46 protein-coding genes, 6 pseudogenes and 1 riboswitch are annotated in these 57,671 nt (G+C 57.9%); of the genes and pseudogenes, 20 read left to right on the top strand and 32 right to left on the bottom strand.

Annotated features, from left to right (window positions below):
* Nucleotides 1-159: 159 nt before the first annotated feature.
* Genes JCM25414_RS25115 through JCM25414_RS19425 form a run of 5 tightly spaced genes read right to left on the bottom strand, consistent with a single transcriptional unit; the run spans nt 160 to nt 1,982 of the window.
* Nucleotides 160-531, bottom strand: a complete 372-nt coding sequence (locus JCM25414_RS25115; protein WP_242403518.1) for a phospholipase D-like domain-containing protein — start codon at nt 529-531, stop codon at nt 160-162.
* Nucleotides 506-832, bottom strand: a complete 327-nt coding sequence (locus tag JCM25414_RS25110) for a hypothetical protein (RefSeq protein ID WP_242403517.1) — start codon at nt 830-832, stop codon at nt 506-508. The genes JCM25414_RS25115 and JCM25414_RS25110 overlap by 26 nt, the downstream gene beginning before the upstream one ends.
* A complete protein-coding gene (locus JCM25414_RS25105; protein WP_242403516.1) occupies nt 832-948 on the bottom strand; it encodes a phospholipase D-like domain-containing protein in 117 nt (38 codons plus the stop codon). The genes JCM25414_RS25110 and JCM25414_RS25105 overlap by 1 nt, the downstream gene beginning before the upstream one ends.
* Nucleotides 921-1,607 carry a PLDc N-terminal domain-containing protein gene (locus JCM25414_RS25100; RefSeq protein WP_242403515.1) on the bottom strand — a complete coding sequence of 229 codons (687 nt, stop codon included), beginning with the start codon at nt 1,605-1,607 and terminating at the stop codon, nt 921-923. Before JCM25414_RS25100 ends, JCM25414_RS25105 begins: the two co-directional genes overlap by 28 nt.
* Nucleotides 1,608-1,655: 48 nt before the next feature.
* Nucleotides 1,656-1,982 (bottom strand): hypothetical protein, encoded by a 327-nt coding sequence (locus JCM25414_RS19425; RefSeq protein ID WP_051535835.1) that lies wholly within the window; start codon nt 1,980-1,982, stop codon nt 1,656-1,658.
* A gap of 457 nt (nt 1,983-2,439) precedes the next feature.
* Here JCM25414_RS19425 and JCM25414_RS23770 point away from each other — a divergent pair, with 457 nt between their 5' ends.
* Genes JCM25414_RS23770 through cyoD form a run of 4 tightly spaced genes read left to right on the top strand, consistent with a single transcriptional unit; the run spans nt 2,440 to nt 6,438 of the window.
* Nucleotides 2,440-3,381 carry a hypothetical protein gene (locus tag JCM25414_RS23770; RefSeq protein WP_025841685.1) on the top strand — a complete coding sequence of 314 codons (942 nt, stop codon included), beginning with the start codon at nt 2,440-2,442 and terminating at the stop codon, nt 3,379-3,381.
* 56 nt (nt 3,382-3,437) lie between these two features.
* Nucleotides 3,438-5,471, top strand: coding sequence for a cbb3-type cytochrome c oxidase subunit I (locus JCM25414_RS11000; RefSeq protein WP_025841684.1), 2,034 nt, complete (start codon nt 3,438-3,440; stop codon nt 5,469-5,471).
* Nucleotides 5,471-6,124 (top strand): cytochrome c oxidase subunit 3, encoded by a 654-nt coding sequence (locus tag JCM25414_RS10995; protein ID WP_025841683.1) that lies wholly within the window; start codon nt 5,471-5,473, stop codon nt 6,122-6,124. The genes JCM25414_RS11000 and JCM25414_RS10995 overlap by 1 nt, the downstream gene beginning before the upstream one ends.
* Complete coding sequence (gene cyoD / locus JCM25414_RS10990) at nt 6,121-6,438, top strand: cytochrome o ubiquinol oxidase subunit IV (protein ID WP_025841682.1); 318 nt, start codon at nt 6,121-6,123, stop codon at nt 6,436-6,438. Before JCM25414_RS10995 ends, cyoD begins: the two co-directional genes overlap by 4 nt.
* 265 nt (nt 6,439-6,703) lie before the next feature.
* Here the strand turns inward: cyoD and JCM25414_RS10985 are convergent, their stop codons facing one another.
* The 5 genes from JCM25414_RS10985 to JCM25414_RS25095 all read right to left on the bottom strand — a co-directional run bounded on the left by JCM25414_RS10985 (nt 6,704) and on the right by JCM25414_RS25095 (nt 13,620).
* A complete protein-coding gene (locus JCM25414_RS10985) occupies nt 6,704-8,803 on the bottom strand; it encodes a Hint domain-containing protein (protein WP_025841681.1) in 2,100 nt (699 codons plus the stop codon).
* 413 nt (nt 8,804-9,216) lie between these two features.
* Entirely contained in the window at nt 9,217-10,836 is a 1,620-nt protein-coding gene (locus JCM25414_RS10975; protein ID WP_025841679.1) for an NAD(P)/FAD-dependent oxidoreductase, read from the bottom strand.
* A gap of 100 nt (nt 10,837-10,936) precedes the next feature.
* Nucleotides 10,937-12,589, bottom strand: a complete 1,653-nt coding sequence (locus tag JCM25414_RS19415; protein WP_369346049.1) for a M20/M25/M40 family metallo-hydrolase — start codon at nt 12,587-12,589, stop codon at nt 10,937-10,939.
* A gap of 2 nt (nt 12,590-12,591) precedes the next feature.
* Complete coding sequence (locus JCM25414_RS10965) at nt 12,592-12,882, bottom strand: helix-hairpin-helix domain-containing protein (protein ID WP_025841678.1); 291 nt, start codon at nt 12,880-12,882, stop codon at nt 12,592-12,594.
* Nucleotides 12,883-13,233: 351 nt separating this feature from the next.
* Complete coding sequence (locus JCM25414_RS25095; protein WP_051535833.1) at nt 13,234-13,620, bottom strand: hypothetical protein; 387 nt, start codon at nt 13,618-13,620, stop codon at nt 13,234-13,236.
* Between the two features lie 27 nt (nt 13,621-13,647).
* Here JCM25414_RS25095 and JCM25414_RS19410 point away from each other — a divergent pair.
* The 4 genes and pseudogenes from JCM25414_RS19410 to JCM25414_RS19405 all read left to right on the top strand — a co-directional run bounded on the left by JCM25414_RS19410 (nt 13,648) and on the right by JCM25414_RS19405 (nt 18,018).
* A pseudogene (locus tag JCM25414_RS19410) lies at nt 13,648-14,513 on the top strand (cation diffusion facilitator family transporter).
* On the top strand, nt 14,507-15,406 hold the full coding sequence (locus JCM25414_RS10955; protein ID WP_025841677.1) for a cation diffusion facilitator family transporter: 900 nt from the start codon (nt 14,507-14,509) through the stop codon (nt 15,404-15,406). The pseudogene JCM25414_RS19410 and the gene JCM25414_RS10955 overlap by 7 nt, the downstream one beginning before the upstream one ends.
* Before the next feature lie 167 nt (nt 15,407-15,573).
* Nucleotides 15,574-16,983, top strand: a complete 1,410-nt coding sequence (locus JCM25414_RS10950) for a chloride channel protein (RefSeq protein WP_025841676.1) — start codon at nt 15,574-15,576, stop codon at nt 16,981-16,983.
* 37 nt (nt 16,984-17,020) lie between these two features.
* Nucleotides 17,021-18,018 (top strand): annotated as a pseudogene (locus tag JCM25414_RS19405) (LLM class flavin-dependent oxidoreductase).
* Nucleotides 18,019-18,278: 260 nt separating this feature from the next.
* Here JCM25414_RS19405 and JCM25414_RS23765 read toward each other — a convergent pair.
* The 14 genes and pseudogenes from JCM25414_RS23765 to JCM25414_RS19365 all read right to left on the bottom strand — a co-directional run bounded on the left by JCM25414_RS23765 (nt 18,279) and on the right by JCM25414_RS19365 (nt 35,173).
* Nucleotides 18,279-19,439 (bottom strand): glycoside hydrolase family 15 protein, encoded by a 1,161-nt coding sequence (locus JCM25414_RS23765; protein WP_199897626.1) that lies wholly within the window; start codon nt 19,437-19,439, stop codon nt 18,279-18,281.
* On the bottom strand, nt 19,399-20,109 hold the full coding sequence (locus JCM25414_RS23760) for a trehalase-like domain-containing protein (RefSeq protein ID WP_199897625.1): 711 nt from the start codon (nt 20,107-20,109) through the stop codon (nt 19,399-19,401). Before JCM25414_RS23760 ends, JCM25414_RS23765 begins: the two co-directional genes overlap by 41 nt.
* Before the next feature lie 98 nt (nt 20,110-20,207).
* On the bottom strand, nt 20,208-20,810 hold the full coding sequence (locus JCM25414_RS26070) for a carbohydrate porin (protein ID WP_369346048.1): 603 nt from the start codon (nt 20,808-20,810) through the stop codon (nt 20,208-20,210).
* Between the two features lie 131 nt (nt 20,811-20,941).
* Nucleotides 20,942-21,301, bottom strand: a pseudogene (locus JCM25414_RS26065) (carbohydrate porin); the annotation flags it as partial.
* Nucleotides 21,302-22,418: 1,117 nt separating this feature from the next.
* A pseudogene (locus JCM25414_RS19390) lies at nt 22,419-24,884 on the bottom strand (TonB-dependent receptor plug domain-containing protein).
* Nucleotides 24,885-25,020: 136 nt separating this feature from the next.
* Entirely contained in the window at nt 25,021-25,590 is a 570-nt protein-coding gene (locus tag JCM25414_RS19385; RefSeq protein ID WP_025841674.1) for a histidine phosphatase family protein, read from the bottom strand.
* A pseudogene (locus JCM25414_RS19380) lies at nt 25,581-26,884 on the bottom strand (cobyrinate a,c-diamide synthase). Before JCM25414_RS19380 ends, JCM25414_RS19385 begins: the two are co-directional and overlap by 10 nt.
* Nucleotides 26,885-26,909: 25 nt before the next feature.
* Complete coding sequence (locus JCM25414_RS25090) at nt 26,910-28,160, bottom strand: cobaltochelatase subunit CobN (RefSeq protein ID WP_242403528.1); 1,251 nt, start codon at nt 28,158-28,160, stop codon at nt 26,910-26,912.
* Between the two features lie 60 nt (nt 28,161-28,220).
* Nucleotides 28,221-29,728 (bottom strand): annotated as a pseudogene (locus JCM25414_RS25085) (cobaltochelatase subunit CobN); the annotation flags it as partial.
* A gap of 462 nt (nt 29,729-30,190) precedes the next feature.
* Entirely contained in the window at nt 30,191-31,213 is a 1,023-nt protein-coding gene (cobW, locus tag JCM25414_RS10900; RefSeq protein WP_025841673.1) for a cobalamin biosynthesis protein CobW, read from the bottom strand.
* The gene (locus JCM25414_RS10895) at nt 31,210-31,590 is read right to left on the bottom strand and encodes a DUF1636 domain-containing protein (RefSeq protein WP_025841672.1); all 381 of its coding nucleotides are present in this window, start codon (nt 31,588-31,590) and stop codon (nt 31,210-31,212) included. Before JCM25414_RS10895 ends, cobW begins: the two co-directional genes overlap by 4 nt.
* Nucleotides 31,591-31,723: 133 nt before the next feature.
* Nucleotides 31,724-31,928, bottom strand: a riboswitch (cobalamin riboswitch).
* 105 nt (nt 31,929-32,033) lie between these two features.
* Nucleotides 32,034-32,609, bottom strand: coding sequence for an Ivy family c-type lysozyme inhibitor (locus JCM25414_RS10890; RefSeq protein WP_199897624.1), 576 nt, complete (start codon nt 32,607-32,609; stop codon nt 32,034-32,036).
* Nucleotides 32,610-32,893: 284 nt separating this feature from the next.
* Nucleotides 32,894-34,153, bottom strand: coding sequence for a D-serine ammonia-lyase (locus JCM25414_RS19370; protein ID WP_148301060.1), 1,260 nt, complete (start codon nt 34,151-34,153; stop codon nt 32,894-32,896).
* An 87-nt stretch (nt 34,154-34,240) separates the two neighbouring features.
* Nucleotides 34,241-35,173 (bottom strand): LysR family transcriptional regulator, encoded by a 933-nt coding sequence (locus JCM25414_RS19365; protein WP_081775893.1) that lies wholly within the window; start codon nt 35,171-35,173, stop codon nt 34,241-34,243.
* 961 nt (nt 35,174-36,134) lie between these two features.
* Between JCM25414_RS19365 and JCM25414_RS10870 the strand changes: the two genes are divergently transcribed.
* The 9 genes from JCM25414_RS10870 (at nt 36,135) to mmsB (ending at nt 43,868) form a co-directional block, all read left to right on the top strand.
* A complete protein-coding gene (locus JCM25414_RS10870; RefSeq protein WP_025841669.1) occupies nt 36,135-36,845 on the top strand; it encodes a response regulator in 711 nt (236 codons plus the stop codon).
* On the top strand, nt 36,842-37,399 hold the full coding sequence (locus JCM25414_RS25080; RefSeq protein ID WP_242403514.1) for a hypothetical protein: 558 nt from the start codon (nt 36,842-36,844) through the stop codon (nt 37,397-37,399). Before JCM25414_RS10870 ends, JCM25414_RS25080 begins: the two co-directional genes overlap by 4 nt.
* Nucleotides 37,393-38,115, top strand: coding sequence for a histidine kinase dimerization/phospho-acceptor domain-containing protein (locus JCM25414_RS25075; protein ID WP_242403513.1), 723 nt, complete (start codon nt 37,393-37,395; stop codon nt 38,113-38,115). The genes JCM25414_RS25080 and JCM25414_RS25075 overlap by 7 nt, the downstream gene beginning before the upstream one ends.
* Complete coding sequence (locus tag JCM25414_RS25070) at nt 38,037-38,219, top strand: ATP-binding protein (RefSeq protein WP_369346047.1); 183 nt, start codon at nt 38,037-38,039, stop codon at nt 38,217-38,219. Before JCM25414_RS25075 ends, JCM25414_RS25070 begins: the two co-directional genes overlap by 79 nt.
* 126 nt (nt 38,220-38,345) lie before the next feature.
* Nucleotides 38,346-39,131: a DUF3313 family protein gene (locus JCM25414_RS10860; RefSeq protein WP_025841668.1), complete on the top strand. Its 786-nt coding sequence runs from the start codon at nt 38,346-38,348 to the stop codon at nt 39,129-39,131.
* Entirely contained in the window at nt 39,128-39,271 is a 144-nt protein-coding gene (locus JCM25414_RS23380) for a hypothetical protein (RefSeq protein WP_159101751.1), read from the top strand. Before JCM25414_RS10860 ends, JCM25414_RS23380 begins: the two co-directional genes overlap by 4 nt.
* Nucleotides 39,272-39,926: 655 nt before the next feature.
* On the top strand, nt 39,927-41,006 hold the full coding sequence (gene chvE, locus JCM25414_RS10845; protein WP_025841667.1) for a multiple monosaccharide ABC transporter substrate-binding protein: 1,080 nt from the start codon (nt 39,927-39,929) through the stop codon (nt 41,004-41,006).
* Between the two features lie 4 nt (nt 41,007-41,010).
* Nucleotides 41,011-42,594, top strand: a complete 1,584-nt coding sequence (mmsA, locus tag JCM25414_RS10840; protein ID WP_025841666.1) for a multiple monosaccharide ABC transporter ATP-binding protein — start codon at nt 41,011-41,013, stop codon at nt 42,592-42,594.
* A gap of 5 nt (nt 42,595-42,599) precedes the next feature.
* The gene (gene mmsB, locus JCM25414_RS10835) at nt 42,600-43,868 is read left to right on the top strand and encodes a multiple monosaccharide ABC transporter permease (RefSeq protein WP_025841665.1); all 1,269 of its coding nucleotides are present in this window, start codon (nt 42,600-42,602) and stop codon (nt 43,866-43,868) included.
* 92 nt (nt 43,869-43,960) lie between these two features.
* Here the strand turns inward: mmsB and JCM25414_RS10830 are convergent, their stop codons facing one another.
* The gene (locus JCM25414_RS10830; RefSeq protein WP_025841664.1) at nt 43,961-44,683 is read right to left on the bottom strand and encodes a hypothetical protein; all 723 of its coding nucleotides are present in this window, start codon (nt 44,681-44,683) and stop codon (nt 43,961-43,963) included.
* A gap of 560 nt (nt 44,684-45,243) precedes the next feature.
* Here JCM25414_RS10830 and JCM25414_RS10825 point away from each other — a divergent pair.
* Entirely contained in the window at nt 45,244-46,305 is a 1,062-nt protein-coding gene (locus JCM25414_RS10825) for a fatty acid desaturase family protein (protein ID WP_148301059.1), read from the top strand.
* Nucleotides 46,306-46,771: 466 nt separating this feature from the next.
* On the opposite strand, the gene JCM25414_RS10820 is transcribed toward JCM25414_RS10825, so the two are convergent.
* Nucleotides 46,772-47,647 (bottom strand): peptidylprolyl isomerase, encoded by an 876-nt coding sequence (locus JCM25414_RS10820; RefSeq protein ID WP_025841662.1) that lies wholly within the window; start codon nt 47,645-47,647, stop codon nt 46,772-46,774.
* Nucleotides 47,648-47,777: 130 nt separating this feature from the next.
* Nucleotides 47,778-48,179: a winged helix-turn-helix transcriptional regulator gene (locus tag JCM25414_RS10815; protein ID WP_025841661.1), complete on the bottom strand. Its 402-nt coding sequence runs from the start codon at nt 48,177-48,179 to the stop codon at nt 47,778-47,780.
* An 84-nt stretch (nt 48,180-48,263) separates the two neighbouring features.
* On the opposite strand from JCM25414_RS10815, the gene JCM25414_RS10810 reads away from it, so the two are divergent.
* A complete protein-coding gene (locus tag JCM25414_RS10810) occupies nt 48,264-49,109 on the top strand; it encodes an SDR family oxidoreductase (protein WP_025841660.1) in 846 nt (281 codons plus the stop codon).
* A 69-nt stretch (nt 49,110-49,178) separates the two neighbouring features.
* Here the strand turns inward: JCM25414_RS10810 and JCM25414_RS10805 are convergent, their stop codons facing one another.
* Genes JCM25414_RS10805 through JCM25414_RS19350 form a run of 4 tightly spaced genes read right to left on the bottom strand, consistent with a single transcriptional unit; the run spans nt 49,179 to nt 54,774 of the window.
* Nucleotides 49,179-52,334, bottom strand: a complete 3,156-nt coding sequence (locus JCM25414_RS10805) for an error-prone DNA polymerase (RefSeq protein ID WP_025841659.1) — start codon at nt 52,332-52,334, stop codon at nt 49,179-49,181.
* Nucleotides 52,331-52,591 carry a hypothetical protein gene (locus JCM25414_RS10800; protein ID WP_025841658.1) on the bottom strand — a complete coding sequence of 87 codons (261 nt, stop codon included), beginning with the start codon at nt 52,589-52,591 and terminating at the stop codon, nt 52,331-52,333. Before JCM25414_RS10800 ends, JCM25414_RS10805 begins: the two co-directional genes overlap by 4 nt.
* Nucleotides 52,591-53,955, bottom strand: a complete 1,365-nt coding sequence (locus JCM25414_RS19355; protein WP_051535831.1) for a DUF6504 family protein — start codon at nt 53,953-53,955, stop codon at nt 52,591-52,593. Before JCM25414_RS19355 ends, JCM25414_RS10800 begins: the two co-directional genes overlap by 1 nt.
* A gap of 42 nt (nt 53,956-53,997) precedes the next feature.
* Nucleotides 53,998-54,774, bottom strand: a complete 777-nt coding sequence (locus JCM25414_RS19350; RefSeq protein ID WP_148301058.1) for an ImuA family protein — start codon at nt 54,772-54,774, stop codon at nt 53,998-54,000.
* A 260-nt stretch (nt 54,775-55,034) separates the two neighbouring features.
* Between JCM25414_RS19350 and JCM25414_RS10785 the strand changes: the two genes are divergently transcribed.
* Nucleotides 55,035-55,709 (top strand): DUF421 domain-containing protein, encoded by a 675-nt coding sequence (locus JCM25414_RS10785; protein ID WP_025841656.1) that lies wholly within the window; start codon nt 55,035-55,037, stop codon nt 55,707-55,709.
* 89 nt (nt 55,710-55,798) lie between these two features.
* Here the strand turns inward: JCM25414_RS10785 and sthA are convergent, their stop codons facing one another.
* Entirely contained in the window at nt 55,799-57,151 is a 1,353-nt protein-coding gene (gene sthA, locus JCM25414_RS19345; protein ID WP_242403511.1) for a Si-specific NAD(P)(+) transhydrogenase, read from the bottom strand.
* Nucleotides 57,152-57,671: the final 520 nt, after the last annotated feature.

The raw sequence follows: 57,671 nt of genomic DNA, 5'->3' as shown, positions 1-57,671 counted from the left end.
AGCAATTGGGAACCTGCCGCAATTGGCGAATTCGACCAAGTGGTCTGGGTTTATTGGTTTCCATGAATTGAGCAGCCGCGCTCTAAAGAAAAATGTGAGTCGTCATCGTTGGAGGTGTCGATCGGCACGTCAGTCCGGGGCCACTCAATGAGCCTGGCTTCACAACACCGGCCCGATCATGGCCAACGTATTATGCCAGAGGCGACGAGACCACGGCCAGGCGCGCACGGCTTCGAGCGTGATTTCGGTTGAGGCATTCGTATAGCTTTGCTGGCGCTCCCGAATTTCGGCCGTGAACTCGCGATCGCTGAACAGGATATTATTCTCGAAATTGAGGTCGAAACTGCGTCGGTCGAGATTGGCCGAGCCGATCATGCCCATGCGCCCGTCAAGTGTGAGGGCCTTGGTGTGAAGCAATCCGAGAGGATACTCGAAAATACGTACCCCCGCTTCAAGCAGTTCTTCGTAATAGCTGCGGCTTGCCCCTGCAACGATCCATGAATCGTTACGCGTCGGGACTGTGAGGGTCACACGCACGCCGCGTCGGGCGGCAGCGCAGAGCGCAGCTGTATGGTTCATCCGGCACGTAATAGGGCGTGGTGACGGTCAGTTCTTCGGCAGAAGCGTTCATGAGCGACGTGAAGACTTCAGGCATCGCCGCATAACGCAAGGCAGCGCTCGTACCAATCACCTGGGCGACAAAGCCCTCCTGGTTTTCAACGACGGGAGCGGAGGCGAGAAGCGGGCCGAGATCCTCATCCGTATGCGCCATCCAGTCAGTGGCGAAGAGATGCTGGTTTTGCAGCACCACCGGTCCTTCGAAACGCGTCATCAGATCGACCCAGGCGCGAAACGCGCCTTGACCCGAAATTCCGGGTCGGCGCAGTTCTGGCTGCCGCAATAGGTCAGACGATTATCGATCACCACGATCTTGCGATGATTACGCATATCCATACGCCCATGGAGCGGCCAGGTGAGCATATTGCCCATGGGCATGGCCCGCACGAGATGGCGCCCGCCTGCTGCATTTTCTTCCATGAGGGATGAGCGATCAGGCGACGCGAACCGAGATCATCAGCCATGACGCGACAGGTCACACCGCGAGACGCGGCACGGCAGACGGCATCAATGATCTTGGTGCCGTTATGATCCGTCAGCCAGATATAAAAGCAGATATGCACATGGTCGCGCGCCGCATCGATATCGCGCACCATGGAATCGATGGCCGCGTTGGAATCAGGCATAAGCCGCGCCCGGTTTCCCGTTTCAGGCGGATAACCGCTGGCAGACTGGCCGACGCGAAACAGGGGCGCGAGACGCGGCGGCAGGTGATATTTGCCCTCGGCATCGATCAGGTCTTCGCTGCTCTTGCCCGGCACGTGCAGGGTTTTGCGCGCCTCGGTGATACGCGCCACGAGGCGGCGCCCCATATTGGTCTCGCCGAGCATGAGATAAGCGAGCGTTCCCAGAACAGGCAGGGCAGCGATGATCGCCACCCAGGCGACGCGAGACGCCGGCTGACGATGCGGGCGCAAGAGAGCGCGCCCGATGAACACCATCTGAACGACAAAGCTCAACAGGGCGCCTGTGAGACGCCAGCCTGTCATTTCCATAAAAGCAGACCCTTATCCTTGCGTCTCGCGCCGCAGGACGGCCTATTGCGCCGCAAGCTTGTCGGCTTTGTCAGGCAAAAGCCTGAAGCGCAGACGCATCACCGAGGCCCCCACATGGGCACCTGAAATATTCATCTTGAGGTCGAGCTTCACACCATACTGGTTTTCGAGCACGGCAGCCCCGACACCCGAACCGATGGCGGCGTCAGCCTTGACGGTCCAGTATGTGCCGTCGAACTGATCGAGCCGCGCGAGGTCCTTGACCGAGCCAGTACCTGTGACCGTGATGTAGCCGAGAGACGCGATACCACCCCCGCCAATCTCGAAGGAATATCCTTGCCATCGTGATGCAGGATGCCTTTGCCCCACTCATAGCCGAGCCCGCCCCCGACCTCTTTCAGCGTAAAGCTGATCGTCGATTCCGTGGTTGGCGTGGCCGCTGGCTTGGGGGACCGCGCAGACGTGCCGGGCACAGGCGGCTTGGCCGCCATACCCGACGCCGGATTTGTCGCAGCCAAAGCCGTCAGGGGAACGAGACAAAGCGGCAGCGACACGGCAAAAGCCGCAAAAGAACGTGGAAACATGACCTTCGCCTCCTTCTTGTTCGACCAGGCTTGCTGCTCAGACGCCAAAGCCCTGCATGAGTTGCCTGAAACATATCTTACGACGGAAACGAGGCCCTGCAAATCCGCAGTTTTTTGCCAGCCCGGTGATGAGCGCTGCAGGGCGACGAGACATGAAAAGACATTTTAAGAAAGAGAAGGGGAAACACTGATCACAGTTTCGAGTTCTTGAACCTGACCCTTGCTCATGGAACAGGCCGAACGTGACGAGAACCAGACCGATCGCTTACGCCCTGCGTCATCGCCGCCTGCTGGGGCTTTTTCCCATCCTGCTTCTACCCCTCCTGCTTCTGGGCGGATGTCAGGCCGACAACATCTCGTTTCTCGATCCGGCCGGGCCGATCGCAGCGCTTCAGAAACACTGGTTTTTGCTGCTCACGGGCGGCCTGCTTCTGGTCATTCTGCCTGTACTGGTCGGTGTGCCGCTCTGCCTGTGGCATTATCGCGCGTCCAACCGCAGGGCGCGCTTTCTGCCCGATTGGGACTTCGCCCTGCCACTGGAGTTTCTCGTCTGGGGCTTTCCCGCCGTCGTCGTGATTGCATTCTCGCTTCTGGTCTGGGGTCCTGAGCGACGTTTCAGCCCCGAACGCGCGATAGGAGATGCGCCGCCGCTGAGCATCGAGGTGGTCGCGCTGAACTGGAAATGGCTCTTCATCTACCCCGATGCCCATGTGGCGAGCCTCGATCATCTTGTGCTGCCACAAGGGCGTGAAGTCGAATTTCATCTGACTTCGGATGCCACGATGCAGTCTTTTCTGATCCCTTCGCTGGGTAGCCAGATCTATGCCATGGCGGGCATGACGACACGGCTCCATCTCGAAGCGGATCGTACCGGGCGCCTGCTCGGAGAGAACACGCAGTTCAACGGCATGGGCTTTCAGGATCAGAAATTTCCCGTCGATATCGTCTCACCCGATCACTTCGCACAATGGCTGATCAAGCGCGCGCGAGCGCACTGCGCCTCGACCCGGCCACGTGGGAGGTGCTGCGCAGACAGGAAAACGGTCGCCAATCAGCCCGGACGCTTCTGCATGACCCGAACGCCGCGATGCCTGTGTTCTCCTCCGTACCCGAGCATTTTTTTCAGGGTGTCGTCATGCGTGACGCCACCAATACGCCCACCCATTCCGGCTGATCGAGCCTGACCCTTCCGTCGCCGCTGCGACGCCAAAAAGACCGGAGATCAGCCTTGCGTCACTTCCTGCTCGGTTCGCTCGGCTATGACGCCTTGCCCTTTTACAGCCTGATAGCAACTTTAGCCGCTTCGATCGTCGTGCTGGGGGCCTTGGCCCTGCTGGTTTTCATCACTTGGCTGAAAGGGTGGCGCGCACTCTGGGCCGACTGGCTGACCAGCGTCGACCACAAGAAAATCGGCATCATGTATGTCGTGGTCTCTTTCGTCATGCTGGCACGCGCCGTGGTCGAGGCGGTCGTGATGCGCTCACAGCAGGCTGTAGCCTATCAGAATCCGGGGTTCATACCGCCCGAACATTTCGCGCAGCTTTTTACGACCCATGGCACGATCATGATTTTCTTCATGGCCATGCCCTTCCTTATCGGCGTCTATAATTTCGTATTGCCGCTTCAGATCGGCGCGAGAGACGTCTCTTTTCCTGTCATGAACTCGATCAGTCTTGGACTCACGAGCGCGGGTGCCGTGCTACTGATGATCTCGCTCTGCATCGGCAAATTCTCGACCGGAGGCTGGACAGGCTATCCGCCCTATACCGAACTGTCTTTCAGTCCCGGTGTGGGGGTAGATTACTGGATATGGGCGCTGACGCTCAGCTCAGTCGGCAACACCATGACCGGCATCAATTTCGCCGTCACAGTCTACAAGAAACGCGCACCGGGCATGACGCTTTTCAGAATGCCGCTTTTCGCCTGGACGGCGCTGTGCATCTCCATCCTGATGATTTTCGCCATGCCACCTCTGACCGTGGCGACGCTGATGCTGGCGATGGATCGCTATCTGGACATGCACTTCTTCACCAATGAGCTTGGTGGAAACATGATGAACTACATCAACATGTTCTGGCTGTTCGGCCATCCTGAGGTCTATATTCTGATCCTGCCCGCTTTCGGTGTCTATTCCGAGACCATCGCTACTTTTTCAAATAAGCGGCTCTACGGCTACACCTCGCTGGTCTGGGCGACCGTTTCAATTGCCGTTCTTTCCTTCACGGTCTGGCTGCACCACTTCTTCACCATGGGACAGGATGGCAATGTAAACGCCGTTTTCGGCATTGCCACCATGCTCATCGCCATTCCGACAGGGGTGAAAGTCTATGACTGGCTGCTGACGATGGTGCGCGGGCGCATCAGGATCAGCGTGCCCATGCTCTATGCCTGCGCCTTCATGATGCTGTTTGTGGTGGGCGGCGCGACCGGCGTGATGCTGGCCAATCCCGGGTTCGACTATCAGGTTCATAACACCCTGTTTCTGGTGGCCCATTTTCACAACATGCTCATTCCCGGCCTGCTTTTCGGCATGTTGAGCGCCTATCATTACTGGTTTCCGAAAGCCTTCGGATTTCGCCTTCATGAGGGTTGGGGTCGTGCCGTTTTCGGCTGCTGGGTGGGCGGCTTCATTCTGGCCTTCATGCCGCTTTATATCGTCGGTGCGCTGGGCATGCCCCGACGCAGCCAGGAATTTTTCGAAGCCGTCTATCGACCCTATCTCTGGGTAGCGCTTTGCGGTGCGTTTCTCGTGCTCGGCGCTCTGGCCTGCATGGTCATCCAGCTCTGGACCAGCATAAAGCAACGCAAGGCCCTTGCCGTCTCTGCCGGAGACCCTTGGAACGGTCGCACACTCGAATGGTCAGTCGCGGCCCCACCGCCTGAATATAATTTTGCATTGATCCCGAAGATCGACTGTGTCGATGCCTTTCATGAAGCAAAAAAACACCGCGATGCCTGGCGGGCGCCAGAGCACTATTACGATATCGAACTCCCCTCCAACACGTCTGTCGGCTTTGTCTGCTGCGTGGCGAGCGGTGTGTTCGGCTTTGCCCTCACCTGGCATATCTGGTGGGCCGTCATGCTGGGAGCGGGCGTGTTCTTCGGCGCAATCGTCCTGCGCAGTTTCAACCGCAACACAACCCATATCATCCCAGCTGCCGAGATCCGGGAGACCGAGGAGCGTTGGCTCCTCACGCTGCGCGAGACAGCTTTTATCGACAACGATGCGATGTTCACGACCGCCAACCACGGTCTGGTCAAGGAGCCGATCTGATGGCGCAAACCGTGCATGGCAAGGGGCCGAGCCATATCGGCATAAGGCTGAGCAACGCGGCTCCTGCCTCGCATCAGGAAGAAGCACGAACACAGGCCGAGGAAGCGCTTTTCGGCTTCTGGGTCTTCCTGATGAGCGATCTCATCATTTTCTCAATGTTATTCGTTACCTATGCAACGATGGGGCACTCCCTCGCGGGTGGTCCCGGTCCTCATGAGCTTTTCGACCTCTCCTCCGCCGCGTGGGAGACGGTTGCCCTGCTCGCGAGCAGCTTTACCTGCGGACTCGCTACGCTGGCCATGCGCTATGACCGCTCAGTGCCAAAAACGTTGTTCTGGTTCACTGTTACGCTGCTGCTGGGCCTCGTCTTTCTGTCTCTGGAACTGCATGATTTCATGAGTATGGCAGCCAAAAGCGGCGTGCCCTCACGCTCGGGCTGGCTTTCCGCAAGCTGGGCGCTGATCGGCACGCACGGGCTCCATGTCACGAGCGGCTGCATCTGGCTGCTGATCATGCTTGCCCAAACGCTCAAATTCGGGCTCGATCCGCTGGTGCAGACGCGCTTCATGCGTCTCGCCCTGTTCTGGCATTTTCTGGATATTGTCTGGATCGGCATTTTTTCGATCGTCTATCTGCTGGGAGTGCTGTCATGAGCGATCACCATGAATCCGAACGCCGACAGGAACTGCATGGCTATCTCATCGGTCTTGTGCTGGCCATACTCCTCTCTGCCCTGCCCTTCGGTGCTGTCATGCTGGGGTTGCTCCCGAAAACGTCCCTGTTCTGGCTGATCGGTCTTGCTGGGCTCTGCCAGGCCGCAGTGCATTTCAGGTTTTTTCTGCATATCGATCTGTCGCGCTCGCACCGCGACGACCTGCAGCTGATTCTGTTCTCCCTGCTGATCGTCGCGCTGATGGTGGGCGGCACACTCTGGGTGCTGGGCAACCAGAGACATATGATGGGATGAGGACCGCCTGACCCCGATTACAGGCAAGAATAAATGGTCCATGAAGCGGTTTACGACATACGTGGCCTCGCCATGTACCTCGGCTTTCGTGGCGGATAAACCTGGTTTGCTGACATATGGAAATCACGCAATTGCGCAGGAAAGAGACGACGAGCCTCGAACCTGACGCCAAGACCAGACCGCACATGAGTATCATCGGAGGCGGTATGACCCGGCGAAGCGGCCAATCCAGCGCCACCGCACCCGATCGATATTCAGGCTCAATTCAGAACTTGAAGCGCTGCCCAGATTTACCGGTATCTCGCAAATAAGGCCCCCCCGCTCGGACAGCAATGCTCAGCACAGCCGGAGTTTCTCCCTTACGCTCACCGAGCGACATCACGGCGTCGCCAGTCGTCCAGCGATACTCCGACGTTTCCAGCGGTGCCCAGCCTTCGATGTCCAGATCACGGAGGTGCTCTTCGAGACGCCTCGTCTCAGTCGCTGAATAAAGCGTTATCTCACCGACCAGAACACCGAGCGAACGCCTATCGTCGCAACAAGGCCCTTCGATATCGACAGGTCGAGCGACGCGTGAGGCGATCCGCACGTCAGTCACGTTCGGGGGGACAAGGAACATGGCATTGTGACCTGTTTTCCTCGCACAAAGGATACGCTCTCCGCCCGGCCCCACAAGATGAAGCCCCGGATCGTATTCCAGAACCGAATCGCGACGATTTTCAGTGTCATGGCCAATCCGTGCGATAACCCTGTCGTAAATCGGTGTAACGAAATCTCTGTCTGTTCGCAGTGGCGCTGCCGCATCACGTGCCCATTCGCGGCTATAGACCTTGACGCCAGAAACCCCGGAAGAATCCGTATTCTCGCCGTCGAAAAGCGTTTCGGACATCAGGCCGTTGGCACGAATAATGCCATGCTGCGCGCTCCCGATGTGAAAATAATCGTAGCTCTCGAGAGAGCGATCATAGGCAATACTCATCCCGTTGACGAGCATACGAACGGGTACAAACGCTTCGTTGAGATAAAGGCAATGCTCTGCGGTGACCAGCAGATCATGATAGGGCTGCCCCTGGCCGAAAGCGTGTGCTGCGATGCGTATAGGATAGCCCGCCCGATCGTCAGGCAGATCGCGCCGCACAGTGACACGCCCCCGGACCAGATGAATGACAGGTTCTGAACCCGCCATGCCATTTCGGTAGACCGTAACCAGATCACCCCTGGCGAATTCCTCTACTGCCCGCTCGCCGGTCTCCGTCCCGATCATCGATCCGGCAAGGAAACATGTAATGACCGTCGCTCCATTGATTGTCAGACTGCCACCTGAGACCACCACCGGATCCCTGAGCATTGCGCCATTTGACGCATAGATCAGTACGCCACTCGCAACCTCGGCCCCGTACAATGTCGCGCCGCTGGCGACGTTGATTGTGTCATTACCAAAACCTGAATTGTAGAAAATATCGTCGATGGACGTCGCACCTGCACTGATCGTCGTGACGAGGGAATTATAGGTGTTATCGATACTTGCACCGCCAGAGGAGAGGTAGAGATAACCGTTTGTAATTACAGAACTCAGCAGCGTGCCGCCCGACTGTACCGAGACCACGGGATATCCTCCCCTGTTCGATCCACTCACGCCGGAAGCTGTCGCACCGCTCATCACGATCAGCGTACCGCCACTCATCAGGACCGGGCCCTGACTCACAATCCTGCCACTCGAATAAACCGTCACGCCGCTCGAATTGACGGCTGACCACGTACCTTTGAGAACCGATACGTTACTCGTCGGCGTTGTCGTCAAGGGACGTGCGCTCCCATAATTGGCTAGTATGGTCGCCGACCCACCCGCACTGATTGACAGACTGCTCAGCGTCACGCCCGAGCTGACAAGCACCGATGCGCCAGACGCAACCTGCAGACCGACAACTGTCGCTCCCGAACTGATATAGGCAGACATGCCTGATGAGAGATGCGCGTTGCTGGCGACAGAGCCGGATGAGAACCTTACCGGGCTGTGATCGGCAGGAGACACCCAGTAAAATGTCTCGTTTAGCGACGTCGCCCCGGAATAATAATAACTCTCGGTCGACATCCCGCTGACATTGCTCGTGACAGCCCCACTATAGGCACGCAGATAACCATTTATGATGCTTGAATCGATTACCGAGCCTCCGGAAATGACTACCGTCGGATAACCACCAGAGGCAACAGCAGAGAGACCTGATACCGTGGCACCGCTTGAAACGGTGAGTGTTCCCCCGCCCGTGAACACAACGGCCCCGCTGATCGTCACTCCATTGCTGACATAAACGGTTTCACTGCCGTTATTACGGGCAACCCAGTTACCGCTGATCTGAGTTGCCATGACGACCTTTCACTCCACGTTCCATTCGAGCGCAGCTGCGATCGATCTCCATCTGGCCCTGTAGCAGAGGCTTTTCACCGCCTGCCAGCAGTATCATTCATGGGTGTAGACATCAGATGATCTGCGACGCAGATCAATTGGTAGCACTCTTTGACAGCCCGAAAGGATAAACAACGTTCAGTGTCAAAAAAGTTCGACCTCCCATGAGAAACCAGATTTTTGACCCGGATCTTTATCTTGCCAGCCTCCCTGATCTCCCGGCTGGTTTCTGAAACAAAGGCGCACAGCAGGACCGCCAACCCACTCACCTCGCGTTCCGCAAGCACCGCGTGATCATCAATCGGAGAACGTGACGATGCAATCCTTAGAGGCCATCGGATGACGGACCACGTGACTCTTGTCCGCGATAACGGTCAGGATGCCTCGGCTGTCGAAGCCTGAATCACCCACTCCGCCGCCCGGATGCCGTCTATACCGGCCGAAAGAATACCTCCGGCATATCCTGCCCCCTCTCCTGCGGGAAAGAGCCCTCCGACACCGGGGCTCTGGCCATCATGGCCACGTGGCATTCTGATGGGAGAGGACGTACGGGTCTCGACCCCGGTCAGCACCGCATCGCCCATTGAAAACCCCTTGAGCTTGCGCTCGAAAGCGGGAAGGGCCTCGCGGATCGCCTCGACCGCGAAATCAGGCAGACAGAGGGAAAGATCGGTTGGCGTAACGCCCGGCTTGTAGGAAGGCACGACATGACCGAGCGTCGTTGACGGACGCCCGGCCAGAAAATCTTCCACGCGCTGGGCCGGTGCCTTGTAGTCCCCCCCACCGGCCACGAAAGCCGCGCGCTCCCAATGACGCTGAAACGCCACGCCACCAAGCACATCGTCGGGGTAATCGCGCTCAGGCGATACATCGACCACGATGCCCGCATTCGCATTGCGCTCTGCGCGGGAATACTGGCTCATCCCATTGGTGACGACCTGATTGGGCTCGGACGTTGCTGCAACCACCGTACCCCCGGGGCACATACAGAAGGAATAGACAGCCCGACCGTTTTTGGCGTGATGAACCAGCTTGTAATCCGCAGCGCCCAGAAGCGGGTGGCCACCCTGGTCGCCGAACCTCGCACAATCGATGAGCGATTGCGGATGTTCGATACGCACGCCGATCGAGAATGGCTTGGGCACCATCGGCACCTCGGCATAACGCAGCATCTCGAAGGTGTCGCGCGCGCTGTGCCCCACAGCGAGAATGGCGTGATTTGTCTCAAGGGTCGTGCCATCCGACAGGATCAGCCCCTTCAGCCTGCGCGGTGTGCCATCAGTCACCAGACCGTCAACGCGAACGCCAAAGCGATAACTGCCCCCCAGACGCTCGATTTCGCTACGAATATGCTCGACCATCGAGACCAGGCGGAATGTGCCGATATGCGGCTTCGAGACGTAGAGAATTTCCTCTGGCGCACCGGCCTTGACGAATTCCTCCATGACCTTGCGACCGAGATGGCGCGGGTCGCTGACCCCGCTATAGAGCTTGCCATCGGAAAATGTCCCGGCACCACCCTCACCAAACTGCACGTTGCTTTCTGGCGTCAGTTCCGAGCGGCGCCACAAGGCAAAGGTGTCGACCGTGCGCTCGCGCACGATCTTGCCACGCTCGATCACGATGGGGCGCAGCCCCGCCTGCGCCAGAATGAGCGCTGCCATCACACCGCACGGCCCGGCGCCGATCACCACAGGACGCGGGGCGCCGGCCCCCTCCAACGTTACCGTCGGAAGAACATAAGAGGTATCGGGGGTCGGCATGACCGAGGGGGTGTTGTCATAGGCGGCGAGAATAGCCGCCTCATCATCAATCGTGCAGTCAACGCTATAGACCAGCACGATGCGACCGCGCTTGCGCGCATCATAGCCGCGACGGGCAATCGTAAAATCGCGCAGGGCCGTGCTCTCGATGTTCAGCCGGGCGATAATCGCCTCGCGCAGCGCATCGGACGAATGGTCGAGAGGAAGCCTGAGTTCGGTAAGCCGGATCATCCCGGCTGGAAGTCATGGAGCGAGGGGCTTTGTCAAGAAAAGAATGGCTCCCCTTGCTCCACGCCCCGTTCACAGAGCCGGACGCTGCGCTTCGGTGCGGTCACGAACAGCTTTGAATTCCGACCCCTGCTTCCAGCTCGGCCACATGCGCGAGAAAGCAAGGCTGCGTCCCACTTCGTAAAGCGCTGCCGCATCTTCTGCTGCTCCACCGAGATCCCAGCTCGCGCTCCAGGCATCGCAGCTGATGATAGCAGGCCATATAGCCTTCGAGCCACTTACGCCCGGCCGGTACGCCTCCCTTCACGAGGTCGGGATACCCAGCCAGATCCATGATCGGCAGCACTGGCACGCCAGCACGGGCGAAAGGCAGATGATCTGCCCGGTAAAACGCACCGCGCTCCGGCAGGGCCTCATTCTGGGTGATTCGTCCCTGAGAAGACGCAATGGTGGCAAAATCATCCTGCAGGCTGTTCTGCCCTGCCCCAACGATGAACGCATTATGCGACAGGCCGCCCATCTGCAAAACGTCGATGGTGAAATTGGCAACCGTCTTGTCGAGCGACACCAGCGGATGCTCGACATAGTAGGTCGAGCCCAGCAGGCCGCGCTCTTCTGCTGTCCAGGCGGCAAAGACGATCGTTCGCTCCGGGGCAGGACCTGCCTTGAACGCACGGGCGATTTCGAGCACCGCCGCAACCCCCGAGGCATCGTCGATCGCGCCATGGCGTATCATGGGTTCGCCATGAGGGCCCTTGCTTCTGCCGAACGCATCCCAATGGGCGCCATACATGATCGTTTCATCAGGGTGGGTCGTACCAGGCAGCTTCGCCAGAACGTTACGGCTCTGCAAATGGGTCGTGGTGACATCGAAGGTCGTCGCCATGGTCGTTTGAGGCAGTGTCACGGGCCGGAAATCGGGGCGGCGTGCTGCCTCGCTCAGCGCATCGAGGTCGAGCCCGGCACGGGCAAACAGATCATGGGCGGCCTTACCTTCGAGCCAGCCGTGAAACAGCAGGGAGTCCGGCTCGCCCTGCTTGGCGAGCGCAAAATTCTCTCCCCCCGGTGCGATCACTGTGCTCCAGGGATAGCTGGCTGCCTCGGTATCATGAACGATCAGAGCCCCGATCGCCCCCCGACGCGCAGCCTCTTCGAACTTATAGGTCCAGCGTCCGAAATAGGTCATGGTGCGACCACCGAACCTGCCCGACACGGCCTCACCGGGCTTCGCGCGGAAATCGGGATCGTTGATCAGAATGACGGCGATCTTGCCCTTGAGGTCGACGCCTTTGAAGTCGTCCCAGTCACGCGCAGGGGCATCCACACCGTATCCGACGAAAACCAGCTGGGCCTGGGGAATCTTGATCTGCGAAGATGGCGTGCTGGTCGTCAGATAGATTTCCTGCGACTGCCTGAAATCGAGCGGCTCGGACTGCCCCACATGAAAAAAAGCCTCCGATTCCGGCGCGATTTTTGTGTGAATCATCGGGACTTCCTGGGTCCAGCTCCCGTTTTCGCCAGCAGGCTGCAATCCGATCGCCTGAAACTGGGCCACCAGATAATTCACGGTCTTGATGGCACCGATCGATCCAGGCGCCCGCCCCTCGAAAGGGTCTGAGGCGAGGGTACGGATCACGTCAGACATGCGCGCCGGATTCATGGGGGCATAGACGAGAGGCTCAGCCGCCAGAGCGGAAGAGCCGAACAACCCGAGCACAGAAAGAACAGCAGCGGCTTGAATACGGGCTGATCGCATCGTTATTTCCCTGTCTTTGAAGAAATGGTGACGAAGCACCCGTTTTCTTGTCTTGTTTTGCGAGCGGGGGTGAAATGCCACCAATCGAGCGCCTCGCCCGTACGCGACTGATGAATGGCAGCTGAGAAAACGTCATGAACGCACGGATCGTGACGCAGGCCGGTCAGAACACACAGCCGCTCGTAAAGTATATCGGCGTCTGACGACGCAAGCTGCTCGCGCGTACGAATGCCCAGTAACTCCAGATCCTTGCGAGCCGCAGGCCCGACATGGCGCAAGCCGTCCAGACTCATCGCACAGCGCCTGGCTCTGGCGAGCGCTGGCCCTTACCTGCTGGGAGGGAATTCCCCACGCGGAGAATTGCACACTGTTTCATGGTCACCCTCCGAAAATCGCGAGAGCCGGAAACATTTGAGCAGGACAACACAGACTTCAAACCGAACCACCGATACTGCGGCGACGCTTGCGGTCGCCAGGATCGTTATGAAAACGTTAACTGGAGAGTGCCTGAGCACGATCCATGCATACCACTCCAGTAAGCACGATAATTCAATGACGAAATTGACGTTTTTGATGACAAACCCTTTCCAGACAGATTATCTCTCGCGCCTGTCCAAGTCTCTCATTGAAATAGACAAGACTTGTCAGAAATAATCGATAGCCTCTAAAAACGTTTTTCGATAAAATAGAAGAAATACTCTCCAGACCTGATAATTACTTGGAACTCCATGAAATTCCTTGAACGAGAATTCACGAAGCAGGAGCGTTCCCGGAAAACGCTTCATGTTGGCGTGCCGGGCGCCAATGCCGTATAGGATGCGGTCTGGCGACGATTTACCGAAAGCGACCCCATGGCCGAAACGCCCCGCGACCATGCCCATCATGCGGGTCATGATCCGCATACGACTCATCATGGCTGCACCCATGGTGAGTCGCACGATCACCCACACGACCACGACCACGACCACGACCACGACCACGATGATCATGGGCACAGTCATGACCATCATCACGGGCACGGGCATGTCCATGAGCCCGCCAGCTATGGCGCGGCGTTCCTGATTGGTGTCACGCTGAATGTCGCCTATATCGTCGCCGAGACGGTATGGGGCTCATGGCCCACTCGCTTTCCCTGCTCTCCGACGCGGGCCACAACCTGTCTGACGTGCTGGGACTGGGCGCGGCATGGCTGGCGCATAGCCTGGCCAAGCGTGCCCCTTCCGCACGTTTCACCTACGGGCTCAAACGCTCGACCATCCTCTCCGCACTCAGCAATGCTGTGCTTCTGCTTCTGGTCACAGGCGGCATCGTATGGGAGGCAATTACGCGCCTGCTCGACCCTGGGGAAGTAGCAGGCCGTGTCGTCATGCTGGTGGCGCTGGGGGGTATCGTCGTAAATGGCGGAACAGCCCTGCTGTTCATGCGTGGCGGCAAGGACGATCTCAATCTGCGCGGCGCCTTTCTGCATATGGCCGCCGATGCCGTCATGTCGCTTGCCGTCGTGATCACCGGTCTGGTCATCATGCTGACGGGCTGGACGATTCTAGACCCTATCGTCAGTCTGCTCGTTTGCGTTTCGATCATCTTCGGCACTTGGTCGTTGCTACGCGCGTCACTCGATATGGCGCTCGACGGCGTGCCGGAGCGGATAGACCTTGATCAGGTCGCGACTAGCCTGCGCGCCCTGCCTGGCGTCGAAGATCTGCATCATCTTCATGTCTGGCCCCTCAGCACGACCGACACCGCACTGACCGTGCATTTGGTCAGTGCGGCGCCTGCCGGAGGGCATGACGCGATCCTGCGCGAAGCGTCGGCCATGCTCGCCAAACGCTATCGCATCGGGCATGCCACTTTCCAGATCGAGACGCCGGGGAGCGCCTATCCCTGTGGTGCCTCTCCCTGCGGCAACGGCGCCTCATGCTGAAGCAGCCAGAAAAGATCGTGTTCGGCTGGGTCTCGCTGGTGGTCAGCCTGATCGCGCTTGCTCTTAAATATATTGCTTGGCGCGTAAGCGGCAGCGCGGCCCTGCTATCGGACGCGCTTGAAACCATCATCAACGTGGCCGCCGCCATCGGGGCGCTCTGGGCGCTGAGCGTCGCGCAACGCCCGGCTGACGACAATCACACCTACGGCCATGACAAGGCCGAATATCTCTCGGCCGTGACAGAAGCCGTGCTCGTGGTGCTGACAGCCATCGGCATCGCGTGGGTCGCCTGGAAAAGCTGGTTCGCGCCCAATGTCGACATCGCGCCTTGGCGCGGAATCCTGTTCAATGCGCTAGGTGGTGTGGTCAATCTGGTGTGGGGTCTCGTTCTGGTGCGTCAGGGCAGACTCAAACGCTCACCGGCTCTCACCGCCAACGGACGTCATGTCATTTCCGATGTCTGGACGACCGTGGTGCTCGTGATCGGCATCGCGCTCATACCCCTCACAGGCTTTACACGTCTGGACGCGCTGCTGTCTGCCCTCGTTGCCCTCAACGTCCTGCGCGTCGGCTTCGACATGATGAAGCATTCGATTGCCGGATTGATGGATGAAGCACCCGATTCGGACACGCTGCAGATGATCCGCGTCGTCATTTCCGAGCATGCGACCGGAGCAATTGAGGCGCATGATATAAGAGTGCGTACGGCAGGCAGTGTCAGCTTCATCGAGTTTCATCTGGTCGTGCCCGGCGCGATGAGCGTCTCTGAAGCGCATGATATCTGCGACCGCGTGGAGCACGCGCTCAGGCGGCATCTCGGCCGGGCGCTCATCCACATCCATGTCGAGCCGGAAGAAAAAGCCAAACAGACTGGCATCCCTGTGCTTGCCTAAAGCGAATTCTGCCAGGACCTCTACAAAAAAGCTTTTCTGACAAACCGGCCCTCTCATCCGTCGTTACGTTCTTTTCAGACGAGAGTTTCTTGACCTGTCGACCGGGGTGCTGGCAGGAGCCTCATACACCGGTCGGTGCCTCCCGATCCCCAGACAGGTGAGATTTCATGCGCCCAAGCACCGCTCTGCGGCAAAACAACCGTATCCTGCACCTTCGCCGTTCCGCACGCAGAACGACGTCGCAATGGCGTCGCACCCTCACCTACTGGCTCGGCGCCATTCTGGTGGGCGTCGTGGCTGTCGCTTTTGCCGGCACGGCTGACTGGGCAGCGCGCGCGCGCGGGCGCCTGCTGCACTGGGATCCCTACGTGATGCTTGTAGTTGTTCCCGCCGGGCTGGCCTTTTCGACCTGGGTGACACGACGCTTCTTTTCGGGCGCGCAGGGGAGCGGCATTCCCCAGACCATCGCAACACTGCACATCGAGAATTTCTCGATCGTCAATCGCGTGCTCTCCCTGAGGATCGCCTTTGCCAAGATCATTCTGACCTGCTTCGGCCTCATGGTTGGCGCCTCGATCGGTCGTGAAGGCCCGACCGTTCAGGTCGGTGCCGCGATCATGCACGGGTTCTCACGCCTGCTCGGCACGGCGAGCGTTTCGGCTCGACGCGGCGCCATTCTCGCAGGTGGCGCGGCAGGCGTCTCGGCCGCCTTCAACACCCCTCTTGCCGGGATCGTTTTTGCGATCGAGGAACTCTCGCATTCCTTCGAACAGAAGACCTCGGGCACGATGCTGACCGGCGTCGTGCTCTCGGGTGTGACCGCCATCGCACTGGTCGGCAATTATTCCTATTTCGGTCATACCGATGTCGACGTACCGCTGGGCACCGCCTGGATTGCGGTACTGACCTGCGGGATTGTTGGCGGCATTGCCGGCGGCAGTTTCTCTGCCCTTCTGATCCGTTTTTCCAAAGGGATACCGGGACGTATAGGCGCCATCATCAAGGCACGGCCAGTGGCTTTCGCCGCCCTTTGCGGCTTCGTCCTGGCGCTACTGGGTCTGGTGTCTCATGGCGCCACCTATGGCACGGGCTACATGCAGGCGCGCGCCATCATCGACGGGTCGGAGCATTATCCGGCGTCGTTCTTTGTATTGAAATTCATCGCTACCGTCGTGTCCTATTGCTCGGGCATTCCGGGCGGCCTGTTCGCTCCGTCACTCTCGGTCGGTGCGGGTATCGGCGGCTGGATCGAGCAGTATCTGCCGCATACCACGCCGGGTGCGGTCGTCCTTCTGGGCACGGTGGCCTATTTCTCGGCCGTGGTGCAGGCGCCGCTGACGGCGACGGTCATCGTGATGGAAATGTGCGACAACCAGCAGGTCACACTCGCCCTTATGGCGACCTCGTTTCTTGCCTTCGGTGTCTCGCGCATGATCTGCAAGCACGCGCTTTATGGCGCTCTGGCCGATCGCTTCATGGAGGCCGCCCATAGCGCTGCGCCGGCTCCCATATACACACGCTCTCCCGCAGCGCCTGCCACCGAGACGCTGGTGGAGCAGGTCGAGAAGAAGGACTGATCTTTCAAGCGGCGATATCTCTCCCCATATCGGGGTCATGATACCGCTTTCGATCCTCGACCTGTCCCTCATCCGCGATTCCGGCAGCGCCGCAGAAGCCCTGTCGGAATCGCGTCTCGTCGCACAAAAAGCCGAGTCCCTCGGCTTTCGACGCTACTGGGTTGCCGAGCATCACGGCATGCCCGGCATTGCCTCCGCAGCCACCTCTGTCGTGATCGGCGCTCTGGCCGCTGCAACCCGAAGCATTCGCGTCGGCGCCGGCGGTATTATGCTGCCGAACCACGCCCCGCTTCTAATTGCCGAACAATTCGGCACCCTTGACGCGCTCTATCCGGGCCGGATCGATCTCGGTCTCGGGCGTGCGCCAGGCTCCGACCAGCGGACACTGCGCGCTCTGCGTCGTAACCGCGACGGTGCTGAGCGTTTTCCGCAGGAAGTGCTCGAGCTTCTGGCCTATTTCGCTGGCGATGAAGCTCAGACGGGCATCACAGCCACCCCGGGCGCAGGGGCGGATATCCCCGTCTGGCTGTTGGGCTCGTCATTGTTTTCGGCAGAACTTGCCGCCGCCCTCGGCCTCCCCTTCGCTTTCGCCTCGCATTTCGCCCCCCAGATGATGGAGAAGCGATTGCGCTCTATCGCGACCGTTTTAACCCTTCGGAGCGGCTTGCGGCGCCCCATGTCATGCTCGCCATGAACATCGTCGCTGCAGATACGCACCAAGAAGCCGATTATCTCGCGACATCGCGCCGACTCTACATGGCTGCATTGCGTCAGGGTACACCGGGGCGCTTTCCCCATCCGGTTGCCACACAGGACCTCCCTTGGGGACCGGAGATCAGCCGTCAGTTCGACGAGGTGCTATCCACCAGCCTTGTCGGCACAATGAATGAGATTGCAGACGGCCTGAACCGTTTCGTCGAGCGCCATCGCCCCGACGAAATCATGATGGCACTACCGATTTATGACCTCGCTCCAAGACTGCACGCGCTCGATCTGGCGCGGGAAGCGGGCAGACGCGCAGGACTGACGCCATGATTGCAGAGCCTGGCAGCGACCATGACCGTCGATTTCGTCCATTTTCATGATGTGGTGAAGCGTCAGGTTCCGAGGTGCGAAGCAAACCGTCTGACAGCTTATCTTTCGGCCCAGTCTGACGGAACATAACCCGTCAGAGCTGCCTGCTTCTCCGTCAGGCTTGGCTCGAATTCCTGTATGACATACCGCGTCTTAGCAGCGATTGATCCAGATCAAAGATTAACCAGTCTTAATGAATCTCGCGACAAGGCGACGCCACATCAGGACAGATCGAAGGCCTTCATCTTGTCGCCCGCCAAGGCGCAAGCAGCGTGGACGATACCCAGATGGCTTAATCCCTGCGGCGTATTGCCGAGATAAGAGCCTGTCTGGGGGTCTATCATCTCGGCGATGATGCCCGTGTTTTTCGGCAGCGCATCAAGAAAATCGGCGAACAGCGCTTCGGCCTCTTTCTTCTCACCAAGCAAAGCCAGTGCCTCGACCATCCAGCACGAGCAGGCAAGGAAAGCGCCTTCTTCCTGCTGCATGCCACTGTAGCGGTAGAGAAAAGGCCCGCTTCCAAGTTCTTTGCGAATGGCATGAAGGGTCGCGCGCATCCGGTCGTCGCGGTCGAAGCCAAAAGGTATGGCGAGCGCGATAGAGGCATCGAGCGCGTCTGCACCGGGATAGAACAAATAGGCCTGACGTTTTTCCGACCAGCATTCACAATCGATCCATGCGACAATCCGTTCTTTCTCACGCGCCCAGCGTGGAGCGCGATCCTTGGCCAGATGTCCGCGCTCTGCCATCTGGCAGGCCCGATCAAGCGCCTGCCAGCAGCTGATTTTTGACATGGTATAATGCTGGTCTTCTGTCAGCTCCCAGATACCGGCATCTTTCTGACGCCAGTGATCGGCACAGCGATCTGCAAGATCGGTCAGCAGCTGGGCCGTTTTCTGATCGAGCAGATTGCCCCTGGAAACGAATAGCGCCGCCGTTTCAAAGATGTCGCCATAAATGCCGTGCTGATGCTGTTGCGAGGCCCGATTGCCGCTGACGACCGGCTTGATGCCGCGATAGCCCTCAACCTCGTCATAGCGCGTCTCATCTTCGACGCGTTGGCCGGAAAGCCCGTACATGACGAGCGGCCCCTCCTCTCCGAGATGATGCACCAGCCAGGCCAGCGCCGCCTTGACCTCTGCCACGGCGCCTAGACGCAGAAAGGCATTGGCCACATAAGCCGCGTCTCTTATCCAGGCGAAGCGATAATCCCAGTTCTTGCCGTCACGAAGGCGCTCGGGCAGCGACGTCGTAGCCGCCGCCGCGATGGCGCCACTCGACGAGTAGAGCAGAAGTTTCAGCGCAAGCGCGCTGCGACGCACCTGCTCCCGGTAAGGGCCGTCATAATGCAAGGCATTTGCAGTTGCGCCAGGCAGCGTCACTGGTCTCGATGCGCCCGTCAATCTCGTCGACACCGGGTACGGCGAGGGGCTCGTTTTCCGTCGCAACGAGCGCAATCAGGGCACGGGTCTTTTCCCCCACTACGAGTTCAGCCTCAATGGCCTCGTCCTCCTCTTTCAGAAGACGCATGCTGTCGGAATGCACCAGATGGGCCAGCACGGAGCCGACATGAAAGATCGTGCCGTTCTGGGTCGACTGGATCCAGGGAGCGACGGTGCCGCAGCGCGTGCCGAGACGAAAACGCACAATGAACGTCATCCGGCCCGAAACACCCTCGATCCTCCGGGCGAATTCCGTCCAGGGCAGCCGCCCGGCAAAAGTGCTGTTGAGTGAATCGGTTATGCGCGCCGAGCCATGTTCCGTCTCGATCAATGTCTCAAGGACATTGCTGTCCTGCCGATACTGTCGGATTGCCGTGAAAGCGCCGACAGGCCGTATCTGGAAAAAACCGCCAGCGCGGTGCAACAGACGATCGAACAGAGGGGGGGAATCGATATTGGGTACGCAAAGCCAGTCAACACTGCCGTCGGGTGCCAAAAGCGCCACACAGCGCCCGTCACCGAGGGCCGCGTAATCCTCGATAGGCCAGAAGCCGTCGAGCGGCCCTTCAGGCGAGAGCGCCCTGGCAAGGGCGGGTATCTTGTGCGTCATGGGCGCCTCTCTCGATCTGTCGGCTCAGCTTGCCGCCTTGGCCGATGCAACAGTCGAGAGAGGGGGCGGGTTGCGCCCGACAATTTTTCAGAAGATTTCTATATGGCTCTTGAAGCCAGAAGTGCCTGATTGTTGAGCTGCTTCTGGCCGCCTGGATTGAAATAATACTGGAAATCGGGCGCGAAGGTCACGCCGCGCAGAACATGAATCTGATAGGTCGCTTCAACCACATAGGCGCTGGTCTGGGGAAACAGTGAGCCATTGGGAATAGGCAGACCCTGCATGGCATAGAGTCGCTGTGAGCGTGTCAGATCGTCGGAAACATGCGTCCATGAGAAATTGACGCCAATGCCATCGAGCGGGCGCGATTTCCAGAAACCGCGATCGAGCACACCGATCGAGAGCTGATCCGCACGTGTCGCCGTCTGGGCCTTGTTGAAATAGGCCGCGCCGATCAGGGTGATACCGGCATCCGGTGCCTGACCGGGGTGATGATAGACCATCTGGTCAACCAACCCCCAGGCCGCCCAGGCACCATGCACGTTGCGCGCCTTGAGGCCGCTCAGGGCAAAGGGGTTGCCATTGCCGTCGTAATAATTGTCCTTGTGATCTGCCGTGTCATAGGCAAATCCCGCCTTGTAATGCCCTGACAGCGAATGATCATGACCAAAGCGCGGCTCCCAGATGAACTCGATCGGCATGGCCTCGCCATCGATCGTGGCACCGTTGAACTTGAAGCCGGTACGCATCTGGCGTTGCCGTAGATGGCCTGGGTCTGAGTGAAATAGACGCCGAACTGGAAAATCGTGTTGTCAGTGGGCCTCAGGCGAAAACGGGCCGCCCAGTTGGCATCGGGATAGGACGCGTGGGCCGTATTGTCGCTCGACGCTTTCGGGTTACCGCAGAACGCGTTGTTCATGAAGTTACAATAAAGCGGGTTCGCCGAGAAATCCGACAGGAAGGACATACGCCCCGCCGCCACATCGAGGCGATCGTTAAACAGTGATTCCTCGCCATAAGCATAGACCAGATGGACAACCACGTTGCCGCCACTGCCATAGATTTCCTGGCTCGGGTTCAGATTGTCGCCGAACATGCGGCTCGCGGGGATGCCATATCGGCCGACCATCACGTCATGGGTCGAAAATCCGGTCCAGCCCGCCAGACGCTCCCAGTCGATGTCGTTTTCCATCGAATACTGGCCCGTATTGCTCGCGCCCTGACGCAGGCCCAACCCCTTGGTCGGCGGCGTGATCATGCCCGACATTTCGTTGGTGTTATCGAGCAACACGGCAATGCCGTGCTCGCGCAGCCAGGCATTCACCCCCCAGGGATTGACGAAAATCGCTTCGGGTTTGGGCAGGGGCGCGACGGTCGTATCCTTGTGCAGATCCGACAGCGGTGTCTGAATTTGGGCGGAGGGCTGCTCACCCGCATCGACCGCCCCATGTTCGGCAGTCGCGACGGGTGTCGTAGCCGCTACCTGAGCAAGGGCTGAACCAGCCATGCATGGCACGGCAAGACAGACGGAAAACAGACGCAGGACGGAAGAGGACAATGGCTGACTCGAGCTCCCTGTGATCGAATGACCGTCTTTTAAGAAAACCGAAAGGTTTTTTGGACCCTGCCGGTCGTGTTTTTGTGCTGCCTGCGATGGGAATAAGCCATAGCCACCTAAAAAACACCGTTAAATCTGGCGTCAAGCAATCATGACAAATCATTTCAAAAAGGAGAATCCTATCATAATCGTGAATCCTCGACAGTGTTTCCGATCATCGGTCCCTCCACGCCGCGACGATTTGCGGGTCCGGTGGCCGCGGGAAGACGAAGTTGATCACCCAACATGTGTTCACAGAGGCGACGCCCGTTAGCCTGATATCTTTGCCGCACGGTCAGTCAGGCCGCGTTGATGGCCTGGCCGTCGACCGCTCATGGAGTGATCGCGGTCAAACCACTTACGTCTCGTCAGGAAGGACCATCGAGGGGATACCAGCATTGGGTGGGGAATGGGTGACGAGCACCTGGCCGACCCTCTTCTGACCGGCATGCGCGAAGCAAGTCCTACGCAGGGCGCAGCCCATACTCCAGACGACCACCTTACGCTACAGAGACTCGAATTCAGCCGTGACATTGTGGGGGACGGATTGCCTATCTCCGAGGATCAACCCGGCTGCGGTCATCCTTCAATCATATGAAGGCCGCGTGACAATGCTCTGAGAGACACTGCCCGCCCCCTGCAAACGCAAGAGGCAGGACAGCTATCAAACACTTACTCAAATCTTCGAAAAGCATTTAAAAAAGACGAGATATTACAGATCGTAGTTTACGCGGAAATAGTAATAGCCACCATTAATACCGAGCTGCGATGTGCTCATGTAATATTGCGGGGCACCGAGATAGCGATTTCCCTCAGGTACGCGTGTCGGATAGGCCGAGAAGATGTTGTTGCCGCCGATCGTGGCCGTCCAGCGCGGGGTGATGCGATAGCTGACATCCAGATTGGTCGTCCATTTCGGCTTGTTCTGGTATTCCAGAAAATGCGTCGTGCTGAACTGATAGGGGCCGGGTGCATAATAGGTGAGCTGGTTGGTGGTCTGGCCCCAGCGGATCTCATGCAGACCGACGAGCCATTTCGCATGGGTCCAGTTGCCACCGAAAATGATCTTGCTGCGCGGATAGGCCGTCGTCAGATAGGCGATCGAGCCGCGTTCAGCAACGGTGCACCGGTCAGCGGATTGCTGGCCTGATGAGACAGACGGGTGCGGTTGAGGTTGATCGCCGCATCCCAGTCGATACGCCCGAATGCGCCCAGCTTCGTCAGGTAGGTGACCGTGATATCCAGACCCTGCGTGCGCGTGCTGGCTACATTGCCGAACCAGTTGGCCGTGATCGCGCTCTGGTTCCAACTGCCGATATCCGAAGGCAAGGCAAAACCGTTGAGCTGCATGGCGTTGATGGCCGTCGCGCCCGAGATATTGCCCCCCGGCATGATCCGGTCGCGCATGTTGATCTGATAGATATCGGTCGTCACATGTAGATTGCGGATGGGCTCGACAATGAACCCGCCCTCAGCATTGGTCGAGCGCTCGGGCTTGAGACCAGACGACCCATTGGCAAGCGCACCGGGCGAGCCTGCACCGATCAGGCCACGCGCCGCAGTCGGCGAGATATTAAGCGCCGAATAGTATTTCTGAGCCAGAGTCGGCGCATGGAATCCATTGCTGATCGTGCCGCGCAGCGCAATCCGACGCGTGATGTCATAGCGCAGCGAGACCTTGCCGTTCTGGGTGTTGCCCACATCGGTATAATGCTCGTAGCGACCAGCCAGATCGAGCTGCAGCCCCTTGGCCAGATAGGTCGAGATATCGAGATAGCCGGCTGCGACATCGCGGCTGTAATTGCCTGCGTTGCCGGGATTGGTGCCAGCCAGCGCATCGGAGCCGTTACCGAAAAGCGAGTCAGGCGAGCCTGTCCCGACCGAATAGCCTTCATAGCGATAGGACGCGCCACCGGCGAAATTCACGCTATGCGGCCAGCCACTGAATTCGAATTTGCGGCTGAAATCGAAATCATTCGTCCATTGTTGATTATTGAATCCCTGCACATCGAACGAGGTGGGCGTGCGGCCCGTCGCCTTGTTGATGGAGAGATTGACCGAGTTGATCAGGCCGATATCGTCATAATCGCGGCCATAAACACTCGACACATCCCAGTGCCAGCCTCGGAAATCACCCTTCACACCGGCCTTTAGCTCGAAATCGTTTTCGTTGAGCGTTTCGACCGGCGAATAGCCCCAAGGGTAAATCGCCTTGTAGGCCGGATAGGCATTGAGCGACGAAGCCAGACGGTAGTTCTGATAGGATTCAGCATGGCGATGAGCATAGGTGCCCAGTGCATAAAGCTGGATGGTATCCGTCAGATCGTAGCCTGCATTGACCGCAACGCTTTCGCGCGTCTGCTCGGGCTGGCTGAGGATATTGTTCTGATAGGTGCCAGAACGGTTATCAGCAGCGCTGCGATAGGTGTGATCCTGATGCACGAAGTCGCCACTGACATGCACGAAGCCGCGCGAGCCGAGCGATGCGCCGCCATCCAGATAAACACCCTGCTGGAAGCCATCGCCCTCCGAGGTTATGCCGGTGATGTTCTGGGCGTGAAAGCCACTTGCCTGCTTCTTGAGGATGATATTCACGACACCGGCCACAGCATCCGACCCATACTGCCGAAGCGCCATCGCGCAGCACCTCGACATGGTCGATGGCCGACATCGGTATCATGTCGATATCCGACGCGGTCGACCCCTGCTGCGGGCCGGGATTGGAATAGATATTGGCCGTGTTGTGGCGACGCTTGCCATCGACCAGAACCAGCGTTTCGTTTGGGTTCAGGCCGCGAAGGCTGATCGTATCCGTCATGGCGCCCGCGTCGAAGCCGGCGGTCGGGGTGGTCAGCGAGGGCAGCAGCAGTGACAGCGCGTCGCGCAGCGTGCCCTGACCCGTGGCTGCAAGCTGCTTGTGCGAAATGATATCGAGCGGCGCGATGGAATCGCGTGCCTTCTTGCCGATCTCGCGCGTGCCAGTCACGACAATGGCTTCGCTGCCGCCCTCTGCATCGCCCGCAGTCACAGGCGCCGACTGGCGCGTGCGCAGCGCCTTGCTTCTGGCTGCAGGCGTGCTGGACCTGGCCGGCTGGGCTTTGCTCTGAGGCGCTTTGGCGGCGTCTTCAGTCGCGGCGCTCGCTGTTGTTTGCGCCAAAGCCTCGGCCCCGCCGGACATCAGGCACGTCGTGGCAATGAGGGACAAGATCCCCTTGCGTGCAACTGATGGCAGGAGAGACCGGGAGCGTACCAACATGATAAACCTTACCAATGATTCAGGATTGGCTTACTCCTCTTTGGTCTGTTGCATATTGTCAACGGAGTGGCTGCTTTTGCGCAACAAATGCCCCGTTCTTGTTGAAAAAATGCAACAGAATTGTTTCGCCCTGAGGCGGTGCACAGTCTTCCATTCGAAAATCCCGGTTTTCCGCAAGAGCTGCCATCACACGGAGCGGCCCGCCATGGGTGACGACCCGGCAGCACGCCGCCTTTTCCACAATATCGCGCCAGAAAGCGCTGACACGTGCGATGAGCGTCTCGACATTTTCTCCACCGCCGGGCCTGTAACGAAGCGGGTCAGAAGCCCAGTCATCGAGCGCCTCTCGCGAGATATCCGACCAGCTCTGTCCCTCCCAGGCGCCGAAATCTATTTCGAGCAGCCGCTCATCGGTCAGAACGGGCGCCTCCCCCGCCAGAAGCGCAGCAGCACACTGGCAACGTTGCGCGGGCGAGGCGTAAACAGTCCCCTGCCCGGTCCATCTCTCGACAAACGCCCCCCAACCCGGCGCGAGCGGCACATCCTGCCGCCCATAACACTGCCCGTCAGCCACGAGAACGGGAGGATGGCGCGCCAGCAGAACCGAAAAAGACGGCTCTATCGCCATCGCGAGAGCACATGAAAGAACGTGCCCGACACCAGACCGCGCTGCGCGCCCGCCACGCCGAGATCCTGACCTTCGCCGTCCTGCAGCCGCGCAAAAGGGACGTCGCTGCCAAGATCGATCACACTTGCATAATGAAATTCATGCCCGCGCAGCGTCGTGCCTCTCGGCCCCAGAATCGAATCCTGCAAAAGCTGTGCCTGACGATAGCCGAGCGCCATCTTGCGCTTCGCAAAAGACGTCTCGTGAGACAGAAGCCCGAGCATCTCATGAGTTTTGCCTGCGCTGTCTTCCAGTCCGGCCCCGAGAACCATGAAGCCACCGCATTCTCCATGGATTGGCCGCGTCAGAGCGAAATGGCGCATGCCCTCGCGAAACCGGCTGGCCGAGGCCAGGACAGCCGCATGCAGTTCAGGATACCCGCCCGGCAGCCAGCAGCAATCGGCATGCTCAGCAGGTTTTTCGTCGTGCAATGGCGAGAAAGGCAGGATCTCGGCCCCTGCAGCCTGCCATTCCTCGGCCAGATGAGCATAGAGAAATGAAAAGGCTGCATCATCGGCCAGTGCGATGCGCTGCCCCGGTGGCGGCACGAGACAGGCGCTTTCGGCGGCCATCGACGCGATCGGACGCGCAAGCGCGAAGATCGCGTCCAGATCGAGCTCCGCCTCGGCCTTATTGGCAAGACTCTCGAAAAAACCCGCCAGATCGCCGCGCTCACGCGCCTGAACGAGGCCCAAATGGCGTTCCGGGAGCAGGATCGACCGATCGCGCCGGAATACGCCACACAGAACCTGTTTCAGCGCAGCGCGACAGAGTTTTTCGTGACGATCGGAGGCAATGTTGTTCAGAATGACACCTGCAACAGTGACCTTCTCGTCCCATTGCGACAGCCCCTGCGCCACGGCCCCCACGCTCTGTCCCTGACCGCTCGCATCGAGCACCAGCAGCACGGGCATAGCGAAATGCGCGGCGATATCCGACGCCGCGCCGCGCTGCCCATCCGCCAAGGCCAGCCCGTCGAACAACCCCATAGAGGATTCCACGATCACCAGATCAACGCCCTCAGCCGCACGGGCGAGACGGAATTCCAGCGCGGGTCCGGACATGGCCCAGCTATCGAGATTGGCGCAGGGCGCGCCAGAGGCCTCGTGATGAAAGGCCGGGTCGATATAATCCGGCCCCGTCTTCAGCGCCCGCACCGCAACACCGCGACGCCGAAAGCGCTCAGAAGCGCCAGCGTCACGGTGGTTTTGCCCGAGCCCGAGCGGGGGGCGGCCACCATCAACACGCGACTCATGACGGGACTCTCTTCCTAGCGGGTGTCATGGCGCCAGTATCTGCACAACGGCATTGCGGCGCGACTGCCAACGTCCGCGATCGCGCAGGGAGGCGAAACGCCGTTTCATATCCGACAAGGCCTCGGGATTATGCGCCTCGAAAAATGCCATGCATTCCTCGTTTTCAAGCAAAGCCGCAAAAGCCAGATCGATCTGCCGATCGAGACGCGTCGGCAAGGTGGCCGCATAGGCCTCGAGCGCCATCACACCACGCGCCATTTCTGCCGCACCGCGATAGCCATGGCGCATCATGCCCGCAATCCAGCGCGGATTGGCCAGCCTGCCACGAGTGATGCGGGCGACTTCCTGTGCAACGTCGCGCAATCGCGGCGTTTCCGGCTGGCTGGTGTCGCCATGCAGCAGCTTTGGCTTGTTGCCCAGCAGCGCAGCCGCAGCGGCAAGCCCGCCCTCATGCGCGGCGGTATCGGCGCCTTCAAGCAGATCCGTCTCTACATGATCCTGGATATGCAGCACCATTTCGGCGCGCCCCAGACGGCGACGCAACCCCTCGGCATCGGCCACTGCTTCACGTCCGCCGCCATAGCTCCATTGCGAGCCATCGAGATAAAGCTGTCCCAGCTCGTCGCGCGTCTGCCAGCTACCCTCGGTCAGGACGGTCTCGATCCCGGTGCCATAAGCACCGGGCGCCGCCCCGAAAATACGGGAAGCGTCGGGGTCGTGGACGAGCGGATTCCAGGCCTCATCTTCCTCACGGGCCGCAACAGCACGTGCTGCCTGATCGAACAGATCGATCAGCCCCGGAAAGGCATCGCGGAACAGGCCGGAAATACGCAGGGTGACATCCACGCGGGGTCGGTCGAGAGTCGTCAGTGGTACGATCTCGAAGCCGGAAATCCGCCCGCTCGTTGCATCCCAGAGCGGCTGTACCCCCATGAGCAGAAAAGCCAGCGCCATGTCCTCTCCCCCGGTGCGCAGCGTGGCGCTACCCCAGAGATCGAGCACGAGATGGCGCAGATTATCGCCTTCTTCCTGCAAATGCCGTGTCAGCAGCAGATCGGCGGTCTTGTGCGCCAGAATCAGCGCGGCACGGCTGGGCAACATACGCGGATCGATGGTGGTGAGGTTGCGCCCCGTTGGCAGCACGTCCAGACGTCCGCGCGTAGGCGCCCCGGCAGGGCCGGGCGAAACGAAACGCCCATCGAGCGCCGCGAGAAGCGCCTGGTTTTCAGCTTGCGGACAAGCATCGAGGCGGGAAGTGACAATCTCGGGGGCCATATGCGCCGATTCCGCCAGCATCTCGACCAGCGCGCCATGGCGTGGTGACGGGCAGCCGAACACATGCAACCCGTCACGTATCTGAAGATCCTTCACATCGCAGAGATAGGCATCGAGACGCGCCAGAGCTTCGGCATCGTCGGTATCGCCGCCTGCGACACCGCTTTCTGCCAGCACACCGAGATCCGCAGCGCGATCGAGAATCTGACGACGCAGCAGCGCCCCACGGCGACGATCCAGCCCATCGGCTTCGGCATATTCATCGATCAGCCGTTCGAGATCGGCCATGGCGCTATCGAGCCCGGCGCGCTGCACGGGCGGTGTCATATGGCCGATCATGACCGCGCCCAATCGCCTCTTGGCCGCAGAAGCCTCACCCGGATTATTGACGATGAACGGATAAACGACAGGCATGCCGCCCAGCAGCACCGAAGGGGCGCAGCTTTCGGAGAGCGCCACGGATTTGCCCGGCAGCCATTCCAGCGTGCCATGCGTGCCCAGATGAATCATTGCCGAAATCGTGCGTTTCGCGCGCAGCCATAGATAGAAGCCGATATAGTCGTGGCAAGGGGGCACATCGGGTCGTGATATTGCGCCTTGCGCTCGCTTGCCTTGCCGCGCCCCGGTTGGAGCGCGACCACCAGCGCGTCCTGCTCCATGAACCGGGCGTCGACAGGCTGGTCGGGCTCGCCCCAGGCCGCGACCACTTTCTGGCGGAAAGCGTCGGGGAGGGTAGCGAATAAAAGGCGATATTTTGCCGCGTCGAGAATACGCTGCACTGGCGCCCGACATAGCGCCTCGGGCAAAGCTTCCGCCTCAACAGGCGCTATTGCATAACCTGCCTCATGCAGCAGGGTGGTAATTGCCGCAACGCTGGCAAAGCCATCCAGACCCACCGCATGGGCCGCCTGCCCTTCCGCACCGGGGTAATCGGACAGAACAAGTGCCAGACAACGGTCCGCAGGGTTCTGACGGGAGAGACGCAACCAGCCCTGCACCTGCTGCACCATGAGCGCGATGCCCGGCGCGTAAGCGACACGTCTGGCTGGAAGACCAGGCGCAGCCTCGTCGCGAAAGGAGATCGGATTACCGGTCAGTCGCCCGTCGAGTTCGGGCAAGACGCATTGCATGGCGAGATCGGATTGCGACAGCCCCCTGCCGGATTTCTCCCAGGCGGCACGCGTCGCGCTCGGTTGCAGGATCTGCACCACAGGCATCTGCGCCGCCTCAAGCACGGAAGGGGCGCCGTCATCGCCGCGCGAGGCAAAAAAAGTCGCATTCAGCACGATCTCCGGCGGCTCTTCCACCATCCAGCGATCGAGGAAAGGCAGGACATTCGGTGCCCTGAGCGACGCGACGTAAAGCAGGTCGACGCCGAAACCGGCTGCATGAAGCGCATCTGCCAGCGCATCGATGCCGCCCAGATCGGCGGCGAGCAGATGGGCGCGGTAAAACACCAGCAACACGCGCCCTGAACGCTCCGGGCCAAGGCGACGATACACACCTGCCGGTGGCAGGGCTTCCACCGCGGCGCCATCATCTTCACCCAGCCCGGCAAGCGCGGCCATGAGCGTCAAGGCACAGCGCAGATTACGCGCCCCGCCCTCACGAAACAGCCCGTCGAGACGCTCCCATTGCGCCGCCTCGACCGTGGACAGCGCCTTCAGCGCCGGGTTGGGCGTGGCCTCACCCGTTATGAAGGCCAGAGCAATGCCCCGCGCCCGACAAAGGGCGCGCAGCTCATCCACGCCGTAGCGCCAGTATTCCGTACCCCCCAGAAGGCGCACCAACACGCAACGGGCATGGGCAATCGTCTGTTCGAGATAGAGATCGACCGACATCGGATGACGCAGGCGCGAGAGCGTGGCCACGCGCAGGCTCGGGTCCTGCGCGGTGTGCACATCTTTCAGCCCAAGCAGATCGCTTTCGGAAAAAGACAGCAGAACGAGATCGGCAGGATCGTGACCGAGATCCTCGGCCATGGCCTGACCGTCCAGCTCATGCGATTCCCGAAAGAGAAGATGCATGGGTCAGCCTGCGTCGAAGCTGTTTTGCACCGCAACCGGATCAAGCCCGTGCAGCCCGATCACCACCAGTCTGCCTTCGCCTTTCGTGGCATTGCCCCATGGCTCGAAAGCATGGCGGACGCGACTACCGACTGCCTGCACGCCAAGCCGGAGGGTTTTTCCGGCGATGGGCGCATAGCCCTTCATGCGCAGCACGTCATGCGCCAGCGCCACACGCTCCAGACGGGCGTTGAAAGCCTCAACGCTTTCCTGCTCCCTCAACGATAGGACAAAACTCGTAAAATCGTCGTGCTCGTGCTCGTCTGCGCCATCGTGGTGAGACGGGCGGGCGGCCAGATCGTCTTCGGCAGCAGCCGACAGACCCAGCACGATGGCGGGATCGACCTGCCCTTCGCGAGCACGGATCACGCGCACGCGGCGCTGGCGGCCGGCAAGGGCTTCTTCCACCTCGGCCAGCGTCGCGTCATCTAGAAGATCGATCTTGTTCAGCACGACGAGATCGGCGGAATCCAGCTGATCTTCGTAAACCTCTTCAAGAGGATTGTCGTGGTCGAGCGACTCATCTTCCTCACGCTGCTTCGCGACCGCTTCCGGGTCATCGGCGAAGCGCCCGGCGGCCACGGCAGGGCCATCGACAACGGTGATGACGCCATCGACCGTCATGCGCGTGCGCACGCTCGGCCAGCCGAATGCCTTGAGCAGCGGCTTGGGCAAGGCAAGGCCCGATGTCTCGATCACGATATGCTCCGGCGGTTGCGGCCGATCGAGCAGCGCCTCCATGGTAGGGATAAAATCATCGGCCACGGTGCAGCACAGGCAACCATTGGTCAGTTCGACAATATCTCCTTCCGGGCAATTCGGAATGCTGCATCCACGCAGCGTCTCGCCATCGATACCAAGCGAGCCGAATTCGTTGACGACGATGGCGATGCGACGACCATTGGACTGCGCGATCAGATGGCGCAGCAGCGTGGTCTTTCCGGCGCCAAGAAAGCCGGTGATGATGGTGACGGGAATCTTGCTCATGAGACGCTTTCTGAAACGGCCTGTTGCGGGGCGGGCGGGCTGCCGTTCTGGCCGGGAAAACGCCCGAGAATGATATCACGCAGCGTATCAGGGCGCTTTGAGGGCATGACAGTGCCGGAAGCCGAGCGGCTATAGGCCTGCGCGTAGACGAGCAGATCGGACGCCAGAGCTGGGCTGAGACGGCCGAGCAGCCAGGACCACTTGCCGGGCATGGAGAGTGTTGCCGTGCAACCCTGCTGACAGGCGGCAAGACAACGCACCCCCTCTATACGCACCGAGCCCGGCTCTGCGAGTGCCGCCAGCGCGTCATGCAGGGCCTGACCGCCTGCGGCGCAGGTCTGGCAGACGTGGAAAACGGGTTGGGTCTGCGAACTCATGACATCCGGCTTCCCGCTCACCCCCGCAACGAGGGCCGAAAACAAGGCGCATAAATGACTGCCGGCGCAGGCACCGACCCGCCGCACTTGATGAAATGCGGTCTGTCACGATCCGGGCACCCCGCCGGTTCATGAAATCAGCGATCTGACGGCAGGTCTCCTGACTCGTGATGCCGGTCGCCCGATACCCAGCCCCCTTCCCGGAAAAATTCCAGTGGGATCGCGACAGGATTTTCACATCACCTACAGTTGCGGGGGCAGCGCGGGACTTAGGCCTTTCAGCCCGTACCCGCTTCCCTTTTCACCCCTTGCGAGGCACCGTCATTCCTACCCTAACAGGTTTCGCAAGCACTGTGCAAAACGACAAGATCAAGCGGCCGCTCTCAGAACGCAATCGAAGCATCTTGCTCTGCCAGGAAGACCGTACGAGGCGAATATGGACTCTAGTGAAAACTGAAATCCTTCGGGTGGTTCTCAAGGCTGCCGCTCAGCGCCGCGAAAAGAACAGTTTTACCATCGATAGATAACTCATCCGGAACATTGAACCAGGTAAGCGCCTGATTTTCACTGGTCGCATCATATTTCGAGAGAACTACCGACATCTCGTGTGTCTTGGGAGAAAAAAGCATAGCCACGCTTTCACTTGCGCAGTCATGTGGCTTGCATGAAGTCAAAACCAGATATTTTTTCAATCCGATCATGATCTCTCGACTTGGCGAGTCAGTTCCCCCTCTTTTTACCCAAGCTGGAAGATGGCGTGTCCCCACCATCTTCTGGAAATAGGATTGCGTCATACTGCCATTTGCCAGTTCGCTTATCGTAAGAGAGCCTTCCGCGTGCGCAGGCGCACCGAAAAATAAAAGGGTTACGGCAGACAGGAATGCCGCAGAATTTCTCTTGATCATTTTCTTCTCGTTATTCTGTAATTCAATTATCAACAACTGATCCGGATGATCGTCGAAGGACCTAGCCTGACCGATGCCGAGGCAGGCACTTCCTGTGTTTTTTTGCAGGATCATATACACAACGATGCTTACTGGCATTGAGACGGCCGAATGCCGCATGCATTACATGACGTGCCTCCAGATACGACGGAATGGCGTGAGCTTTTACCGTATTGGCCCAGGCATTGCCATTCGATCCAAGACCACACAGTAGAGCTATAAGAAAAAATTTTCCGATCTTGTTCATCTATAACCTCCGTCTGATATTTTATTGGACTGATACAGCTATATTTCCCTGGATCCGGAGAGGTATTCCAACATTACAGGTTTGGGTACCATACCCCCTCCCGTTCCCCAGATCAGATGTAAAGGAACGGTGTCATGCTGATCACGCGGCCGTTTCCGATCTCCGAACATTCCCGCATCCAGCGCCCTGTAAGGCCGATCATGCCAGCGAGCGCTGACGGCTCGAGGAAAATATTTTCTGTCTCGTACAGAGATATGAGAAGGTCATACAAAACCCGATCGTCAACGGTATAAATACCATCGAGAAGATGGCTCATCATCTGGCCAACAAAACCGGAAGGGCGCCCAACGGCAAGACCAGACGCTCCGGTTTTGTTATCCACGCCAATATCGTTCACGCAGATATCGTGATGCAATCCGGTATGCATACCCAAAAGCATGGACGGGGAATGAGTGGGTTCTGCCCAGAAACATTTGACGTAGTCCCCGAAAGCAAGCTTGAGCCCCAATGTTACGCCGCCCGGCGCGCCGCCGACACCGCACGGCAAGTAAACAAAGAGCGGATGTCGCTCGTCCACTGAATGTCCCCGTTGTGTCAGCTGCTCTTTCAGGCGAAGGCCAGCGACAGCGTAACCCAGAAACAATAACCGGGAATTTTCATCATCCACGAAATAGGAAGATGGTGCCTCCCCCGAAACACGCCGGCTTTCAGCTACCGCACTGCTATAATCCCCCGAATGTTCGATGATATTAACGCCGTGCTCGACGAGTAACGCTTTTTTCCAAGTGCTCGCCTCCTCAGACATGTGAACATTAACTTCGAATCCCACGGCTCGGCCTATTATCCCGATCGCCAGCCCGAGATTTCCCGTCGACGCCACCGCTATACTGTACGCAGAAAAGAAATCCCTGAATTTTTTAGTCGAGAAGATGCGATAATCATCGCCTTCAGATAATATTCCGGCACCCAACGCAAGACTCTCTGCATGAAAAAGGATCTCGTAAATACCACCTCGCGCTTTTATCGATCCTGCAATCGGTAGATGGCTATCCAGCTTCAGGAGAAGATGCCCCGGTATCTCCCTATCGGACAGTTTATCCATATGATTCTGCATGTTTTTCAGAGACACAATATCCGACTCAATGATTCCTCCCCTACTCATGGTGTCCGGGAAGTTTTCCGAGATATATCCAGAAAACTTTTCCATTCTTGCGCGGGCTTTCTCGACGTCCTGCATGGTAAATTCAACGCCGGATAATCCATCGCTCACAGAAAGCCTGCCGGGATTCTGCCAAAAAACCTCCTCATATCTCTGCATAGGCAATACAAGCGGATATTTTTTTTCAATATCAAGGAAATATTCATGAGACATGTGCGTATCCATCCAGATGCGATTGCCAGATAGCAATAAAACATCCTATTTTTATATAGGTATTTTGTAAGTTACTCGTTGGATTGCTCATGAATCCAGTCCAGAAATACTCTCAATCTGGCAGATCTTTCTACTTTTTTTTGGATATACTGCATAATAACCATAATTGCTTATACTCACAAAATCGCCAAACGGCGTAATCAGATCACCAGACGCAATCGAGGCACTGACAATACGTTCTCGCCCCATCGAAATACCGGCATGGTTGACCGCTGCGAGCGCGCATAGGCCCGCGTTGTCAAATTTCATTACGTGACGTGGTTCAGGCATTTGCAAAGACTTTGCTCTGAGCCATAATTGCCACTCTGCGTCTGACGTAGCGTTATCCCACGCCGCGGCGTCAAAGAGAATCGTACATTTGGATATCTCTTCGATACTTCCCGACAGGCACATTTCATTATAATATTTCAAGCTGCAAACTGGAGCCATACTTTCTTTCATGAACAGCTCGCTATTCATATCATAATATATACCGTCGGAATAAGTAAGGATAACATCGGATTCGTACCTGATGTCGTCAATAGGCGCGTTTCCTACCTTTATATCAAGCATGAGAGACGGGTTTTTACTTTGCAGCTTATGAATTCTCGGTATCAGCCAAAACCCTGCCAGTGACGGCCTTACATAAAGACGTAGACGCCCGGATACCTTGCTCAACGCGCTATCCTGGATGGCGCTGCCTATCTGCGTAAACGATATTTTCAGAACATCGAATATGCGTGACCCGTCTTCTGTCAGTTGAACCCGCCGCGGGTAGCGGTCGAAAAGCTTGATTTCGATCTCTCTCTCGAGATTCGAAATTCTGTGGCTCAAGGCGCTACTCGTCAGGCACAACTCATCTGCCGCCTGCTTAAAGCTCAGATACCGCGCCACCACGTAAAATGCGTATAGATTAGAGTATGTGGATATGCTTATGGGCCTTCCATCCAGTCGGTTTGAAATACTCGATCCATCCACCATCTTCGACCTCAATCAGATATTAATTATATTTCTAAAAAGTTGATTTACACGGGATGGTATTTTTCGACTGGTGTTTCAGCATCAATTGCGATTCAGGCGCCCGAGATCGCTGCCACCAACTGATAGATGACAATCGGAAGCATGGAAAAAAGTATTACCATGGATCCAAAGATAAAATACATGGCACCACTCCCCTTTCTCAATATGGAAAGATCGACCTCTTTTATAGAGTTAACAGTCAAAATAACATTTTTGAATATAGTATCCATTTTCAAGTTCCGTTTACTGACAGAAAAACCAGTACCCCAACTGGGATACATAAAAACAAAATCTTCATATCGATCTCCTACCTGGTCAGGATACAATTCCGAGTATTGGAGACAAGCGAGATTTTTAGAACATATGCGTGTGAAAATCTCACTCATCTCGTTCATGGCTCTGACGGAACAGGCCATCACAGGATGGCGATAGGCGTTACTCGAAAATTTATAAAGATACATCATATGAATGATTAATATCACAATGGTGATATTATCTTAAATATATATTGTCATATTTTATTTGATTGATATTACATTTTGCATTTTTTAATATTTTCGTAATATATTTCACTTATTTGTCGATAATTCTGCCTACTCTTGCTCCAAGGCGCGAGAGGCGCCGAGCAGAATGCTCGCACGAGTATCTGGCACCCTCTCCAACAAGATTTCTTGCGTGATCGCTACAGAAGGCTCCTTTCATCCGTCTTTGCAGAACCACGCAACATCGGTCGCTTTTCAGCCTCATCATTTCCTTTCCGGCCCTTTGCGCAGCACTGTCATACACGCCTTCGTCAGCCTGGTGGGTGCCACGCAAAGCATGCGGTAGCGTCGAGCATCGCATTATTTCCATCTTGAAACATCATGTCTGCCCCCGACATCATGACGACAAGAGCCCATGATACAAACGAGGGATGACCCCCATGCCACATCTTCTCGTCGTCGATGACGATCAGGACATCCTGACGCTGTTGACCAGCTTCCTGCGCAAGCACCAGTACCGTGTCTCTACGGCGGAAGATGGGGAGGCCATGTTCGCCCTGCTTGAGGCCCAGCCAGTCGATCTGGTGATTCTCGATATTATGCTCAGGAATGAAGACGGGTTCAGCCTCTGCCAGCGCCTACGTGCCACATCGCGCCTGCCTGTCATCATGCTCTCGGCCATGGCCGATCATACCGATCGCGTCGTGGGGCTGGAAATCGGCGCGGATGACTACCTGACCAAGCCTTTCGACCAGCGCGAATTGCTTGCGCGCGTCAAGGCTGTCCTGCGGCGCACCGCCGACCCCGTGGCCCCGACCTCTCCCTCGACACGGCCGGTTCTGTGTTTCGGGGGCTGGCAGCTCGATGTGGCCCGTCGCGAGTTGCGTTCGAGTGAAAATGCGCTTGTCATGTTGTCGGGCGGTGAATTCGACCTGCTGCTTTCTTTTGCCGAACATCCACAGCGTGTGCTCACGCGCGATCAGCTTATGGACATGGCACGCGGCCCCGATCATGCCGCTTTTGATCGCAGTATCGACGTGCAGGTCAGCCGCCTGCGCCACAAGCTTGAAAATGACCCCAAAAATCCGAGCCTCATCCGCACGGTACGCAATGGTGGTTACATGTTCGCCACCACGGTCAAACGCTCATGACGAAAAAACAGTTTCTTGACGACACGATCACGCGCCGTCTGATCGTGACCGTGGCCTTGGCCGCAGGCGTCACGCTGCTGCTGCTCGAACTCTTTTTCCTGTTCGGCGGGCGCTGGACCAAACCCGATATTCAGGAAACGGGCCTGCCCGGTCAGGTGGCCACCGTCATTCGCATGACAGAAGCCGCTCCTGCTGCCTCTCGCGCGGCCCTGGCTCAGGCGGCGGCAACCGATCAACTGCGTTTCGGATGGTATGCTCCCGGTTCGCCCATTGCCAAAGCCCTGCGCGAAGGCGAATACCGCGCCACCGAGATCGATCAGGCTGGGCCTTTCTCAAGCCCTATCTGGCCCGCCGCCCGGAAAAACTCGCCGTGTTTCAAGAAGATAATCCGGTCTCGCAGCTGCCCGGCCTGCCCTATGACCGCACAGTTTTTCATGATGCCTATTTCGCCGCTGTACAATTCGATGACGGAAGCTGGATTTTATGTGTCGCGCTTCAGCGTTTCTGGGGACTTTACGCTTTTGAACGCTTCTGCCTCGAAGCCATATTGCTGAGCCTCTGGATCATCGCGGTTTCGGCCATCGCATCGCGCCAGTTGTCACGCCCGATCGAGCATCTGGCTTATGGAGTACGCAATCTCGGAACTCAGCCCCGTCTCGTACCCTTGAGCGAATCAGGACCGCGTGAAATCAGGCTGGTAGCTGAAACGATCAACGCCATGCAGGCACAGATACGCAAATTCGTGACCGACCGCACAACCATGCTGGCTGCCATCTCTCACGATCTGCGTACTCCTCTCACGCGCATCCGCCTGCGCGGCGAATTCATCGACGATACGAGCCAGCAAAAATTGCTTTTCCGCGATGTCGACGAAATGCAGGCCATGATCGACGGGGCGCTGTCGTTTTTTCGCGATGATGCCGCGCGCGAGGAAAACACGATGTTCGATCTGTCAAACCTGCTCCAGACCATTGCTTACGATTACGGCGATCAGGGTCATGATGTGCGCTTCAGCGGGCCGGCGCGAACCGGATATAACGGGCCGCCCTACGCACTGCGACGCGTCTTCGCCAATCTTGTCGAAAATGCCATAAAATATGCCACACCGCCTGAAATAGTGCTGACCCCTGCCCCGGATGGCAGCGTAAAGATCATCGTCAGGATGATGGGCCAGGCCTGCCCGAGACGGCAGTGCACACGGTGTTCGAACCCTATTTCCGCCTCGATAAATCGCGCAATCGCCAGACAGGCGGTGTCGGGCTCGGCCTGACCTCCGCACGCAACATCATTCGCGCGCTGGGCGGCGATATCGCGATGCAGAACCGCGAACGCGGCGGGCTCGATGTTTGTGTTTCTCTGCCCGGATCGCGATGAATCGTCCTTTATTTCAGTCCGAACATAGTCGGGACATCACCCTGAAAAATCAGGACGGCAGAAAGGGCCGCGTCAGACGCAGCTCCATGCCGGGCTTCGTTTTCCCTCTTTCAGGAGAAGCCCGCCATGCCCCCTCATTTTTCACTTCTTGTCCGCCCGTCATCGCGAGGCTTCTTTTTGCCCCTTCTGCTGTCCTGCGCCGGGGTGCTGGCCCTCTCCGGGTGTGCGGGACAGAAAACGACCCAGACAGGCTTCATCGCCCCACAGACCTACGCACAGATGGTCCATCCCAAAGGGCACATGGACGATCTTGTCTATGTCGCGCCCGGATTGCAGCCGGGAGCATATCGTTATGCCGTGATCGACCCCGTTCTCTGGCATCCTGTCAACACGGCGCCGGTGCTGGAACCCGAAATTCAGGCACGTATGACGGAGGCTTTCGAAAGCGAACTGCGCAAGACACTGGGAGAGGATTTCAAAATTCTACCAGCAAGCCCGTTAGTCACAGCGCCTTCCGGCCCGTTTTCTGCTGGTAATTTCCCCCCGGGCACACTCAGGATCAGTGCGGCCATCACCAATCTGCGCCGCAGCAAGTGGTATTACAATGCTCTACCGATCGTAGCGGGCTTTGCCGCAGGGGCAGCGGGTGGCGGCTTGCCGCCCATTCCGCCCCCGGCACCTGGCGGCGCGAGCGAGGAATTGCTGGCAACCGACGCCGTGACCGGAGCGTCGGTTCTGGCCATTGCCACCTATAATAACGGCATGCCGTGGAACATGGTCGGGCAGTGGTTGCCCTACGCTCATGCACGACGTGCCTTCCATCTGGCGGCGCTGCTGATGAAAGAGGAAGTACACAAGACCGGGCTTGCCTCGGCCTCTCCTGCACAGCCCTCCTGGAAGAGCCCCACTTGAGCCCTCTCCGTCTCGCCTTGCGTCGGCACTGGCCCTTGCTCGGCCTGTTTGTCGACCGCCACGCTTTGATGGCCGTCGAGACCTGTCTCGCACTTATTTTCAGCCCCCGCCCCACTGCCGGCAAGCGCAACGGGCGGTAAAGGCGGGCGCTCAAACGCGGGATGGCCATCGGCAATAATGCAGGCCTCCTGGCCGGCACTCGCAATGTGAAAGATCGTTATCTACCGGCTAGGCACTGAATGCGGAAATGACGCGCTTTCGAGGCGCAACAGCCGAAAGCAGAACGAGGCTCATCTGATCAGGCATCACGCCGATCAAGGGAAAATCCTGCATATCGGGCAGGCGGTCAAGCGTCCTAGAGACAGGGCGTCAGACCTGTAAAGCCTTGCTATGACAGGCATAGCGACAAGTCGGCTTACGAAACGAAGACCCTCACTCTGGGTGAAGCCACGTCGATAACGACGCAAGGCCCGACGCTGCACGCAAGCGCCGCTCACCAGAAAAACACACCATCAATCACGTTTGCGAGATAGCGTGCATTCGTTATTTATAACATCTATATGAGATGATTATATCATAACGTGTGACGATTCGTGAGCGGCCCAGGCACCGCGAGACCTCACAAGACGCCCTGGAGGGACATTAGCCGTTTACCCGCCGATGAAGATCTTCATCCGGCTCGTTCTCTGTTCGTCATGCCACCGGATAGGACCGGTCAAACATGACGAAAATCCCCTATTTGCCCTTCGTAGGACAGCAAGAATGCGAAGGGCCATTGCCTGGACATTTCGCGCCATGACCAAAATCCGCACTGGACTTGCCTGCTTTACCCTGGCCACGACCTGTCTTTTCGGTCTCGTAACGCCCAACACCGCGACGGCTGAGGAAAAGCCGGTTGTCGGCATCGCGATGCCGACAAAATCCTCCGCACGCTGGATTGCGGATGGCAATAATATTGTCAAAGCCCTGCAAGCGCACGGTTATGGCACCGATCTGCAATATGCTGATGACGATGTCCCGAACCAGGTGTCGCAGATTGAAAACATGGTTTCCAAAGGCGACAAGGTGCTCGTGATTGCCGCAATCGATGGCACAACCCTTACGGACACGCTTCACAAGGCGGCCCAGCGCGGCGTCAAGGTTATTTCCTATGACCGCCTGATCCGTAACAGCCCCGATGTCAGCAATTATGCGACCTTCGACAATTTTCAGGTTGGTGTGTTGCAGGCCGGATCGCTCGTAAAGGCCCTGGGGCTTCCCGAGGCGAAGGGGCCATTCAATATCGAGCTTTTCAGCGGCTCGCTTGACGACAACAACGCCTATTTCTTCTTCAACGGTGCCATGTCGGTACTCAAGCCCTACCTTGATAGCGGCAAGCTGGTCATTCCCTCAGGCCAGAAATCGATGGAAAAAGTATCGACCATGCGCTGGGACGGCGCTACGGCACAGGCACGCATGGACAATATCCTCAGCGCCTATTATTCAGATCGTCACCTCGACGCCGTGCTCTCTCCCTATGATGGCATATCGATCGGAATCATCTCTTCTCTGAAAGGGGTGGGCTACGGCAGTGGCGATATCAAAATGGCCTATGTCAGCGGACAGGACTGTGAGATTCCTTCCGTCAAATCTATCATCGCAGGCGATCAGTACTCATCCATATTCAAGGATACGCGCAAGCTTGCCAGTGTCACTGTGGACATGATCGAAGCCATGCTCGCCGGCAAGACGGTGCCGGTAAATGACACGAAGTCTTATAATAATGGCAACAAGATCGTACCGACCTATCTGCTGACGCCGGTTGTGGTCACCAAGGCCAATATTCGCCCTGTTCTGATCGATAGCGGCTATTATACCGCAAGCCAGATCGAGTAGCGCCATGAACCCGATCCTTGAGATGCAGAACATCGCAAAACGCTTCGGACCCGTTACGGCACTGAGCGATGTTAGTTTTTCTGTCGAGCCGGGCGAGATACACGCGCTTTGCGGCGAGAACGGCGCCGGAAAATCGACGCTCATGAAAATCCTGAGCGGGGTCTATCCCGCCGCCAGTTTCGACGGCAGAATCGTCTTCGACGGTGAAGAACGGCGCTTTGCGGATATCAACAGCTCGGAAGCTCTCGGCATTATCATCATTCATCAGGAGCTGGCGCTTATCCCGCTTCTCTCGGTGCAGGAAAACATTTTCATCACCCACCCTCCCGGTCGTTACGGTGTGATCGACCGTGATGCTGCCAGAAAGCGTGCCCGCGACCTGATGCGTCAGGTCGGGCTGACCGAAGACCCCGAAACTTTGGTCACCCATCTCGGGGTCGCCAAGCAGCAACTGGTGGAAATTGCAAAGGCGCTTTCGAAAAAAGTGCGTCTGCTTATTCTCGACGAACCGACAGCCAGCCTGAATGAGCGCGACAGCGCGGCCCTGCTCGATCTGCTTCTGGCTTTCAAGGCAGAAGGGCTCTCTTCCATCCTGATCTCTCACAAGCTCAACGAGATCTCACGCGTTGCAGATCGCATCACCGTGCTACGCGACGGGCGTAGTGTTGGTACGATCGATTGTCGCAACGGCCCGGCGGATGAAGACGAGATCATCCGCCTGATGGTCAATCGCGATCTCGAACATCGCTATCCTGCCCATATGCCGCAGATAGGCGAGAAGCTGATGACGGTGGAAGACTGGTCGGCCTGGCATCCGCTTCACCCCGACAGACAGGTCATCCGTCATGTCAATTTCCATGTCAGCGCCGGTGAGATCGTCGGCATTGCGGGGTTGATGGGCGCGGGGCGCACCGAATTTGCCATGAGTCTGTTCGGCCGCTCCTACGGCACACGCATCAGCGGCCATGTGACCATGCGCGGCAAGCCCGTCGATGTCTCGACCGTCAGTCGCGCTATTGACGCTGGGCTCGCCTACGTAACCGAAGACCGCAAGGAGCTTGGGCTGCATCTGAACAATGAGATCCGTCATAATATCTCGCTGGCTGAATTACGCGGTATCGCGAAAAACGGCGTGATCGACGAGATTGCCGAATTGCGCATCGCGCAGGATTATCGCGACAAGATGCGCATCCGCTCGCCGAACGTACAGCAGGCAGCAGGCAAACTTTCGGGTGGCAATCAACAGAAAGTCGTGCTGTCGAAATGGCTCTTCACCAACCCCGATGTGCTCATTCTCGATGAGCCCACACGAGGGATCGATGTCGGGGCGAAGTACGAAATCTATGCTCTGATCCAGCAAATGGCGGATAGCGGCCGTGGCTGCGTGGTAATCTCTTCCGAAATGCCCGAACTGCTCGGCATCTGCGATCGAATCTGCGTCATGAATGAGGGGCGTTTCGTGGGCGAGTTCACCCGCGAGGAGGCCACGCAGGAAAAGATCATGCGCGCCATTATCCGCAGCACGAGCACGCCTCTTCCCATTTCCTCCATACCCAGCGACGCGACCAACCTCGCCATGGGAGTGTGACCTAGATGAGTGAACATGTTCTGACCCCCGGCGGGTATACACCCTCCGACAAAGACAAAGCTTCCGGCAACACCCCGAACGGCCAGACACCGGGTGGGAGCCATCTCGGCAGCGGCGCGATGGGCCGCTTCATACGCAATAATTTGCGCGATTATGGCATGTTCATCTCGCTTGTTGCGATCGGAGTGTTTTTCGAGATCATGACCAACGGGACATTGCTGCGCCCGCTCAACCTGACCAATCTGGTACTTCAGAACAGCTATATCGTGGTCATGGCGCTCGGCATGTTGCTGGTGATCGTGACGGGGCATATCGATCTGTCTGTCGGCTCCGTCGCCGGGTTTACCGGCGCTGTGGCCGCAGTTCTGATGGTCCAGTTACACTGCAATTTCGTGGTGACGACACTCACCTGCCTGGCGACAGGCGCGCTGATAGGCGCCGCACAAGGCTACTGGATCGCCTATTTCAAGATCCCGTCCTTTATCGTCACCCTGGCCGGTATGCTGGTGTTCAAGGGGCTGGCTCTGGCATTGCTGGGCGGACAGTCTCTCGGGCCGTTCTCGACCGTTTTCCAGAAGCTCTCATCGGGCTTCATACCGGAATTTCTGCCCAAGCTGGGTCATTATAATCCGACCTCGCTTCTGCTGGGCGTGGCGGTCGCAGGTGCCATGGTGGTGGCCTCACTACGCAGCCGGGCGCGGTATCAGCGCAGTGAGATCGAGGTCGAGCCGCTTCCGCTGTTCATCGGCAAGAACATCGCTGTGTTCGGCATTATCCTTTATCTCGCCACACTCATCGCCAGCTATCGCGGTCTGCCGAATGTGCTGATCATCATGGCGCTGCTTATCGGCATCTACAGTTTTGTCACCAGCCGCACGACCATAGGTCGCCAGATCTACGCCGTGGGCGGCAATGTACGCGCGGCCAAACTCTCGGGCATTCGCACCGAGCGCCTGACCTTTCTGACTTTCGTGAATATGGGTGTGCTCGCGGCGCTGGGTGGGTTGATTTTTGCCGCCCGCCTGAACACCGCCACCCCCAAGGCCGGGCTTGGATTCGAACTCGACGTGATTGCCGCCTGTTTTATCGGTGGGGCATCCGCCTATGGCGGCGTTGGACGCGTAGGGGGCGCCGTGATCGGTGCACTGATCATGGGACTGATGAACAACGGCATGTCCATTCTGGGCATTGGCATCGATTATCAGCAGGTCCTGAAGGGCCTCGTCCTGCTGGGGGCCGTTTGCGTGGATGTCTATAACCAGCGCAGGGCCTGACAAAGCGCAGCTTCATTTAGTTACCGCGCATTTGTCCCGTTTTACGCGCTCATCTCGCAATATGGGCGCGTTGAAGCAGGCAGGCTGGGCAGTCAGAAGCGATAGCCCAGACCCAGTTCAAGCACAGGATAGACCGGCAAGTTGATATCATGTGCGATGCGCCGCCGCTCTTTCTCGACATTCTGCGTGAAAGAGGGCAAGGTGGCGGCCGGGCCTTCGGCGGCCATCGAAACACGAGGGTCTCCCTCAGCAAGAATTCCCGCGTCAACAGAAAACACGATGTTACTCACGATACGACCCGCGTAGCCCACACCGACATAGGGCGCCACCTGATTGGGCAGGATTTTCAGAGCAACGCGCCCTGCATCCTGCACGCTGTAGATCGTGCGCCCGATGCGGGCATCGCCACGCGGCGTCGCATTGGCCGTAACGCGGTTGCCAACGCCGTAAACGCCGAGAGAAAGCCGAAAACCTGTTCCCAACGGATAGAAATCGGTAGTCAGCCCACCATTGAAAAACCGGAAAGAGCCTCCGAAATTGGCGTCCAGATCGTATCCGGTAGTCGGATTACCATCTGAAAAACGGTGATGATAAATCGAGGAATCATTATAGGTGAAAAAATTGATGTTTCCACGAAATCCCCAATGGGAATTCGGAATGCGCAGGCTCACCTCTGGCCCAATGCCAAGCGTGCCCACGCGAGCGGAAACTGTCGGCTCGTAGCTCATGGGCAGCGTCGCACCAAAAGTCGGGCTGAGCGCCGCGCTGACGGCAACAAAAGAGAAAACGGTAAACTTCGGAAGCCTTAGTGACACGTGAATGCGCCCTTGCGTTGCACCTCGCCGAAATAACGAGGGACGTCGGGACATTAATGAATCGTATCGATCCGGCAAGAAAATTAATGATAGTGTAACGAAATTTATGTCGAGCTGCCACGTGAGAAGCGTAGCTGATCACGCCATGCCATCATGAGCGGCACGATCACATTGAATAACGGACTAAACACGCGTTATCGAGTTCGAACGACGCTCCCCCTGCCTCAACACGCAGCAAGAGAGCCTCATGATGAGTCTTGGGCCGCCACAATTTATCCAGCCTACACAGAGGAAAATATCGATACAGCGGGCAGAGAACCCGCTATACAGAAAAGCATGCTGAAAACGACAACGACTCCGTCGCCATGTGACGAAAATTAACACTTCTTAAGAAAAACAACGTCAAAGCTGCCTGAGAATTACGTAAACCCGCCGAATGTCGATTAATGTTACCTTTAAAAAGACCAAAATAGTCCTTTTAAAGGATATGCGGGGTTGTGGGCTAAGCTGCGTATGATACAGAGTCAAAAGTCCCTGGAAATCTTACATTGCAGAGCATCATGCCGCATCCGATCGCACCAGACACGAATGCCCCCTCTTGCCGTGCGGCCGATATCCGTTCCGTTAAAAACTATCAATCTCCCAATCACCGGACCAGCATATTTCAGGCTGTCACGACCATCGGCGGGATGATGGCCTGCTATGCAGCGTTGTATCTGGGTGTTGCGCATGGCCTGTATCTCACTCTGATTCTGATGCCTCTGGCGAGTGGCCTGGCGATCCGTACCTTCACCTTGCAGCATGATTGCGGTCATGGCTCGCTGTTTCGCGCAGCCTGGGCCAACCGGCTTGTGGGGAGGCTCTGTTCCCTGCTGACATTCACACCATATGATCATTGGCGGCGGCATCATGCTGTGCATCATGGCGACTGGAACAATATCGAAAGCAGGGGGCGGTTGTCCGACATTTATTCGGACTGCACGACGGTCAAGGAATATTACGCGATGTCGGCACGGCAGCGCATTGCTTACCGGCTTTCGAAACACCCGGTGTTCACACTTCTGCTGATGCCCCCGGTTATCTTCTTTCTGGTTTATCGTATTCCTTTCGACACTCCCCGTTCCTGGTTAACGGAGCGATTGGGTGTGCATACGACCAATCTCTGCCTGGTCCTGATCTATGGCGCCCTGGCCTGGCATTTCGGTATTGCAACGACTATTCTTCTGACTTTGGGCGTCGTCTACCCGGCGGCTGTGATCGGCGTCGCCCTGTTTCTCGTCCAGCATAAATTCGAGGGCGTTCACTGGGAACGCACGGAGCACTGGAATTCTTTCGATGCCGCCCTCACGGGCTGCTCTTTTCTGAGGCTGCCGGGCTGGCTCAACTGGTTTTCCGGCAGTATCGGGCTGCACCACATTCATCATGCTGCACCCGGCATTCCCAATTATCGTCTGGCTGAATGCCACGAGGCCCATAGCGTCTTTGGTGACGTCAAGGTGCTGGGCCTGCGTGAGGCGTTTCAGGAGCTGTTCCGCCACACATTATGGGACGAAGCGGCATGTTGCATGGTACCGTTCTCGACAGCTCATCGCGCACGCCCATTGGTGCCGGTTTCCATCTGAGATCGGCGGCTGCGTCTCGGGAGTAAGGGCGCCCAGTCCTGAGTTTTCTCCATGAGCAGCCATGGTCGCTGAGCAGAAAGCGTCAATCACGCCCTGCGTAATGGGCCTAAATTCAACGCGCAGGCGAGCCTGCCCAGTTTTCTGCCGGTTGATCCTTCGACCCTGATCACGCCCTTCAACATATGACGCCCCCACTTGATGGCGATTTAGCCAGATACATGGGGACATATCAGAAGCAGCACTGATCCCATCGATCTGCTGCAAACCATTTGCGGCATCTACGCTGGTGCCGGTGCCGGTAACCGTCACGAACCAGCGCTGTAATTTAGCGTGAGGTTTTGCGCGTTAACCGCGCCCGTATTACTGAACCAGTCTCACGCAACAGGGCTCTGCCATTACCTTGGCAACACCAATTCATCCGGTTGAGGCCCGTCAAAATACTGGATGCGCTGACAACGATGTCGCCTCATTCTTTCTCCCTTACCGGGACAGGCACATTGCAGAGCGTCACGCCTCGGGCCGGACTCACGAAGAACGGATCACGCCGCCCTGCTCTGGCCGCGAGATATGCCCGAAAACTGGGGCTATCCGTACGCATGACCTGCACCCGTTTCTGTACGGTTTGCGGCAGATCGGCGGCGAGCGTCACACTCTGGATGAGAACATTCTGATGAGCATCGGTATAAAATCCGAGTGGTCCGTTACCGCGCGGCAACGCGCTCAGAAACTCCATACCCATGACCACGCGACCGATAACGGCGAGATTGCGATCAAGCTGTCTTGGCGCCTCTCCATTGACTACATAAAGCTCACGTCCGTCCCCCGTATCTGGGGGCATATCCCGGCCTACCCCCACCGCACCGTAACAGTGGGCAGGCCAGATTTGCGTGCCATCGCTCCCAACGGGCCATCCCGACGCGATCCCGGCTCCAGGCGCATACGCTTCGGGAAAACCCAGGGGCCTGTAATCGAGACTAGACAGAAGGCGCTCATACTCAGCCGGAGGATGGCTCACAAAACCCGCAGGCAATGAGGCAGTCTCGTCCTTCACGCGCCACTGGACGACGTAATTATCCTGCACACGAATAATAGCGCCTCCATCCCAGGCGTGGGCATGTGCAAGACGCACGACATTGGCCACATGCACCGGGGCGAATTCCGGAGCGAGTTCGATAACGACACGCGCCCCATTACCCAGCTTCATGATCAGGAGGCGATCAGGGGAGACGTTTTGCCACGCAGCATCAGGTGCCTGTTCGACGATCTCGGCCGGGCTCAGTGCGGGCGCCGCAACGGCAATTATCGGAAAAGAGAGGACGATAGAAGCAAGGAGAAAGCGCATAACCCAACAATGCCCACACGCAGAAGTTTTGCACAGAATTTTGGCGATGACAGACATATTTTCGCTGAATGATCCGATCGGAGGCGGCCTGACAAGCAAGAAGCCAGACTTGGTCTGAGTAACAGGCTTTCTAGACGCCCGTCTCTTCTCGTCGAGAGGCCAGAACATCCGGCAATCTTGTCTCGATCCAGTCCGCGAGTTCAGAGACCTTGCTGGCAGCTTCCTGCCCGAGCGGCGTGAGGCTGTATTCGACATGGGGAGGCACGACATTGAACGCCACGCGGTTCACCAGACCGTCCCCTTCGAGCCATCGCAGTGTCTGGGCCAGCATACGCTCACTGACGCCGCCGATCTGACGACGTAACTCACTGAAACGACGCGTACCGTCTTGCAGCACAATCAGTACCAGCACGCCCCAACGGCTGGTAATATGCTTCAGCACCTCACGGGACGGGCATTGGGCAATCAGCAGATCACCGCGACGAAGCCGAACAGAAAGCGGCTCTGGGGCCTCCTTCGGATAATTCTTCATACTTACATTCCCGTATGTACTTACCAAAAGTAAGCAATATTCCTAAGTCTGGCGCGTGACAATCACAGCCGGAATGAGGCAAAAATGACAATTGCGATTACCGGGGCGAGCGGTCAGCTCGGCCAGCTTGTGCTCAACAGACTAGCGGAACAAGAAAACGCAGAGCCGATCATTGCTCTCATGCGCACACCGACAGAGCCAGTCTTGAACACTATCGAGACGCGTCGCTTCGATTATAGCCAAATCGAAACGCTCATCCCCGGATTGACCGGGGTCGATACACTAATTCTGATTTCCTCGAGCGAGATCGGCCAGCGCGTTACCCAGCATCGCAACGTGATCGCTGCGGCGCAATCTGCCAATGTGAAACGTATTATCTATACGAGTGTGCTCCATGCCGATGTTTCGGCACTCTCGCTGGCTGATGAGCACCGCGCGACCGAAGCAGCATTACAGGCATCGGGTCTGTCTTTCACGATCTTGCGCAACGGCTGGTACACCGAGAACTATACCGCATCCGTCAAATCCGCTCTCGAGGGAGGTGCTTTTATCGGCAGTGCCGGTAAGGGCCTGATTTCATCTGCCTCCCGCGCGGACTATGCCGAAGCTCTGGCGATCACAGCGACAGCCTCTCGCCATAGCGGAAAAATATACGAACTCGCAGGGGATACTGCCTGGACATTGGCCGAGCTGGCCGCAGAGATCTCGCGGCAATCGGGCCAGCAAATTCCTTATCTGGATCTTGCTGAAAACGAATATGCGCAGGCGCTCGTCAAGTTCGGCCTGCCTGACGGGTTGGCGTCTGCCATCGCAAGCTGGGATAGTGCTGCATCACGTGGCGCTCTTTTCGATGACAGTCATCAACTCTCTGCCTTAATCGAGCGGCCTACGACGGGGCTCGCTGCAAGCGTCGCCTCGGCTCTGGCGTAATCTTACTGCGACCCGAACCCTCTCACGAGCCAACTCCGGAATTTTCGGAGTTGGCCTGTTTGTTATCCTTCAATGAAAATCACGTGCCTTGAGCCTTGGCGCGACTGTGCCCTCTTCTTCCTCTGATACGGCAATGTCATGCATCAGAGGGGTCAGGTCTTCCAGACGCTGCATCACGACATGGATTACCTCGCCTTCGCGTTGCAGCGTACCGTGACAGGCGACGGCGTTGACGCCGATCACAATGCGGCGCTGAGCTTCGGCACGGTCTTTCCAGATGATGAGATTGGCCGTGCCGGTTTCATCTTCCAGCGTCATGAACATCACGCCATGGGCCGTACCGGGGCGCTGACGCATCAGCACCAGACCCGGCACCACGACACGGCTGCCATCACGCAAGACGCGCAGATCAGCGCAGGTCACCATACCACGCTGCGCCAGACGCGGGCGGAGAAAGGCCATCGGATGCTGGCGCAGGGTCAGACCGAGCGTGTTGTAATCTTCCACGACCTCGCGCCCTTCGCTCATGGGCCGTGGCGTATAATCGGGCTCGATCACCTCCGGGCCTGGGCGGTTCAGCTTGCGATCGGCGGCGGCAAAAAGCGGCAGCACCGTATCGGCCAGTCCCTTGATGGCCCAGAGCGCAGCACGCCGGTCGAGATTGAGCGAGCGAAAAGCATCGGCAGAAGCCAAGGCCTCAAGCGCGGAGACGGGAATATCGGCACGGCGCCAGACATCGTCCAGCGAATCATAAGCAGGAAAGCGATTGGCGATCAGTCTGGCAGCATGATCATTCGACAGGCCCTTGACCAGACGGAACCCCAGACGCACGGCGTGAGAACGCGTAGCAGACACGCTTTCCAGATGACAATCCCAGCGTGAGGCATTGATGTCGATAGCCCGCACATCGACGCCATGCTCGCGCGCATCGCGCACCACCTGCGCCGGAGCATAAAACCCCATTGGCTGGGAGTTGAGCAAAGCGGCGCAAAACACATCGGGATGATGGCATTTCAGATAATTCGAGACATAGGCGATCAGCGCAAAACTGGCCGCGTGACTCTCCGGGAAGCCATAGGAACCGAAACCCTCAAGCTGGCGGAATGTGCGCTCGGCAAAGTCGCGCTCATAATGATTGGCGACCATGCCCTCGATCAGCTTGGTCCTGAAATGCGAGACCCCGCCTGTGAACTTGAACGTCGCCATTGAACGCCGGAGCTGATCGGCCTCGCCGGGGGTGAAACCCGCACATTTGATAGCCACCTGCATGGCCTGCTCCTGAAAAAGCGGCACGCCAAGCGTTTTACCGAGAATCTGTTCGAGTTCCGGCTTGGGGTAATCCGGCAGTTCGATCCCCTCGCGACGACGCAGATAGGGATGCACCATGTCGCCCTGAATGGGACCGGGGCGAACAATCGCGACCTGCACCACAAGATCGTAGAATTTGCGTGGTTTGAGCCGCGGTAACATGGACATCTGGGCGCGGCTCTCGATCTGAAACGTCCCGAGCGTGTCGGCACGGCAGATCCTCTCATAGGTTTTTGGGTCATCGGGCGGGACGGAACTCATTTCCAGATGACGGATGCGATAGTCCTGCAGCATGTCGAAACCGCGACGCAGACAGCCGAGCATACCGAGCCCCAATACGTCGACCTTCATGAAACGCAGAATGTCGATATCGTCCTTGTCCCAGACGATAATCTGACGATCTTCCATGGCGGCGGGCTGAATAGGCACCAGCTCGTCCAGACGATCGCGCGTCAGAACGAAGCCGCCAGGATGGGTGCCAAGCTGTCGGGGAATTCCCACCAGCTCACCCGCCAGACGCAAGGTGAGCGCCAGAGCCCGGTCTGACAAAGAGAGATTCAACTCTGCCGCACGGGCCCTAAGCAGAACAGGATCACCCAGCGACGAGGCCAGATATTTCGATATCAGCCCGAGCACATCTTCAGAAAGGCCGAGCACCTTGCCGACGTCGCGCAACGCTCCTTTCGGGCGATAGCGCATGAGCGTGGCGCACAGAGCCGAATGGCTCCGCCCGTAACGGCGATAGATCCACTGAATGATCTCTTCGCGCCGATCGCTTTCGAAATCGACATCGATATCGGGTGGCTCGCGTCTTTCTACTGAAAGAAACCGCTCGAATAACAATCCCGACTGAATCGGATCGATGGCCGTAATGCCCAACACATAGCAAATGGCCGAATTGGCTGCCGATCCACGCCCCTGACAGACGATACCCAGCTCGCGCGCCTGATGCACGATGCTGTGTACGGTCAGAAAATAGGGCGCATAATCCAGGGAACCGACCAGATCGAGTTCATGCGCGATCTGCTTGTGAACGGCCTCTTTGACGCCAGCCGGATAGCGGCGTGGCAGGGCTTCGCGCACCAGGCGGGTCAGGGTCTGTTGGGGTGTTTCATCGGGACGATCGGTTTCCTGCGGATATTGATAACAGAGATCGTCCATCGAAAAACGACATTGCGCCTCGATTTCGGCAACACACGCCAAAGCAGCGGGAAAAGCCTCATACTGCGCTGCCAGCATGGCAGGCGCCTTGAGGGCGCGCGCTTCATGCAGTTCGCGACGCTCACCAAGCGCATCGAGCGTGCAATGCTCGCGAATGGCCGTCACCACATCCTGCAACACATGGCAGCGTGCCTCATGATACAGCACATCGCCGGTCACGACCGTCTCGATACCCGCTTCATGTGCCCACGACTGCACGGTGCACAGCCATTGAAGATCGGCAGGCTGGCTGCGTCGCGACAAGCCGCAATAGACGGGACTTTTCGTCGCCTGCCTCAGCCCTGCCAGACGCGCCAGCGCTGAAGAGATCTGCGCTTTGCCTCCTTCGGGCAGCATCACGCAGACCAGCCGGTCGCTTCCCTGTTCCAGATCCTGCCAGGTAAGGGAAAAAATCTCTCTCGGACCACGTCTATGGCCCAGCGTCAGCAGACGGCAAAGCTGCCCCCAACCTGCGTGATCTAGGGGATAAACCAGCAAAACGGTGCCGTCTGTCAGGTCAAGACGACAGCCCGGGATCAGCCTGACACCGCTTTGTTTCGCTGCATCATGCGCCCGCACCATACCCGCTACGGAATGGCGATCCGTCAGGGCCAGCGCCTTGTGTCCCTGCGCATGGGCAACAGAAAATAGATCATGCGGGGCGCTCACCCCACGCAGAAAGGAATAATAGGAGGTGACATGCAACGGCGTCGTCACGGCTTTTGATTCGCCTCATGAGGGTGCCCATGATGGCTGGTGTCGTGGGGGGGCACGGCCGCGCGTTTCATCAACACGAAGCCGCAGCGCGCCAGATGAGCGACCAGACGCGTGGCAACGAGACCCGCCATGAGTTCATCGGCATCATGCACGCGACGGCGCCCATCGAAACGCAGGGCATGGGTCAAGGCCTCGGCAATATCATTGGGTTCAGCAGCGCGCAGAACCTCGTCACGGGGCAGAAACTCCTCCGTCATCAGAATAAGCCGTGGACGAACCACGCCCCGTCGCCAGACCAGCGATGTGCCCCATCTCCGCTGCGAAACAGCCAGAAACGTTCACCGTTTTCGATTTCTACGATCCAGTAATCACGTATGGCTCCCGCCTGAGCTGCCTGCTGCCACCATGCCCCGTGCAGGCGCTCTGGCCCATCGGACCCGCGAACGGCGAGTGCCCTTCCCTGCCAGATGAAGCGCTGCGGACTGTCATCCTCTCCCAGATCGGGCGGGGCGATCGGGCGCGGCGGGGCGAATAGACGGGTGGGGCGCGGCCAGAGGGACACACCATGTGTAGTGCAGGGCGCTGCAAGACGCTGCTGGGCGGCTTCCGGAAAGGGCGCATGGGTCTCTCCCAGATAATAGACGCCCCGTAGCTCCGGCCTGTTGCGCAACCGTTCGGCCAGAATGCCCACCGCCTCGTCATTCATCCCGTGCGACGTACCCGCAAGATCGCCCCCTGCCATGGCAGAGGCCTGGCGCTCGGCACGATCGACCTGAAGACTCATGCATTCGATTCCGAAACCCGGGTCGATGGTCTCGATGCGTTCCTGTAACAGACGACACAGCCGCGCCGGGTCGTTTACCGGTTCGGATGTGCCGATGCGCACGGCCTGGATCCCCTCATCCACACGCTGACAGAACAGATCGACGCGACGTGCGCCCAGGCCCTTCTGCTGCAACAATCCTGCCATTTCCTCGATCAGCACCTGCATCACCAGCGCGATGCTTCCTGCCGTACCGATAGGTTCGACCAGATGGCGCTTCACATGAAGCGCAACCACAGGCTGTTCGAACAAAAGCGGCTCTTTCTGCCGGCCAAGCACGAAATCAAGCTGGCGCGCAGGCGCTGTACCGAAGCGCCGCGTCAAGGCAGCACGCGGGACCTCGCAGAGATCAGCAATACGGGTAATACCCAACACACGCAGCCGGTCGCATTCCTGAGCCTCAAGACGCAGGGCCTCGATCGGCAAGAAGCGCAAAGCCTGCCCAGCCTCTCCCTCGGAGACAACGGTCAGCCTATCCCGTCCGTAACGGGCCAGAGCATGAGCCGCACCGGCTGTTTCCGCCAAAGCCGCACGCACGTCATGGCCGCGCTCAGCCAGACGGTTTCTCACCGCTTCGAGCATGGCCATCTCGCCGCCGAACAGATGCGCACAGCCTGTCGTATCGATCCAGAGCCCGTCGGGCTGGTCGATGGCAACAAGAGGCGAAAAACAGCGGCACCACTCGGCCAGCTTCTGGAGGGCCAGGGCATCCTTCCTGGGCGCCACCTCTTCGGCCAGGAGATCCGGCACGAGACTGCGCGCCATAGCCAGAAACTGCCCTGCTGGATGCCGCCACATAAAGCCGCTTCGTTCGCCGCCACAATTTTCCGGCTCTGGCCTTCACGCCCGTACAATACCAGCGGCACGGCCGGATCGCCCTGTGGGTGTCTCTTTTGCCAGAGCGTCGTGCGCCAATGCGGTAGCCAGAGGGAGAGAAGACGGCGCGACATGATCCGTTCCGATCCTCCAGGAAAGGGATTCTCCACCACGGCAACGCAGCAAACTGAGTGAAAACGCCTCGGGGAAAGACAGTAGGGCACGGCGCCCGACCCTGATCGGATCGGAAGGAGCCGCACCAATACGCCAGCGCGTCCAGCAGGCACTTGGCGGCACGAAATGCTCATGACGATGCAGCAGAAATCCCGTCACCCCTGAGGCTTCGGCTGCCAAAACCAGGCGGCGCGAAGCCGTGAGAGAGAGCGGTTCGGCCAGATCGGCGACAACTGCTGTTATGCCCTTGCTGCGCAATACGTCTTCTACTGTGCCAGCCAGACGCGAGGGCTCGGCTTCGATGCAGAGCAGTCGCGCGGCGGACAGCCCGGCCTGGCACAGACCTGCCAGAACCACCTCCTCCCCCTGTGGGACCACCCAGACAACTGGTCCGGTGGCGCGCGCCAGAATCTGCGCGATAAACCGCGTAGGCCGCGCGCAGAGGCCCCGGTCATGCCCTTCCCCCAGAAATTCATGCACAACGCCTCGACGCAGCCCGCCCTTGAGCGCCTCGTCGACAGCAGGCAGCCCCGTCTCCAGATAAAGCATGGCAGAATTTTTCTGATAACGCTGCTCTATGCGCGCCACGCTATCGCGCAGCACAGCCATGCCCGGTCTCTCCTTCATGATGAGCCCTCCCTTCAATTTGGGCCGTATCATACGAACAAAACAAGAACAACTATCTTGTTTTTCGGACTTGAAGAGAATGAACACGAAAAGACAGGGGGCGAGGCATGGGTTATTTTTTGAAATCAGGGCTTTGCCTGATACCCACAAAGGAACGAAGTCCCTTTGGTCCCGTTTTTTTAATGTAACGGGGTAGAAAAAACCTGTTTTGGGCAAGGCTGTTAAGTCGCTATCGCGTTAGAAAAAAGGACCGGATTCGCGTGATTACCCTTTATCTCTGGGTCATTCTGAAACTCGTTATCGGGTTTGCCCTGATCATTTCCTATCTGAATGTCACCGGCCGCAATCAGATTGCCATGATGACCTCGGTCGATCTGGTAGGAAATTTCATTCTGGGCGGCGTGGTGGGCGGCATTCTCTATAACGACAAGCTGCCCATTCTGCATTACATCGCCCTGCTGATCCTCTGCATTGCTCTGATGGCGCTGTTCAATGCACTCTCACGCAAGATACCCGGCCTGCGCAAACGCACCATTGGCGAACCCATCACCATCATTCGCAACGGGCGCTTCCTGATCGAGAATTTCAAGGAAAACGCAAGCCGTATCGACATGAAGGACATCGCAACCGCCCTGCGCATGCAGAATATTTTCAGCTTCGACAATATCGATTTCGCCCAGATCGAGACGACGGGCCATGTCAGCGTCATCATGAAGGAAGAAGCCAAGAAGCCGTCACGCTTTCTGATCCATCGTGGCGAGGTTCTGGAAGCCGAACTCAAGATTCTCGAACGCGACGAGACATGGCTCAAAGCCGAGCTGGATTCAATGCAGCTGCACGATCTGGAAAATATCTTTCTGGCGGAATGGGTGGGCGATCACCTGCTTGTCGTCACTGCTGACGGTCAGGTGCATGGAAGCGCCTTGCCAGCCTGAATTGCCTCATTCTCACACCGAAGATCGGGCTCCCTCCTTTTGCGACAAAGACGTAAAGGGAGGGAAAATCACAAGATCCCTGCCGTCAGTCAGGATATGTCGTTCTCCTGCCGCGGCGTGATCCGGTTCCATGCATCCAGAGCCGCAATCTTGTAGGCTTCGGCGAGCGTGGGATAATTGAATGTCGCATCGATAAAGTAGTCGACTGTCCCCCCCAGATTGAGCACTGCCTGCCCGATATGGATGAGCTCAGTCGCCCCCTCACCAATGATATGCACACCCAGAAGCTTGCGATCCTCAAGAGAGATAATCATCTTGAGCATCCCGCCGCGTAATCCCATGATATTGCCACGCGACGTCTCACGAAGTCTGGCAATGCCACATTCATAAGCCAGCCCGGATTTTCTCACCTCTTCCTCACTCATGCCCACGGTCGATATTTCGGGCACAGAGTAGATTCCATAGGGAAAATACTGGGGTGTATGCGTTATTTCAAAAGCAAAGGCATGACAGGCCGCAAGCCGCCCCTGCTCCATGGAAGTGGATGCCAGTGAGGGAAAACCGATCACATCGCCCGCAGCGTAAATATGTGGAACATTTGTCTGGAAGGTCTTCGGATTGACTGAAAGACGCCCGCGCGCATCCGTCTCAAGCCCGCAAGCCTCCAGATTGAGCGCCCCAGTCGCCCCTGACCGCCCTCCTGTATAAAGAAGCATATCGCCCCGTACGCGGCGACCGCCTTCGAGGATAGCGACCGGTTGACCGGCTTCCATCTGGATCGCCTCAAGTTTCATTCCCAGTCTGAAACTGACGCCACGCTCTCGAAGCTGATGCATCAATTCAGCAATCAACTCACGATCGACAAAGTCGAGAACGTCTTCACGGGCATCGATAATGGTGACCCGAATATCCAGGGCACTGAATATCGTGGCATATTCCATGCCAATGACACCCGCTCCCACGACGATCAGGGAACGCGGCAGGCTATCCAGATGCACGATAGCATCGCTATCGAATATGATGCTGTCATCGAAAGGCACATGGTCTGGACGATGAGGTGTCGTGCCGACCGCAATCAGTATTTTCTCAGCCGAGACGACCGTGGCAGCACCCTCCTCTCCCAGAATCTCGATCCGGTGCGTATCGAGGAAGCGCGCCTGACCGTGCTGAACACGAACGGTGTTTCGAACAAACTGATGCTCGAGAACATCCACCTCGAATTCGAGCGTTTTTGAAAGCCGCATACGAAGATCATTCGCAGTGATCTCCGATCTGGCGCGATAGGACTCTCCATAGAACCCGCGCTCACGCCATCCAGTCAGATTGAGTACGGTTTCACGCAATGTTTTCGACGGGATGGTGCCTTTGTGAACGGAGACACCCCCGACACGAGCCTTCTGCTCGACAACCAGCACAGAGCGACCAAATTTGGCGGCCTGCACCGCGGCCCGTCGTCCCGCAGCCGCTGCCTATAACGACCAGATCGAAGTCATATTCGTTCGACATTACAGTCTCCCTGTTCCTGCCCATACATGCATCTCTCAGTCTGAAACGGGGCTGCTTATGGTTGTATGCATGGTCCGTTTACCGGACAAACGCGTCGGCAAGAAAAATTCAGGAGTGCGCGCAACTGGGAAACGTCATATTTTTAAGTACCTTACGGGAAAGCACCACATAATTGGCCAGATATATGCAATGACATGTATTGCTTGTGTCGGAGTCGTGATCTCGATCTGATGCGCGGTGAGACGCGCGCTATTGGCGCATATGTAAATGCCAGAATGATAGCGATCAGTCGCTATCGCTACCTTCTGCCGGTCCTGTTGTTCTGCATGCGGGAGGTCTTGTCTGACGCCATATGGTCGTGCCATCGGCTTCAGCCGAGCTGCCTTACTGGCCTGAGCGTGGGTTACTCGGCCTGATTTCGGGCTGACGATTAGCAGCTTATGGCTGATCCAAAGG

Origin of the sequence: Asaia platycodi JCM 25414, from assembly GCF_000614545.1 — a bacterium.
GTDB lineage: Bacteria > Pseudomonadota > Alphaproteobacteria > Acetobacterales > Acetobacteraceae > Asaia > Asaia platycodi.
Note: the sequence above shows the minus strand (reverse complement) of the source record. Positions and strands in the feature narration are given on the sequence as shown.

Excerpts from the sequence above, each read along its gene's own strand:
- JCM25414_RS19415 (WP_369346049.1), bottom strand. The coding sequence starts at position 12,589 with ATGCGATCAGCCCGTATTCAAGCCGCTGCTGTTCTTTCTGTGCTCGGG.
- JCM25414_RS25095 (WP_051535833.1), bottom strand. The coding sequence starts at position 13,620 with ATGGACATGCCCGTGCCCGTGATGATGGTCATGACTGTGCCCATGATC.
- JCM25414_RS10995 (WP_025841683.1), top strand. The coding sequence starts at position 5,471 with ATGGCGCAAACCGTGCATGGCAAGGGGCCGAGCCATATCGGCATAAGG.
- JCM25414_RS19365 (WP_081775893.1), bottom strand. The coding sequence starts at position 35,173 with ATGGTGGATGGATCGAGTATTTCAAACCGACTGGATGGAAGGCCCATA.
- JCM25414_RS10950 (WP_025841676.1), top strand. The coding sequence starts at position 15,574 with ATGCGCCCAAGCACCGCTCTGCGGCAAAACAACCGTATCCTGCACCTT.
- cyoD (WP_025841682.1), top strand. The coding sequence starts at position 6,121 with ATGAGCGATCACCATGAATCCGAACGCCGACAGGAACTGCATGGCTAT.
- JCM25414_RS10985 (WP_025841681.1), bottom strand. The coding sequence starts at position 8,803 with ATGGCAACTCAGATCAGCGGTAACTGGGTTGCCCGTAATAACGGCAGT.
- JCM25414_RS19370 (WP_148301060.1), bottom strand. The coding sequence starts at position 34,153 with ATGTCTCATGAATATTTCCTTGATATTGAAAAAAAATATCCGCTTGTA.
- JCM25414_RS19350 (WP_148301058.1), bottom strand. The coding sequence starts at position 54,774 with ATGAAGGAGAGACCGGGCATGGCTGTGCTGCGCGATAGCGTGGCGCGC.
- JCM25414_RS10800 (WP_025841658.1), bottom strand. The coding sequence starts at position 52,591 with ATGACGGAGGAGTTTCTGCCCCGTGACGAGGTTCTGCGCGCTGCTGAA.
- JCM25414_RS10890 (WP_199897624.1), bottom strand. The coding sequence starts at position 32,609 with ATGATCCTGCAAAAAAACACAGGAAGTGCCTGCCTCGGCATCGGTCAG.
- JCM25414_RS25110 (WP_242403517.1), bottom strand. The coding sequence starts at position 832 with ATGACGCGTTTCGAAGGACCGGTGGTGCTGCAAAACCAGCATCTCTTC.
- JCM25414_RS10825 (WP_148301059.1), top strand. The coding sequence starts at position 45,244 with ATGCCGCATCCGATCGCACCAGACACGAATGCCCCCTCTTGCCGTGCG.
- JCM25414_RS25100 (WP_242403515.1), bottom strand. The coding sequence starts at position 1,607 with ATGACAGGCTGGCGTCTCACAGGCGCCCTGTTGAGCTTTGTCGTTCAG.
- JCM25414_RS10820 (WP_025841662.1), bottom strand. The coding sequence starts at position 47,647 with ATGCGCTTTCTCCTTGCTTCTATCGTCCTCTCTTTTCCGATAATTGCC.
- JCM25414_RS10815 (WP_025841661.1), bottom strand. The coding sequence starts at position 48,179 with ATGAAGAATTATCCGAAGGAGGCCCCAGAGCCGCTTTCTGTTCGGCTT.
- JCM25414_RS10965 (WP_025841678.1), bottom strand. The coding sequence starts at position 12,882 with ATGAGTCTGGACGGCTTGCGCCATGTCGGGCCTGCGGCTCGCAAGGAT.
- mmsB (WP_025841665.1), top strand. The coding sequence starts at position 42,600 with ATGAGTGAACATGTTCTGACCCCCGGCGGGTATACACCCTCCGACAAA.
- chvE (WP_025841667.1), top strand. The coding sequence starts at position 39,927 with ATGACCAAAATCCGCACTGGACTTGCCTGCTTTACCCTGGCCACGACC.
- cobW (WP_025841673.1), bottom strand. The coding sequence starts at position 31,213 with ATGAGCAAGATTCCCGTCACCATCATCACCGGCTTTCTTGGCGCCGGA.
- JCM25414_RS19385 (WP_025841674.1), bottom strand. The coding sequence starts at position 25,590 with ATGGCGATAGAGCCGTCTTTTTCGGTTCTGCTGGCGCGCCATCCTCCC.
- JCM25414_RS25080 (WP_242403514.1), top strand. The coding sequence starts at position 36,842 with ATGACGAAAAAACAGTTTCTTGACGACACGATCACGCGCCGTCTGATC.
- JCM25414_RS10955 (WP_025841677.1), top strand. The coding sequence starts at position 14,507 with ATGCTGAAGCAGCCAGAAAAGATCGTGTTCGGCTGGGTCTCGCTGGTG.
- JCM25414_RS25105 (WP_242403516.1), bottom strand. The coding sequence starts at position 948 with ATGCGTAATCATCGCAAGATCGTGGTGATCGATAATCGTCTGACCTAT.
- JCM25414_RS10895 (WP_025841672.1), bottom strand. The coding sequence starts at position 31,590 with ATGAGTTCGCAGACCCAACCCGTTTTCCACGTCTGCCAGACCTGCGCC.
- JCM25414_RS19355 (WP_051535831.1), bottom strand. The coding sequence starts at position 53,955 with ATGTGGCGGCATCCAGCAGGGCAGTTTCTGGCTATGGCGCGCAGTCTC.
- JCM25414_RS23760 (WP_199897625.1), bottom strand. The coding sequence starts at position 20,109 with ATGACGCACAAGATACCCGCCCTTGCCAGGGCGCTCTCGCCTGAAGGG.
- mmsA (WP_025841666.1), top strand. The coding sequence starts at position 41,011 with ATGAACCCGATCCTTGAGATGCAGAACATCGCAAAACGCTTCGGACCC.
- JCM25414_RS10860 (WP_025841668.1), top strand. The coding sequence starts at position 38,346 with ATGCCCCCTCATTTTTCACTTCTTGTCCGCCCGTCATCGCGAGGCTTC.
- JCM25414_RS10975 (WP_025841679.1), bottom strand. The coding sequence starts at position 10,836 with ATGATCCGGCTTACCGAACTCAGGCTTCCTCTCGACCATTCGTCCGAT.
- JCM25414_RS10870 (WP_025841669.1), top strand. The coding sequence starts at position 36,135 with ATGCCACATCTTCTCGTCGTCGATGACGATCAGGACATCCTGACGCTG.
- JCM25414_RS10810 (WP_025841660.1), top strand. The coding sequence starts at position 48,264 with ATGACAATTGCGATTACCGGGGCGAGCGGTCAGCTCGGCCAGCTTGTG.
- JCM25414_RS26070 (WP_369346048.1), bottom strand. The coding sequence starts at position 20,810 with ATGCCGATCGAGTTCATCTGGGAGCCGCGCTTTGGTCATGATCATTCG.
- JCM25414_RS25090 (WP_242403528.1), bottom strand. The coding sequence starts at position 28,160 with ATGGCCCCCGAGATTGTCACTTCCCGCCTCGATGCTTGTCCGCAAGCT.